The sequence below is a fragment of the Sphaerotilus sp. genome (genome assembly GCF_034519685.1).
Classification (GTDB): domain Bacteria; phylum Pseudomonadota; class Gammaproteobacteria; order Burkholderiales; family Burkholderiaceae_C; genus Sphaerotilus.
In genome coordinates, this window is the sequence record NZ_JAXHOF010000007.1 from 1 (window position 1) to 56314 (window position 56314).

The 56314-nt window shown below is 69.0% G+C and carries 51 protein-coding genes and 3 pseudogenes; 21 read left to right on the forward strand and 33 right to left on the reverse strand.

Translation table 11 applies throughout. From position 1 onward, the window contains the following. Positions 1-166: 166 nt before the first annotated feature. Positions 167-283 (forward strand): annotated as a pseudogene (locus U5O44_RS21840) (IS701 family transposase); the annotation flags it as partial. Between the two features lie 123 nt (positions 284-406). Here U5O44_RS21840 and tnpC read toward each other — a convergent pair. Then, the gene (gene tnpC / locus U5O44_RS21845) at positions 407-1822 is read right to left on the reverse strand and encodes an IS66 family transposase (RefSeq protein WP_322586439.1); all 1416 of its coding nucleotides are present in this window, start codon (positions 1820-1822) and stop codon (positions 407-409) included. 85 nt (positions 1823-1907) lie between these two features. Here tnpC and U5O44_RS21850 point away from each other — a divergent pair. Then, positions 1908-2816 (forward strand): annotated as a pseudogene (locus U5O44_RS21850) (IS701 family transposase); the annotation flags it as partial. 206 nt (positions 2817-3022) lie between these two features. Here U5O44_RS21850 and U5O44_RS21855 read toward each other — a convergent pair. The 7 genes from U5O44_RS21855 to def all read right to left on the reverse strand — a co-directional run bounded on the left by U5O44_RS21855 (position 3023) and on the right by def (position 8707). Next, positions 3023-4036: an IS701 family transposase gene (locus U5O44_RS21855; protein ID WP_322586630.1), complete on the reverse strand. Its 1014-nt coding sequence runs from the start codon at positions 4034-4036 to the stop codon at positions 3023-3025. A gap of 338 nt (positions 4037-4374) precedes the next feature. After that, on the reverse strand, positions 4375-5568 hold the full coding sequence (locus tag U5O44_RS21860; protein WP_322590557.1) for a phosphoglycerate kinase: 1194 nt from the start codon (positions 5566-5568) through the stop codon (positions 4375-4377). Between the two features lie 79 nt (positions 5569-5647). Continuing rightward, complete coding sequence (locus U5O44_RS21865) at positions 5648-5950, reverse strand: AzlD domain-containing protein (protein ID WP_322590762.1); 303 nt, start codon at positions 5948-5950, stop codon at positions 5648-5650. Between the two features lie 23 nt (positions 5951-5973). After that, positions 5974-6750, reverse strand: coding sequence for an AzlC family ABC transporter permease (locus U5O44_RS21870; protein WP_416222228.1), 777 nt, complete (start codon positions 6748-6750; stop codon positions 5974-5976). Positions 6751-6775: 25 nt separating this feature from the next. After that, the gene (locus U5O44_RS21875; protein ID WP_322590558.1) at positions 6776-7159 is read right to left on the reverse strand and encodes a hypothetical protein; all 384 of its coding nucleotides are present in this window, start codon (positions 7157-7159) and stop codon (positions 6776-6778) included. Positions 7160-7226: 67 nt separating this feature from the next. Then, positions 7227-8180 (reverse strand): methionyl-tRNA formyltransferase, encoded by a 954-nt coding sequence (gene fmt / locus U5O44_RS21880; protein ID WP_322590764.1) that lies wholly within the window; start codon positions 8178-8180, stop codon positions 7227-7229. Positions 8181-8191: 11 nt separating this feature from the next. Beyond that, on the reverse strand, positions 8192-8707 hold the full coding sequence (gene def, locus U5O44_RS21885; RefSeq protein ID WP_322590559.1) for a peptide deformylase: 516 nt from the start codon (positions 8705-8707) through the stop codon (positions 8192-8194). A 143-nt stretch (positions 8708-8850) separates the two neighbouring features. Here def and U5O44_RS21890 point away from each other — a divergent pair, with 143 nt between their 5' ends. From U5O44_RS21890 to U5O44_RS21900, 3 genes are all read left to right on the forward strand, one after another. After that, positions 8851-10026 carry a LysM peptidoglycan-binding domain-containing protein gene (locus U5O44_RS21890; protein ID WP_322590560.1) on the forward strand — a complete coding sequence of 392 codons (1176 nt, stop codon included), beginning with the start codon at positions 8851-8853 and terminating at the stop codon, positions 10024-10026. A gap of 17 nt (positions 10027-10043) precedes the next feature. Then, entirely contained in the window at positions 10044-11162 is a 1119-nt protein-coding gene (gene dprA, locus U5O44_RS21895; RefSeq protein ID WP_322590765.1) for a DNA-processing protein DprA, read from the forward strand. Positions 11163-11237: 75 nt separating this feature from the next. Beyond that, positions 11238-11687, forward strand: a complete 450-nt coding sequence (locus U5O44_RS21900) for a Smg family protein (RefSeq protein ID WP_310462568.1) — start codon at positions 11238-11240, stop codon at positions 11685-11687. Between the two features lie 14 nt (positions 11688-11701). Here U5O44_RS21900 and U5O44_RS21905 read toward each other — a convergent pair whose 3' ends face one another. The 4 genes from U5O44_RS21905 to yajC form a co-directional block, all read right to left on the reverse strand. After that, positions 11702-14296: a DUF1631 family protein gene (locus U5O44_RS21905; protein WP_322590561.1), complete on the reverse strand. Its 2595-nt coding sequence runs from the start codon at positions 14294-14296 to the stop codon at positions 11702-11704. Between the two features lie 80 nt (positions 14297-14376). Then, complete coding sequence (gene secF, locus U5O44_RS21910) at positions 14377-15423, reverse strand: protein translocase subunit SecF (RefSeq protein WP_322590562.1); 1047 nt, start codon at positions 15421-15423, stop codon at positions 14377-14379. A gap of 12 nt (positions 15424-15435) precedes the next feature. Further along, positions 15436-17337, reverse strand: a complete 1902-nt coding sequence (secD, locus tag U5O44_RS21915) for a protein translocase subunit SecD (RefSeq protein WP_322590563.1) — start codon at positions 17335-17337, stop codon at positions 15436-15438. A 36-nt stretch (positions 17338-17373) separates the two neighbouring features. After that, positions 17374-17697 carry a preprotein translocase subunit YajC gene (gene yajC / locus U5O44_RS21920; RefSeq protein WP_322590564.1) on the reverse strand — a complete coding sequence of 108 codons (324 nt, stop codon included), beginning with the start codon at positions 17695-17697 and terminating at the stop codon, positions 17374-17376. A gap of 135 nt (positions 17698-17832) precedes the next feature. Between yajC and U5O44_RS21925 the strand changes: the two genes are divergently transcribed. Next, on the forward strand, positions 17833-19692 hold the full coding sequence (locus U5O44_RS21925; protein WP_322590565.1) for a putative bifunctional diguanylate cyclase/phosphodiesterase: 1860 nt from the start codon (positions 17833-17835) through the stop codon (positions 19690-19692). 13 nt (positions 19693-19705) lie between these two features. Here the strand turns inward: U5O44_RS21925 and U5O44_RS21930 are convergent, their stop codons facing one another. From U5O44_RS21930 to U5O44_RS21940, 3 genes are read right to left on the reverse strand one after another with little or no spacing between them, the layout of a single operon-like run. Further along, positions 19706-21778 (reverse strand): ATP-dependent helicase, encoded by a 2073-nt coding sequence (locus U5O44_RS21930; protein WP_322590566.1) that lies wholly within the window; start codon positions 21776-21778, stop codon positions 19706-19708. A gap of 59 nt (positions 21779-21837) precedes the next feature. Further along, positions 21838-22131, reverse strand: a complete 294-nt coding sequence (locus U5O44_RS21935) for a type II toxin-antitoxin system RelE family toxin (protein ID WP_322590567.1) — start codon at positions 22129-22131, stop codon at positions 21838-21840. Continuing rightward, the gene (locus U5O44_RS21940; RefSeq protein ID WP_322590568.1) at positions 22121-22369 is read right to left on the reverse strand and encodes a type II toxin-antitoxin system Phd/YefM family antitoxin; all 249 of its coding nucleotides are present in this window, start codon (positions 22367-22369) and stop codon (positions 22121-22123) included. The genes U5O44_RS21935 and U5O44_RS21940 overlap by 11 nt, the downstream gene beginning before the upstream one ends. A gap of 79 nt (positions 22370-22448) precedes the next feature. Here U5O44_RS21940 and U5O44_RS21945 point away from each other — a divergent pair, with 79 nt between their 5' ends. Continuing rightward, positions 22449-22700 carry a VF530 family protein gene (locus tag U5O44_RS21945; RefSeq protein WP_322590569.1) on the forward strand — a complete coding sequence of 84 codons (252 nt, stop codon included), beginning with the start codon at positions 22449-22451 and terminating at the stop codon, positions 22698-22700. A gap of 49 nt (positions 22701-22749) precedes the next feature. On the opposite strand, the gene U5O44_RS21950 is transcribed toward U5O44_RS21945, so the two are convergent. After that, a complete protein-coding gene (locus tag U5O44_RS21950) occupies positions 22750-23916 on the reverse strand; it encodes a benzoate/H(+) symporter BenE family transporter (RefSeq protein ID WP_322590570.1) in 1167 nt (388 codons plus the stop codon). Between the two features lie 14 nt (positions 23917-23930). Beyond that, entirely contained in the window at positions 23931-25031 is a 1101-nt protein-coding gene (locus tag U5O44_RS21955) for an aminoglycoside phosphotransferase family protein (protein ID WP_322590571.1), read from the reverse strand. Positions 25032-25086: 55 nt separating this feature from the next. Here U5O44_RS21955 and U5O44_RS21960 point away from each other — a divergent pair, with 55 nt between their 5' ends. The 3 genes from U5O44_RS21960 to rsmA are packed head-to-tail and all read left to right on the forward strand — an operon-like array spanning position 25087 to position 29774. After that, a complete protein-coding gene (locus tag U5O44_RS21960; RefSeq protein ID WP_322590572.1) occupies positions 25087-27558 on the forward strand; it encodes an LPS-assembly protein LptD in 2472 nt (823 codons plus the stop codon). Continuing rightward, the gene (locus U5O44_RS21965; protein ID WP_322590573.1) at positions 27555-28922 is read left to right on the forward strand and encodes a peptidylprolyl isomerase; all 1368 of its coding nucleotides are present in this window, start codon (positions 27555-27557) and stop codon (positions 28920-28922) included. Before U5O44_RS21960 ends, U5O44_RS21965 begins: the two co-directional genes overlap by 4 nt. 36 nt (positions 28923-28958) lie before the next feature. Continuing rightward, entirely contained in the window at positions 28959-29774 is an 816-nt protein-coding gene (rsmA, locus tag U5O44_RS21970) for a 16S rRNA (adenine(1518)-N(6)/adenine(1519)-N(6))-dimethyltransferase RsmA (protein WP_322590574.1), read from the forward strand. Positions 29775-30001: 227 nt separating this feature from the next. On the opposite strand, the gene U5O44_RS21975 is transcribed toward rsmA, so the two are convergent. The 3 genes from U5O44_RS21975 to U5O44_RS21985 form a co-directional block, all read right to left on the reverse strand. Next, positions 30002-30397 carry a barstar family protein gene (locus tag U5O44_RS21975; RefSeq protein WP_322590575.1) on the reverse strand — a complete coding sequence of 132 codons (396 nt, stop codon included), beginning with the start codon at positions 30395-30397 and terminating at the stop codon, positions 30002-30004. A gap of 38 nt (positions 30398-30435) precedes the next feature. After that, complete coding sequence (locus tag U5O44_RS21980; RefSeq protein WP_322590766.1) at positions 30436-30855, reverse strand: guanyl-specific ribonuclease; 420 nt, start codon at positions 30853-30855, stop codon at positions 30436-30438. 199 nt (positions 30856-31054) lie between these two features. Further along, on the reverse strand, positions 31055-33349 hold the full coding sequence (locus tag U5O44_RS21985; RefSeq protein WP_322590576.1) for an NADP-dependent malic enzyme: 2295 nt from the start codon (positions 33347-33349) through the stop codon (positions 31055-31057). Between the two features lie 211 nt (positions 33350-33560). Between U5O44_RS21985 and U5O44_RS21990 the strand changes: the two genes are divergently transcribed. From U5O44_RS21990 to U5O44_RS22015, 6 genes are read left to right on the forward strand one after another with little or no spacing between them, the layout of a single operon-like run. Then, positions 33561-35660 (forward strand): two-component system sensor histidine kinase NtrB, encoded by a 2100-nt coding sequence (locus tag U5O44_RS21990; protein WP_322590577.1) that lies wholly within the window; start codon positions 33561-33563, stop codon positions 35658-35660. Continuing rightward, entirely contained in the window at positions 35657-36304 is a 648-nt protein-coding gene (locus U5O44_RS21995) for a response regulator transcription factor (RefSeq protein WP_322590578.1), read from the forward strand. Before U5O44_RS21990 ends, U5O44_RS21995 begins: the two co-directional genes overlap by 4 nt. Before the next feature lie 38 nt (positions 36305-36342). Next, positions 36343-37347: a thiamine-phosphate kinase gene (gene thiL, locus U5O44_RS22000; protein WP_322590579.1), complete on the forward strand. Its 1005-nt coding sequence runs from the start codon at positions 36343-36345 to the stop codon at positions 37345-37347. 14 nt (positions 37348-37361) lie between these two features. After that, complete coding sequence (locus U5O44_RS22005) at positions 37362-37931, forward strand: phosphatidylglycerophosphatase A family protein (RefSeq protein ID WP_322590580.1); 570 nt, start codon at positions 37362-37364, stop codon at positions 37929-37931. Beyond that, positions 37931-38443: a CinA family protein gene (locus tag U5O44_RS22010; protein WP_322590581.1), complete on the forward strand. Its 513-nt coding sequence runs from the start codon at positions 37931-37933 to the stop codon at positions 38441-38443. Before U5O44_RS22005 ends, U5O44_RS22010 begins: the two co-directional genes overlap by 1 nt. After that, entirely contained in the window at positions 38440-39354 is a 915-nt protein-coding gene (locus tag U5O44_RS22015) for a 2-hydroxyacid dehydrogenase (protein ID WP_322590582.1), read from the forward strand. Before U5O44_RS22010 ends, U5O44_RS22015 begins: the two co-directional genes overlap by 4 nt. A 36-nt stretch (positions 39355-39390) precedes the next feature. Here U5O44_RS22015 and U5O44_RS22020 read toward each other — a convergent pair whose 3' ends face one another. The 6 genes from U5O44_RS22020 to U5O44_RS22045 all read right to left on the reverse strand — a co-directional run bounded on the left by U5O44_RS22020 (position 39391) and on the right by U5O44_RS22045 (position 47488). Further along, positions 39391-41841, reverse strand: coding sequence for a putative bifunctional diguanylate cyclase/phosphodiesterase (locus U5O44_RS22020; RefSeq protein WP_322590583.1), 2451 nt, complete (start codon positions 41839-41841; stop codon positions 39391-39393). Next, positions 41838-42443 (reverse strand): methylamine utilization protein, encoded by a 606-nt coding sequence (locus U5O44_RS22025; protein ID WP_322590584.1) that lies wholly within the window; start codon positions 42441-42443, stop codon positions 41838-41840. Before U5O44_RS22025 ends, U5O44_RS22020 begins: the two co-directional genes overlap by 4 nt. Before the next feature lie 216 nt (positions 42444-42659). Next, the gene (gene holA / locus U5O44_RS22030; protein ID WP_322590585.1) at positions 42660-43751 is read right to left on the reverse strand and encodes a DNA polymerase III subunit delta; all 1092 of its coding nucleotides are present in this window, start codon (positions 43749-43751) and stop codon (positions 42660-42662) included. A 28-nt stretch (positions 43752-43779) separates the two neighbouring features. Next, positions 43780-44271: an LPS-assembly lipoprotein LptE gene (locus U5O44_RS22035; protein WP_322590586.1), complete on the reverse strand. Its 492-nt coding sequence runs from the start codon at positions 44269-44271 to the stop codon at positions 43780-43782. Positions 44272-44388: 117 nt separating this feature from the next. Then, positions 44389-47052 (reverse strand): leucine--tRNA ligase, encoded by a 2664-nt coding sequence (leuS, locus tag U5O44_RS22040; RefSeq protein WP_322590587.1) that lies wholly within the window; start codon positions 47050-47052, stop codon positions 44389-44391. Positions 47053-47104: 52 nt separating this feature from the next. Continuing rightward, positions 47105-47488, reverse strand: coding sequence for a TfoX/Sxy family protein (locus tag U5O44_RS22045; RefSeq protein WP_322590588.1), 384 nt, complete (start codon positions 47486-47488; stop codon positions 47105-47107). A 141-nt stretch (positions 47489-47629) separates the two neighbouring features. Here U5O44_RS22045 and U5O44_RS22050 point away from each other — a divergent pair, with 141 nt between their 5' ends. Next, the gene (locus U5O44_RS22050; RefSeq protein ID WP_322590589.1) at positions 47630-48565 is read left to right on the forward strand and encodes an IS5 family transposase; all 936 of its coding nucleotides are present in this window, start codon (positions 47630-47632) and stop codon (positions 48563-48565) included. Between the two features lie 193 nt (positions 48566-48758). Here U5O44_RS22050 and U5O44_RS22055 read toward each other — a convergent pair whose 3' ends face one another. Then, positions 48759-49838 carry an alkene reductase gene (locus U5O44_RS22055; RefSeq protein WP_322590590.1) on the reverse strand — a complete coding sequence of 360 codons (1080 nt, stop codon included), beginning with the start codon at positions 49836-49838 and terminating at the stop codon, positions 48759-48761. Between the two features lie 108 nt (positions 49839-49946). Continuing rightward, positions 49947-50435: a MarR family winged helix-turn-helix transcriptional regulator gene (locus U5O44_RS22060; RefSeq protein ID WP_322590591.1), complete on the reverse strand. Its 489-nt coding sequence runs from the start codon at positions 50433-50435 to the stop codon at positions 49947-49949. A gap of 43 nt (positions 50436-50478) precedes the next feature. Between U5O44_RS22060 and U5O44_RS22065 the strand changes: the two genes are divergently transcribed. Together U5O44_RS22065 and U5O44_RS22070 are read left to right on the forward strand one after the other, a co-directional pair. Next, positions 50479-51231, forward strand: coding sequence for a siderophore-interacting protein (locus tag U5O44_RS22065; RefSeq protein ID WP_322590592.1), 753 nt, complete (start codon positions 50479-50481; stop codon positions 51229-51231). 41 nt (positions 51232-51272) lie between these two features. Then, positions 51273-52577, forward strand: a complete 1305-nt coding sequence (locus U5O44_RS22070) for a PQQ-dependent sugar dehydrogenase (RefSeq protein WP_322590593.1) — start codon at positions 51273-51275, stop codon at positions 52575-52577. Between the two features lie 11 nt (positions 52578-52588). On the opposite strand, the gene U5O44_RS22075 is transcribed toward U5O44_RS22070, so the two are convergent. The 4 genes from U5O44_RS22075 to U5O44_RS22090 form a co-directional block, all read right to left on the reverse strand. Then, positions 52589-52909 carry a 2TM domain-containing protein gene (locus U5O44_RS22075; RefSeq protein WP_322590594.1) on the reverse strand — a complete coding sequence of 107 codons (321 nt, stop codon included), beginning with the start codon at positions 52907-52909 and terminating at the stop codon, positions 52589-52591. A gap of 116 nt (positions 52910-53025) precedes the next feature. Beyond that, positions 53026-53808, reverse strand: coding sequence for a tRNA-uridine aminocarboxypropyltransferase (locus U5O44_RS22080; RefSeq protein WP_322590595.1), 783 nt, complete (start codon positions 53806-53808; stop codon positions 53026-53028). A gap of 18 nt (positions 53809-53826) precedes the next feature. Continuing rightward, entirely contained in the window at positions 53827-54405 is a 579-nt protein-coding gene (locus tag U5O44_RS22085; protein ID WP_322590596.1) for a DedA family protein, read from the reverse strand. Next, positions 54402-54716: a hypothetical protein gene (locus tag U5O44_RS22090; protein ID WP_322590597.1), complete on the reverse strand. Its 315-nt coding sequence runs from the start codon at positions 54714-54716 to the stop codon at positions 54402-54404. The genes U5O44_RS22085 and U5O44_RS22090 overlap by 4 nt, the downstream gene beginning before the upstream one ends. Positions 54717-55059: 343 nt before the next feature. On the opposite strand from U5O44_RS22090, the pseudogene U5O44_RS22095 reads away from it, so the two are divergent. Beyond that, positions 55060-55182: pseudogene (locus U5O44_RS22095) on the forward strand (VOC family protein); the annotation flags it as partial. A gap of 63 nt (positions 55183-55245) precedes the next feature. On the opposite strand, the gene U5O44_RS22100 reads toward U5O44_RS22095, so the two are convergent. Next, complete coding sequence (locus tag U5O44_RS22100; RefSeq protein ID WP_322590598.1) at positions 55246-55449, reverse strand: hypothetical protein; 204 nt, start codon at positions 55447-55449, stop codon at positions 55246-55248. A gap of 116 nt (positions 55450-55565) precedes the next feature. On the opposite strand from U5O44_RS22100, the gene U5O44_RS22105 reads away from it, so the two are divergent. After that, on the forward strand, positions 55566-56309 hold the full coding sequence (locus tag U5O44_RS22105; protein ID WP_322590599.1) for a LysR family transcriptional regulator: 744 nt from the start codon (positions 55566-55568) through the stop codon (positions 56307-56309). Positions 56310-56314 lie beyond the last annotated feature (5 nt).

The following is a 56314-nucleotide window of genomic DNA, read 5'->3' on the forward strand; positions in this document are numbered from 1 at the left end:
ACTTACGCAAAAGAAACTTTCAAACTCAACTGAGTTTTGAGTGCCATATTCTGATCCATGGATTGATCCGGCACCCGATGTGCACTGAAATATCTTGTTTCAACTGGCTGTTCGGATTCATTAAATATGCCTACAATTGGCTTGCCTCAACTCAACAGGAGCCATGATGAAGCCGACAAGACGCGACTACTGTCAGTTTCTGATCTCCACCCAGACCAACTATACCCAAACCTACTTCGCCGACCATCACCCGCATTTCTCGCATGACGCCATCAACCGTTACCGTACGTATTCAGCCCCCCGGTATTGACACCCGCAAAGCCCTGGGCACGCCGCGTCGAGAAGGACGCAGCGCGAGTTCGAAGATGACCTGAAGGACCGCAGGACCGAGCCTGCGGCCACGCACTCAGCCCGAGGGCACCAGCGAGGGCGCCAGACCACCGGTGAAGTGCGCCTGCATCGCCTGACGCAGATACGCCAGCGCATCACGGCCCTGGCGCTTGCAGCTCTCCACCACCGTGTAGCCCCGGGCGATGAACTCCTCGCCCCGGCGTGATCTCGTCAGCCCCGAGATCTTGCGCTTGAGCACGATGGTGCGCAGCGCCTGCTCGGCGGCGTTGTTGGTCGGCGGCACGGCCGCGTCGCTCACGAACGTCCACAGCGCCGGCCAGAGCTTGAGCACGTTGGCGCAGGTCAGTGCGGTGCGCTGGCAGGCGCCGGCGATGCCGCGCTCCAGCGCCCGGCGCACGTGGTGCTGCACCTGCGCCATCTGCGCGGCGACCTGCTGGTCCTTGCGGTGCCAGCGCCGGAACAGCACATAGCCCAGCCCCAGCAGTCGGCGCCCGATCCGTCCGGCCTGCCCCGCACGTTGACTGATGCGCGTGAAGTCCCGCAGCAGGTGCGCCCAGCACACCTGCCGCTGCGCGGCGTCCACCCAGTCGTACACCGCATAGCGGTCCGTGACCAGCTTGGCCTTCGGGCTCTCGCCCAGCATCTCCTTGGCCACGTAGCGCGCCCGCGAAGACCAGAGCTGGTACACCACCAGCTTGGGCTGCGTCACCGTCCACACCCAGTGCCGCCCCGCGCCTTCTCGCGCGTAGCTGGTCTCGTCCACATGCACCACCGGCGCTGCGGCCAGCGTCTTCACCGCCGCCTGCACCGGCTCCTTCAACGCCTGCGCCACCAGCCCGTGCGCCTGCGAGATCGCCCCCACGCTGAACCGCACCCCCAGCACCTGCGCCAGCAGATCCCGGATCTTGGGCTGCGTCAGGTGGTACGCCGTGCCCAGCAGCCCCACCAGGGCCAGCGCCCTCGGCCCGATCTGTCCGCGCGGCACCCCCGCCGGCAACACCGATGCGTGTGTCTTGCGGCAGTGCCCGCACACCCCGTGGTACAGCCGGTACTCCTGCACCTCGGCCTTCACCTGTGCCGGCACGTCGAACACCTGGTGCCGTATCGGCCGCCCCGCCGCCACCGGACCGCCACACTCGCATGCCGCAGGCGGCGGGCAGTCGTGGATCACGTCCACCTCGGACTCCGCCAGCAGCGCCCGGTACGTGCCCTTGTGCCCAGGCTGCGCGCCCCGCACCCGGCCGCTGGTCCGGCGTTGTGCCCGGTTGCCGCTGTCCCCCGGCCCGTCCGACGATGGCGGCTTCGACGAGTTGCGTGAGTTCAGCTTCTTGTCCAGCAGCGCACTGACCTGCTCGCGCAGCTTCGCCAGCTCCTGCCCCATCTGCTCGATCACCGCGTGGCATTGCTCCAGCGTCTCGGGCTTGTTCGGCACTGCGGTGGCCTCACGGCCAGGGGCTTCGGGTTGGTCCATCCCAGCACTCTCCGCCTCGCTCGCTCCGCGCGCTACCCGGACTTCACCGGCTTGACGATGTTGTCAATGCCGGGGGGCTGAATACGTACACCGTTACCTGCAAGACGAAAACATAACGCCTGCCATCGTCTGGGAGCAGGTGGAGAAATCCATCGAACCTGATCCGAACGCTTTCTTGCTGTTCGACGACAGCGTCTCGGACAAGAACCACTCCCATGCGATCGAGCTGGTGCGGCGGCAGTACAGCGGCAATGCCCATGGCCTGATCAAGGGCATCGGTGTGGTCAACTGCTTGTACGTCAACCCCCGCAGCGGTCGCTACTGGATCATCGACTGGCGAGTGTTCGCCCCGCAGGTGGACCACAAGACCAAGCTCCAGCACGTCCAGGAGATGTTCGACGAGGCCATGACGGGCAAGAAGCTGCCATTCCGCGTGGTGCTGATGGACTCCTGGTACGCCACCAAGGAGCTGATGGTGCACATCCATCGTGCGGGCAAGATCTTCTACTGCCCGCTCAAGAGCAATCGCCTGGTCGATGACAGTCAGGCGCAGGCGCCCTATCAGGCCGTCAGTGAGTTGCAGTGGAGCGACCAAGGCGCCGCGCACGGCAAGCTCGTCAAGGTGAACAAGTTTCCAGGCAGCCTCAAGGTCAAGCTGTTTCGGGTGGCGACGGGAAACGGTCGCACGGAATGGGTGGTGACCAATGATCTGGAACAGACTTCGGTGGACGACACGCGAGAGATCTGCGCGATCAGGTGGAAGATCGAGCAGTATCACCGGGAGGTCAAGCAGGTGCTGGGCATGGAGAAATGCCAGTGTCGATCTGCCAGGGCGCAGAGGAATCACATTGCCTGTGTCATCTTGGCGTGGAACCATCTGTCCGCGCTGGCCAGAGACATGAGGACGAATATCTACAGCATCAAGAAGGCGATGATGTCGAATTACATGCGGCAGGAAATAGCTCGACCGTCAGTGCCGATGGCGTACATTTGAGATGGCTACAAAAGTCCAAGCTCTGTGCTAACTGAGTTCAACTTGCGTAAGTCCTATTTCAGTAGCGGCAGTTGATTCGTTCATTTTTATCCAAACGGGCCGATGCGAAGGTAACGTTAAGAGCCACAGAGTACCCTGTGGAATTATTGCTAGGACTTACGCAAGTTGAACTCAGTTAGCACAGAGCTTGGACTTTTGTAGCCATCTCAAATGTACGCCATCGGCACTGACGGTCGAGCTATTTCCTGCCGCATGTAATTCGACATCATCGCCTTCTTGATGCTGTAGATATTCGTCCTCATGTCTCTGGCCAGCGCGGACAGATGGTTCCACGCCAAGATGACACAGGCAATGTGATTCCTCTGCGCCCTGGCAGATCGACACTGGCATTTCTCCATGCCCAGCACCTGCTTGACCTCCCGGTGATACTGCTCGATCTTCCACCTGATCGCGCAGATCTCTCGCGTGTCGTCCACCGAAGTCTGTTCCAGATCATTGGTCACCACCCATTCCGTGCGACCGTTTCCCGTCGCCACCCGAAACAGCTTGACCTTGAGGCTGCCTGGAAACTTGTTCACCTTGACGAGCTTGCCGTGCGCGGCGCCTTGGTCGCTCCACTGCAACTCACTGACGGCCTGATAGGGCGCCTGCGCCTGACTGTCATCGACCAGGCGATTGCTCTTGAGCGGGCAGTAGAAGATCTTGCCCGCACGATGGATGTGCACCATCAGCTCCTTGGTGGCGTACCAGGAGTCCATCAGCACCACGCGGAATGGCAGCTTCTTGCCCGTCATGGCCTCGTCGAACATCTCCTGGACGTGCTGGAGCTTGGTCTTGTGGTCCACCTGCGGGGCGAACACTCGCCAGTCGATGATCCAGTAGCGACCGCTGCGGGGGTTGACGTACAAGCAGTTGACCACACCGATGCCCTTGATCAGGCCATGGGCATTGCCGCTGTACTGCCGCCGCACCAGCTCGATCGCATGGGAGTGGTTCTTGTCCGAGACGCTGTCGTCGAACAGCAAGAAAGCGTTCGGATCAGGTTCGATGGATTTCTCCACCTGCTCCCAGACGATGGCAGGCGTTATGTTTTCGTCTTGCAGGTAACGGTTGATGGCGTCATGCGAGAAATGCGGGTGATGGTCGGCGAAGTAGGTTTGGGTATAGTTGGTCTGGGTGGAGATCAGAAACTGACAGTAGTCGCGTCTTGTCGGCTTCATCATGGCTCCTGTTGAGTTGAGGCAAGCCAATTGTAGGCATATTTAATGAATCCGAACAGCCAGTTGAAACAAGATATTTCAGTGCACATCGGGTGCCGGATCAATCCATGGATCAGAATATGGCACTCAAAACTCAGTTGAGTTTGAAAGTTTCTTTTGCGTAAGTCCTAATTGCGCTGCCGATTCAGTAAATGACAAAAACTTTATACAACAAAGCTCAAAACCGGGCAGTTGTCTGTACTAGGACGCTAACCGTCTACGCGGAGGTAACCGAATCGGCCACATCACTGTGGCCGTACTTTATTACCTAAGATCCTAGTCAGATTCCAAGCAAAAGTTCACCCCGCAGCCCGCTTCGCCAAAATCTCAAACGCCGGCAACGTCTTCCCCTCCAGCACTTCGAGGAACGCCCCGCCGCCGGTCGAGATATAGCCCACGTCCTTCTCGATCCCGTACTTGGCAATCGCCGCCAGCGTGTCGCCACCACCCGCGATCGAGAACGCTGCGCTCTCGGCCACCGCGCGGGCGACCGTTTCCGTGCCGTGCGAGAAGGCTTCGAACTCGAACACGCCGACCGGGCCGTTCCACACGATGGTGCCGGCGGCCTTGAGCTGCGCGGCGAGGATGGCGGCGGTCTGCGGGCCGATGTCGAGGATCAGGTCGTCGTCGGCCACGTCGGTGGCGGCTTTGACGGTGGCTTCGGCCGTCGGCGAGAAGGTCTTGGCGCAGACGACATCCACCGGGATCGGCACCGCCGCGCCACGCGCCTTCATCGCCTCGATCACGGCCGCGGCCTCACCCACCAGGTCCGGCTCGGCCAGCGACTTGCCGATCTTCAGACCGGCCGCCAGCATGAAGGTGTTGGCGATGCCGCCGCCGACGATCAGGCCGTCCACGTTGGCCGACAGCGCCTTCAGGATGGTCAGCTTGGTGCTCACCTTCGAGCCAGCGACGATCGCCACCAGCGGGCGCTTCGGGTTGGCCAGCGCCTTGCTGATCGCGTCGATCTCGGCGGCCAGCAGCGGGCCGGCGCAGGCGACCTTGGCGAACTGGGCGATGCCGTAGGTCGAGGCTTCAGCGCGGTGCGCGGTGCCGAAGGCGTCGTGCACGAACACGTCGCACAGCGCGGCCATCTTCTGCGCCAGCTCTTCCTTGTTCTTCTTCTCGCCCTTGTTCAGGCGGCAGTTTTCCAGCATCACGAGCTGGCCCGGCGCCACGTCCACGCCGTCCACCCAGTTCGCGACGACCGGGATCTCGCGCCCCATCAGCTCGCCCATGCGCGCGGCGACCGGCGCCAGCGAGTCGGCGGGCTTGAACTCGCCCTCGGTCGGGCGGCCCAGGTGGCTGGTGACCATCACGGCGGCGCCAGCCTTCAGCGCCATCTCGATGCAGGGGATCGAGGCGCGGATGCGGGTGTCTTCGGTGATGTGGCCGGCGTCGTCCTGCGGCACGTTCAGGTCGGCGCGGATGAACACGCGCTGGCCAGCGATCTTGCCGGCGGCAATCAGGTCTTGGAGGCGGAGGACATTCATGTGGATAACTCCTTGATGTGAAAGGGGAAAACGGGAAGAACGGTAAATCGACAAGACGACAAGAGAAGAATTCTTCGCGCTACCAGCCCAGGCCGATGCGCAGCGGCAGGAACACGAGCATGCCGGTCACGATGGTGCCGAGGATGCCGCGCTTCCAGAAGTAATACGCCAGCCCGACCGCCGCGCCGATCAGCCGCGCGTCCGCCAGCGTCCCGATCAGCACGCCGCGGGTCAGCAGCACCTCGGGCACCACGATCGCCACCAGCGCGGCCAGCGGCGCGTACTTCAGCGCCCGCTTGGCCCAGGCGGGAATCGGCACCTCCTCGCGCGGCAGCATCAGCAGGCTGCGCGTCAGCACGGTGACCAGCGCCAGGCCGACGATGGTGAGCGCGGCTTCCTAGGTGTTCATGACGCCGACCTCCGCGCCGCCGCCAGCCGCCCACCGCCGCCGCCCGGCCGCTCCATCAGCAGCCCCGCCGCGACGGCCGCCGCCACCGCGACGACGATGTGCAGCTTGTACGGCAAGGCATACGCCGCCACCGCCGCCAGCGCCGCCACCGCCGCGCAGATCCACGTCGCACGGTCCACCAGCAGCGAGCAGGTCAGCCCGATCAGCGCCAGCGTGCCCGCGAAGCCGAGGCCCCACGCGGGCGGGATGACGTCGGCGAGCACGATGCCGACGATCGACGGGATCTGCCAGCCGACCCAGACCACCACGGCGCCGCTGACGAAATATTCGATCTGGCCGGGGCGCGGTTCAGGCTCGGGCCAGGCCTTGATGAACAGGGCGTAGTTGATGTCGGCGGCGAGGTAGCTCAGCGCCACGCGCTGGCCACGCGGCAGGTGGCCGAAGTACCAGCGCCACTGCGCGCTGTAGATGACGAAGCGCAGGTTGACGATGCAGGCGGTCAGCAGCACGACCCAGATCGGCGCGCCGGTGGCGATCAGCGGCAGCGCGGCGAGTTGCGACGAGCCCGCGAACACCGTCAGCGACATCAGCAGCGCCAGCCACGGGTCCAGCCCGCTCTTGACCATCGCCACGCCGGTGACCAGGCCCCAGGCGGCCATGCCGGGGACCATCGGCAGCATGTCGCGCACGCCGCGCTGCCCCTCCGGATGCCGGAAGAGTGCAAGCAGGCGCGGGATCAGCGCTGCAGAGGAATCGGCGCCGGGACTGGACATCCCGGCATTCTCCCATCGCCCGGGGTCAGTGCGCGGGCTTGGCGTGGCCCTTGGCCGGGGTCTCCTTCGGCTCGTCGATGACTTCTTCGTCAACCGGAGGGGGTTTCTTCTTGCCTGCGGGATCAGGCCGGGGGACCACGGGCGCCACACCTTCGAGCTTGTTCTCGCGCATGTACTCGTCCATCTCGCGCCAGCCCGCGTAGACCGCCGCCTTTTCCGCCTTGGGGTTGAGGGTGTAGCAGTCCTCGATGGCGCGCAGGGCGTGGCGGCAGGCGCTGCCGATGGCCTTGGCATCGGCCTCGGTGCGGGCCTGGGTGGCGCTGGCGGATTCGATGCCCAGCTGGTCGCAGCCTGCCAGCAAGCCGGAGGCGATCAGGGCGAAGGCGATGGCAGGGACAGGGTGGCGCATGGCGGAACTCGGGAGTGGTCCCCAGCGCTATCGTCGCCGCGCCGCGCGACTTGAGCGGCGCGCCCTCTCAGCCCAGCTGTTCGCCGAGGCCGACAGCGCAGCCCCGCAGGAATTCGCGCACCGGCTGGCGCCGTCCGCCGGGCCGCTGCAGGCTGGTCAACGCGAGGGCTCCCGCGCCGCAGGCGACGACGATGCCATCGCCCTCCCCGTCCACCGACAGCACAGCGCCCGGCACACCCTGCCCGTCCACGGCATGCGCTTGCCAGACCTTCACTACCTCGCCGCCGCGGCTGAAGCTCGCGCCGGGAAAGGAGTCGAAGGCCCGCACGCGCCGCGCCAGCGCCTCGGCGGGCAGCGTCCAGTCGAGCGCGGCCTCCTTCTTGTCGATCTTGTGGGCGTAGGTGACGCCCTCGGCGGGCTGCGGCGTGGCGGTCAGGCCGCCGCAGGCGGCCAGGGCCAGCGCCTCGACGATTAACCCGCCGCCGAGCGCGGCAAGCCGGTCATGCAGCACGGCGGTGGTGTCGTCCGAACGGATCGGCTCGCGGGCGACCAGCAGCATGTCGCCGGTGTCCAGCCCGGCGTCCATCTGCATGATGGTGATGCCGGTGTCGGCGTCGCCGGCCTCGATGGCGCGGTGGATCGGCGCCGCGCCGCGCCAGCGCGGCAGCAGCGAGCCGTGGATGTTCAGGCAGCCCAGGCGCGGAAGGTCGAGCACCCACTGCGGCAGGATCAGCCCGTAGGCCGCGACCACCAGCACGTCAAGCTGCCCGGCCTGCAACACCTCGCGGGCGGCCGCGGCTTCGTCCGGATAGCGGCCGTCGAGCTTCAGGCTGGTCGGCTGCGCCACCGGCAGGCCGTGCTGCAGCGCGCACTGCTTCACCGCCGAGGGCTGCAGCTTCATGCCACGGCCGGCCGGGCGGTCCGGCTGCGTCAGCACCAGCGGCACGGTGTACCCCGCCGCCAGAACCGCCTGCAGCGCCTCGGCAGCGAACTCGGGCGTCCCGGCAAAGCCGACGCGCAGCGCGGGCTCGCTCATGCCTCGTCCTCGTCTTCGCGGCTGCGCTTGATCATCTTGCTGCGGATGCGGTTGCGCTTCAGGGGCGACAGGTATTCGACGAAGACCTTGCCCATCAGGTGGTCCATCTCGTGCTGCACGCAGGTGGACAGCAGCCCTTCGGCCTCGAAGGTGTAGGGCGCACCGTGGCGGTCGAGGGCTTCCACGGTCACCTTCTCGAATCGTTCGACCTTGTCGTAGATGCTCGGCACCGACAGACAGCCCTCGTCGCTGACGACACGTTCCGCGCTGTGCGCGATGATGACGGGATTGATCAAAACGAGCTGATCGGTCTTGTCTTCCGATGCGTCGATGACAATCAGCCGCTCATGCACATCGACCTGCGTGGCGGCCAGTCCGATGCCGCGGGCCTTGTACATCGTCTCGAACATGTCGTCGACCAGCCGGCGCAGGCGGTCATCGAACGTCGTGACAGGCTTGGCGACCTTGTTCAGGCGGGGATCGGGATAGCGAAGTATGGTCAGCAGGCTCATGGCGCGGGTCGGCACAAGACAGTGCCGCAGCGTGAAAGTTGTGATTCGGGGACAACGTCACCGTCGTTTTAGGGGCAGAATTTATGAGATTGATCGATGAGTTTCGCGCGGGCCCGCCGGGTCAGCGCACGGAGACGCGCTCCATGACCCTGTCCCACGGCCAGCTTGCCCCCGTCCAGCGCGCAGGCGCCGCAGCGGCAAGCCTCCTGACCCTCGCACTGCTCGGTCTGCCCATCCCGGCGGCCCACGCATTCCCCGATTATCCAATCACCGGCGCCCAGCGGGGCACGGCGCAGAAAGTCGCCGAAGCCGGTGTGCCCTTGTCGGAGCTGGCGCCCAACGCGCCCGAAAGCTACACCGTCAAGCGCGGCGACACGCTGTGGGACATCTCGAAGCTGTTCCTGCGCAGCCCGTGGCGCTGGCCGGAGCTGTGGGGCATGAACCTGCAGGAGATCCGCAATCCGCACCTGATCTACCCCGGTCAGGTGCTGAATCTGGTCAAGAGCGGCGGCCGGGCGCGTCTGGTGGTCGGTGGCGGGGGGGGCACGGTGAAGCTCTCGCCGCGGGTGCGGGCCAGTGACGCCGATCTCGGCCCGATCGCCTCGATCCCGCTGCACCTGATCGAGCCGTTCCTGAACGATGCCATCGTGCTCGACAGCGACACGCTGGCCCGTGCGCCGCGCATCGTCGCCGGACGCGAAGGCCGGGTGCTGCTCAGCCGCGGCGACACCGCCTATGTGCGCGGTGAACTGCCAGCCACCCGGGACTGGCGCGTCTTCCGCGAGGCACGCCCGCTGCGCGATCCGGTCAGCGGCGACATCCTGGGCCATGAGGCCGCGTTTGTCGGCAACGCCGAATACGTGCGCCCCGGCACGACGCAGACCGACGCCAAGGGCGCCACGGAAATCGTGCCGGCCACCTTCGTGCTGAGTTCCCTGCGCCAGGAGGCCAGCATCGGCGACCGCATCGTGCAGGCCCCCATCCGCGACAACCGCAACTACGTGCCCCACGCGCCGAGCCAGCCGATCGAGGGGCATGTCGTGTCGATCTATGGCGACGGCCTGTCTGCAGGCCAGCACCAGATCGTGGCGCTCAACCGCGGCGCGCGTGACGGCGTGGAGCGCGGCCATGTGCTGGCGGTGCTGCGGGCCGGCGAGCGGGTGCCGGACAAGGCCGATCCGCTGAAGACCACGCTGAAGCTGCCCGACGAGGCACACGGCCAGCTCTTCGTCTTCCGCGTCTTCGACCGGGTGTCGTACGCGCTGATCCTCAGCGCCGAGACCGCCGTGCGACGCGGCGACCGGTTCACCCCTCCGTGATGGCGGACAGGACCGTGCTGCCCACCGACGAACTCGCCGCCTGGCTGCGCCTGCTGGAAACACCGGGCATCGGCCGCCAGCGTGCCCGGCGCCTGCTGCGGGCCTTTGGCGGACCGCGGGAGATCTTCGAGGCCTCGCCGGCCGCCTGGCGCGAGGTGCTCGATGGCCACAAGGTCTGCGAGGCCCTGGCCCAGGCACCGGAAGGCCACGACGCGCTGGTGGAGCGCACGGTCCAGTGGCTGCAGCAGCCCGACTGCCACCTGCTGGTGCTGGGAGATCCGGCGTATCCGCAGCCCTGGATGGAACTGGCCGATCCCCCGCTGGTGCTGCATGCACGGGGCCGGCTGGCGCTGCTGGGCGTCGATGCGCTGGCCATCGTCGGCAGCCGCCACCCGACGCCGCAAGGGGCGGACAACGCCTTCCAGTTCGCGGCCGCACTCAGCGAGGCCGGGATGGTCGTCGTCTCCGGGCTGGCGCAAGGGATCGACGGCGCCGCGCACGAAGGCGCGCTGAGCGGCCCGTCGGGCACGATCTCCATCGTCGGCACCGGGCTGGACCGGGTCTATCCCCGCCAGCACCACGCCCTCGCCGGGCGCATCGCCACCGAAGGGCTGATGCTGTCCGAGCACGTCCTCGGCACCCCGCCGCTGGCGCCGCACTTCCCGCAGCGCAACCGCCTGATCGCCGGCCTGGGCCGCGGCACGCTGGTGGTCGAGGCGGCGCTGCAGTCCGGCTCGCTCATCACGGCGCGGCTGGCGATGGAATGCGGGCGGGAGGTGTTCGCCATCCCCGGCTCCATCCACAGCCCGCAGGTCAAGGGCTGCCACAAGCTGATCAAGGAAGGCGCCAAGCTGGTCGAGACCACCCAGGACATCCTGGACGAACTGCGCTGGGGCACCACCACGGCCAGCGCGCCCCGCACAGGCACGGCCGCCGACCAGACCCCGCCCGACGACACCACGCCGGAAGACCCGCTGCTGACCGCACTGGGCTGGACCGCCACCACGCTCGACGCCCTGCAGGCCCGCACCGGCCAGCCGACTGCGGAACTCAGCATCCGGCTGCTGGAGCTGGAGCTGTCCAACCAGGTCGTGCGCCTGCCGGGCCAGCTGTTCCAGCGTCAATCGAGCGCGTGATTCCGTGCACACAGGGCGTGGACACAGATCCTGTGCACGCCGGTGCCGCCGGGAACGCTCAGGTATAGTGGTCCGATGTTCGACGTCCTTGTCTATCTCTACGAAAACTACTGGCGCCCAGACGCTTGTCCGGAGCACGCCCAGCTGTCCCGCAAGCTCACCTCGGTGGGCTTCGAGAGTGACGAGATCGAGGACGCACTGAGCTGGCTGGACGGCCTGGCCAACGTCGCCGAATCGCAGGCCAAGGCACAGAGCCCCCTGTCCCTGCGTGTCTATACCCCCGCGGAGCAGGACCACCTGGGCACCGCATCGATCGCCTTCCTGAGCTTTCTGGAGTCGGCGGGCGTGCTGCCGGCGCCCATGCGCGAGATCGCCGTCGACCGGGCGATGGCCACCACCGGGGCGCTGGCGCTCGAAGACCTGAAGATCATCGTGCTGATGGTGTTCTGGAGCATCGGCGAAGAGCCCGATGCACTGATCCTCGACGAGCTGTTCGTCGATGCCGAGGACCGGCTGATACATTGAACTGAGGCGGTCGCTCAGTGCAGCAGGCGCCCCGGATCGGCGTCGAGCTTGGCCAGCGCATCGCGCGTGGCGCGCACGGTCAGCGACTCCTCTTCCACCGGCACCAGCAAGCCGGCCTGCAGGAAAGCCGCCAGACGGTGTTTCTGGAACAGGATGCCGCGCCCCTGTGGCGACACGAACAGGCTGAACTGCTTGCGCGAGCCCTGCCAGGCGAGCTGCACATTGGCCATGGTGTCGCGGTAGTCCAGCCGGAACCAGCTGCCCACGCTCAGGTTGTTCGACCAGGCGACCATCGCCGGCGTGGGCATCGAGCCCCCTTCGGCCACCACTTCCAGATCCTTGGTCTCGTGCCCGGAGAGGTCGCGCACCATCGACTCGTCGATCTCGATGTGGCCGACGTCGGGCAGCATGTCCTCCAGCGTCTCCAGCTGCATCATCAGCTCGTTGAGGCGCTCGGTGGGGATGGTGGCGGTGCGGGCCGAGAACGCGGCCTGCAGGGCATTGCTGATCGACTGCTGGTACTCGTCCTGCCGCGGCAGGGGCACGCCCGCCGACGCCATGCCTTCGCGCAGCTTCTTCAGCAGCGGCGACAGGCGGCGCAAGGCATCCGACCGTTCCTCGCGCGAGACCTTGGCGCTGGCCAGCCAGATCAGCTCGGCGGCCACCTTGTGCATGGCCTTGGTCGGCTCGCTTGCCTGACCGGACTTGACCGCCGTCGTCGCCAGCACATCGGCCCAGACGTGGAACAGGAACTCGCGCACGCCGTCGTGCACCGGCACCTCGTTGAGCATCTTGCGCAGCTCGATCGTGTACTGGATCGCCAGCGTCTCGCGCTGCTCGATCTGCTGGGCAAGCGACACGCCCTTGCTCGCCGCCAGATGCGCCGACTTGAAGTAATCCTCCAGGAAGCGCTCGAACTCGGTCAGCACGGTCTGGAACACACGCCGGCCGGTGTCGGGATAGGCCTCGACCACCTGCACGACCCGCTTGATCTCGCGCTCCATCGGTTCGCTCACACCCGCGCTGCCCACCTCGAAGCCCATCACGCAGGCGCCCATGCGGTCGATCAGCTTGCGCGCAGGATGGTCGATGGTGGCGAAGAAATCCGGCTCGGCAATGGCCACCCGCAGCACCGGCATCTGCAGGCGCGCGAACCAGACCCGCACGGACGCCGGGATGCGCTCCTCGGTGAGCAGGCTCTGGAACATGAGTGCGACCACCTCGATCGTGGCGCGCTCGACCGGCGTGGTCGCCGCCTGCTTGAGGGTGGCCTTGCGGGCCTGCAGCTCCTGCAGCAGTCCCGGCGTGCTGACCACCGCCGACTGCGACAGCACCGGCACCTGGCCGGCAGCATCCGGACCCGGTGCGAAGCGGTGCTGCACGGCGGCCTGCACCTCGTTGATCGCCGCACGCAGGCCGGGTGATGCGGGCGGATGCGGCTGGGCGATGGTCGAGCTGTAGAAATCGGGCACCTGGCGCGACACCAGGCGGTTCAGGCGGCCCAGCACAGCCTCAGCCTGCTCGACACTGCGCAGCAAGCCCGGTGAGCGGGTCATCATGCGGGTCTCTTCCTGCACATCGCCGCGCCCGGTCAGGCCGGGCTCTGCGGCACCGCCACCAGCGCCACCACCACCCCCACCGCCGGAACGCCCCAGGCCCGCCAGGGCAGTCGGAGCGTACTGGTGGGCGTTTTCAGGCGTCATGCCCTGGTAACCCCCCGCCGCCGTCCCGGCACGCACGCCCGACTCCACGCGCGGCTGCACACTCTGCGGCGAAGGGAACCTCTCGCCCCTCGGCACGACCTGTGCGGCATGACTGCCACCCCCTGCGCCGCCCCCACCACCACCCGCCGAACCTCCGGGTGTGGCGCGTGTGCCGGCCGATGCACCACCACTGCCGCCACCACTGCCACCGCCGCCTGCAGCCGGCTGGGCGGGAGCCGGTCCGACATCGCGGCTGCGCCGGATGAACTGGCGCAGATTGACTTCAGGACACACCCCCTGGCCGATCAGCCAGCGGTTGGTCTCGTGGTAAGCCTCATGCACCAGCGCAGCGAATTCCTCGTGCAGCAGCGCCTGCACCAGCTTCCAGTGGTCGACCGACAGGCCCACCGTGCGCCAGCTGTCCACCGCAGCACGCGCCAGGGCATGCGGACGCAGGACGTCATGCGGATCCATTTCGTCGCGCCGGTCGAGCGAACCCATGCGGAAACGCAGATCCGAGAACTCCCAGCTCGCCTTGTCCATCATGGCCAGCGCCATCCGCGACACGAGGATCTCCAGATCGATCGTGGAGTCGTCGACCAGCGCCAGTTCGCCGGCACGGGTCGCGGTCGGACGTGCGCCGTGCGTCGGCGCAGGATGGCCGGCGAGCACGGCGGCCAGGAAGGCGGCGAAGGATTGCTGCCATGCCGCGGATTGCCGTGGCAGATCGACCAGCAGGTCGCGTCGCCGCAGTGTCACGTCCGGCGGACTGACCTGCGTGCACTGCTCGCGCAGGCGGTCGATGACGTTGCGCACCGTGCGGCCCAGGGCACGCGACACCTGGTCGCAGTAGAGGCGGCGGGCCTGCGCAGCAAGAACCGAGGACGGGGCAGCAGCGGAGGCCATGGGTGTGGAGCCGGAGTCCGTGCGAACGGATCAGAAGATGAAAGAACCGTCTACTCTACACCAGCCCTGCATGGCATCCGTCAGACCACGGCACCGGAATTCGGGTCGTTCGGATCCTGGTCCTTGCGCACATTGGGGTTGATCAGATCCTCCCGCTTGACCCCCAGCCACATCGCGATGGCCGCGGCCACGAACACCGACGAATAGATGCCGAACAGGATGCCGATCGTCAGCGCCAGCGCGAAGTAGTGCAGGGTCGGGCCACCGAACAGCAGCATCGACAGCACCATCATCTGCGTCGAGCCGTGCGTGATGATCGTGCGGCTCATCGTGCTGGTGATGGCGTGGTCGATCACCTCGGGCGTGGTCATCTTGCGGAACTTGCGGAAGGCCTCGCGGATCCGGTCGAAGATCACCACCGACTCGTTGACCGAGTAGCCCAGCACCGCCAGCACCGCCGCCAGCACCGCCAGCGAGAACTCCCACTGGAAGAAGGCGAAGAAGCCCAGGATGATGATGACGTCGTGCAGGTTGGCGATGATCGCGGCGACGGCGAACTTCCACTCGAAGCGGATCGCCAAGTAGATCATGATGCCGACGACCACGAAGCCGAGTGCCATCAAGCCGTCCTCGGCCAGTTCCTTGCCGACCTGCGGGCCGACGAACTCGCTGCGGGTCAGCTTGAGCGGCTCGGTCGCGGTGGCGCCGGAGCCGACTTCGCAGGCCTGGCGGCTGACGGTCTCGCCCTTGGACGTCGTCGTCTGCACCGGCTTGAGCAGGCCACCTTCGGCGGCACAGAGCTGTGCATAGACCCGGCCGACCACATCGGACTGCTTGACATCGCCGCGCAGCGGCAGGCGGATCAGCACATCGCGCGACGTGCCGAACTTCTGCACCTGCACTTCGCCGAAGTTCATCGCCTCGACGGTGGTGCGCACCTTGGCGATGTCGGCGCTCTGGGCGTACTCGGTCTCGATGACCGTGCCACCCGTGAACTCGATCGACAGGTGCAGCCCGCGCGTGAACAGGAAGAACACCGCCAGCGCGAAGGTGGCAAAGGAGATGACGTTGAACACCAGCGCATGCCGCATGAACGGGATGTCGCGCCGGAAGCGGAAGAATTCCATGGCGGGCTCCTGTCAGGCCTTGGGGGTGGTGACGGTGACGGCCGAGGTGGTGCCCGGCTTGGGTGCCGGTTTCCAGACCTGCCCGATCGAGACGCCCTGCAACTTCTTCTTGCGCCCGTACCAGAGGTTGACCAGCCCGCGCGAGAAGAACACGGCCGAGAACATCGAGGTCAGGATGCCCAGGCAATGCACCACCGCGAAGCCGCGCACCGGCCCCGACCCGAAGGCCAGCAGCGCCACGCCGGCGATCAGGGTCGTGATGTTGGAGTCGAGAATCGTCGCGAAGGCCCGCTCGTAGCCCAGGTGGATGGCCATCTGCGGTGAAGTGCCCGCACGCAGTTCCTCGCGCACACGCTCGTTGATCAGCACGTTGGCGTCGATCGCCATGCCCAGCACCAGCGCGATGGCGGCGATGCCCGGCAAGGTCAGCGTGGCCTGCAGCATCGACAGCATCGCCACCAGCAGCAGCAGGTTCACCGCCAGCGCCAGCGTCGAGAACACGCCGAACAGCATGTAGTAGGCGCACATGAAGATGGCGATGGCGACGAATCCGTACAGCACGCTGTCGAAGCCCTTGGCGATGTTCTCGGCGCCCAGGCTCGGGCCGATCAGACGCTCCTCGATGATCTCCATCGGCGCCGCCAGCGAACCCGCACGCAGCAGCAGCGCGGTGTCGGCCGACTCCGTCGGCGTCATCGAGCCCGAGATCTGCACCCGCCCGCCGCCGATTTCCGAGCGGATCACCGGCGCGGTCACGACCTCGCCCTTGCCCTTCTCGAACAGCAGGATGGCCATGCGCTTGCCGATGCTCTCGCGCGTCACGTCGCGGAAGATGCGCGAGCCACGGGCGTCGAGCGAAAGGTGCACCGCCGGCTGCTGCGTCTCGTCGAAGCCGGCCTGGGCGTCGGTCAGGTTCTCGCCGGTCAGCACGACCTGGCGCTTGACGATGATGGGCACGCCGCCGCGCTCCATGAAACGCTCGGTGCCAAACGGGACCGGGCCACCGCCCGTCAATGCCGCCTGCGCTTCGGCGCTGTCGTCGACCATGCGGACTTCGAGCGTCGCGGTGCGGCCGATGATGTCCTTGGCCTTGGCCACGTCCTGCACGCCCGGCAGCTGCACGACCACGCGGTCCGCGCCCTGCTGCTGGATCACCGGCTCGGACACGCCCAGCTCGTTGATGCGGTTGTGCAGGGTGTTGATGTTCTGCGTCAGCGCCTGCTGCTGCACATTGCGCACGGCTTCGGGCTTGATGCGGCCCGTGAGCTTCGGCTCGGCCGGGTCGGTGCCTTCAGTCCAGAGCATGTCCGGCTGGGCTTCCGACAGGGCGATGCGGGCCTTGTCCAGCGTGTCGCGGTCGCGCAGGCGCACCTCGACCGTGTCGCCGCTGCGCTGGATGCCGCTGTGGCGGATCGACTTGTCGCGCAGCAGCGTGCGCACATCGGTGGACAGGGACTCGGTCTTCTTGGTCAGCGCGGCCGCCATGTCGACCTGCATCAGGAAATGCACGCCGCCACGCAGGTCCAGACCCAGGTACATCGGCAGCGCATGCAGGCTCGTCAGCCACTGCGGCGAGCGCGAGACCAGGTTCAGCGCGACGATGTACGACGCATCGGCCGGATCGGGGTTGAGCGCCTTGACGATGGCGTCCCGCGCCTTGAGCTGGGCGTCCGTGTCCGCCAGACGGGCCCGCACCGAGGTGCCTTCGAGCTGCACGAAATCCGGGGTCAGACCGGCGGAACGCACCGCCTGCTCCACCCGAGGCACCAGGCTGGCATCGACCTTGAGGGTGGCCCGGCCGCTGGAGACCTGCACGGCCGGCGCCTCGCCGAAGAAGTTGGGCAAGGTGTACAGCAGGCCCACCACCACGGAGATGGCGAGGATCAGGTACTTCCACCAGGGATAGCGATTCATCGTGCTGACCGGCCTGGAACAGGCGCGTTCTCTGGGTTATTTGATCGTGCCCTTGGGCAGAACCTGGACCACCGCGCTGCGCTGGAGCTGCACGACGACATTGCCGGCGACCTCGGCCGACACGTACTGCTCGTCCACCTTGGTGATGCGGGCCAGCAGCCCACCGGCGGTGATGACCTCGTCACCCTTGCCGAGCGCGTCGATCATGGCCTTGTGCTCCTTCTGCTTCTTCATCTGGGGGCGGATCATGATGAAGTACAGCACCACGAACATCAGCACCAGCGGCAGCATCTGCGTCAGGGACGACATGCCGCTCGGCGCGGCCGCCGCGGTCTGTGCGTAGGCATTGGAAATGAACACGTTCTAGCTCCTTGACGGGGAAGGAAAAGTTGTCAGACGAGACAAAGCGTCGGATTGTAGGGCCGCGGCACGGCGACCACCAAAGGCCAGGCCGCACGGGGATCAAGCCCACACCGGCCACTCCGATATCGCGTCATGGTTTCCTCTCCCCTGCCCCCCGCCACCGGATCGACAGCGTACCGCGTAGCCCCGCCGACCCTGGAAGCGCCCCGCGGCCATGCCGGCACCGCAGAGGGGGCCGCTCCACTGCGGGTGCTGCTGCAGGTCAGCAGCCCCTGGCGGGCCACGCTGGCCAGCGCTCTGCTGGACCACGGCCTGCAGCCCGTGCTGCCAGCCGAGGAGGGCCATGCGCCTGCGGACGTGGTGGTGCGCGAGTTCAGCAGCCGTCCGGGACCACGCCACACCCTGCGCATGCCGCCCACCACGTCCCGCCCGCTGATCGCCTGGCTGGACCTGCGCCCCGGTGACGACACGGCGGCCCTGCGGCACCGCGCGCTGGACGCAGGGGCGGTGTCGCTGGTGCAGGCCAGCCCCCAGCCGGACGAACTGGTCCGCGTCGCCGCCCACCTGGGCCGGCTGCGCCCGGGTCTCGCCGGCGACACCGACCCCACACTGCCGGCGCTGCATGCCCCGCTGGCCCGCGTGCTGAAGCAAGCCAGTGCGCAGGGCCAGCTCGGCGCCGTGCTGCTGCTCGGTCTGCAGCGCTTCGACGAGGTGGTGCTGACGCTCGGATCCCGGTTGCGCGATCCGCTGCAGCAGGCGATCGAACACCGCCTGCAGGTGGCACTGGTCGCGGTCGAGGCGCGCCACGCCGGTCGCCTGCGCGCGCAGCTGACCCGCCATGCGGACGGACTGGCCGTCATCGTCTCGCCGCTGCTGCGCTCGGCGGATGCGCAGGCGCTGGCCTGCGAGCTGCTGCAGCGGCTGGACGACCCCGTCGACCTCGGTGACCACCGGCTCGTGGTCGGCGGCCACGCCGGCGTGGCGGTGTTCCCGCACGACGGCCACCAGCCCGAGGTGCTCGTCCGACACGCCACGCTCGCGCTGCACGCCGCCCGTCGACAGGGCCGCAGCGGCTGCATCGTCTACGGCCCGACGCTGGGCCGCGGCGCCATGCGCCGGCTGCAGCTCGAAGGCGCGCTGCGCCGGGCACTGGCGCAGTCGGCGTTCACGCTGCAGTTCCAGCCCCAGGCCGACCTGCACACCGGCGCTCTCACCGGCGCCGAGGCGCTGCTGCGCTGGCACGACCGTGACCTCGGCCGGGTCGAGCCTTCCGAGTTCATCGCCGCCGCCGAGGACACCGGCCTCATCACGCGGATCGGCACCTGGGTGCTGCAGCACACCTGCCAGCAGATCCGTCTGTGGCGCGAACAAGGACTGGACGTGCCGCGCATCGCGGTGAACGTCTCGCGGCTGGAGCTGGTGCAACCGGGTTTTGTGGCCACCGTGCTGCAGACGCTGGTCGACCACGGCCTGCCCGGCGGCACGCTGACGCTGGAGCTGACCGAGCCAGCCCTGATGCACGACACCGAGCGCCTGGGCGAGCGGCTGCAGGCGCTGCGGGCCGCGGGCGTGCGCATTGCCGTGGACGACTTCGGCAGCGGCTATTCCTCGCTGGCGGGACTGAGCCGGCTGCCACTGGACGAGCTGAAGATCGACCGCGTCTTCCTCGCCACGCTGGAGGGCAACGGCGCCAAGGTGGCTGCCGCCGTCATCGGGCTGGGGCATTCGCTGGGGCTGCGGGTGCTGGCCGAGGGGGTGGAGCGCGAGGACCAGCTCGATTTCCTGCGCCGCCACGGCTGCGACGAGTTCCAGGGCCACCTGCTGTCGCACCCGCTGGATGCGGTCACGATGGGGCAGGTGCTGCGCCAGGCGCGCATCCAGCACCGCATGGTGATGGACCTGTCCCTGCCCACCGCGCACCACGAGCCGCCACGCCACGCCGGCATGACACCCTTTCCCAGCCTGCCCACGCTGCCGCTGGTCGACGCCTGAGCTTCGCCCCCGCTCAAGCCGGCGATGGCCCGGCGGCCTGCGCCGCCCGGGCAGCGAACGCCGCCCGCTGCGCTGCGATCCGGTCGCGCGGGTTCTGCTTGACGACCTGCTCGTCGAGCTTCATCTCCGCGATGAAGCGGCTCGGGAAGGCCCGCTTGATCTCCCGCCCGCGCTTTTGCCGCAGCAGCGTGCTGACCAGCAGCGTGCGCCGGGCGCGGGTGATGCCGACATACATCAGCCGGCGCTCCTCCTCCAGCCGCTCGGCCGTCATGTCTTCCTCGTCGCGCTTGAAGGGCAGCGTGCCCTCGTTGACCCCGACCAGGATGACGTGCGGCCACTCCAGCCCCTTGCTGGCGTGCAGCGTGGACAGGGTGACGAGGTTCTGGTCCTGCTCGCCGCGCTCGGCCAGGCTCAGGATCACGCTGATCGACTGCGCCACCTCCAGCACGCTCTTCTTCGTCGTCTCGACCTGCATCCCGCCGTCGTTGTCGATCTCGCCGCCGCAGCGCTTGGCCACCCAGTCGATGAAGTCGATCACGTTCGACCAGCGCGCCGCGGCGACCTTGGGGTTCTCCTCATTGTCGAGCAGGTGCTGCTCATAGCCGATGTCGGTCAGCCACTCCATCAGCATCGGCCGGGCCTCTTCCGCGCCGACGGTGTGGCGGGCGCGGTATTCGAGGTCGTTCACGTAGCGGCCGAACTCGTGCAGCGAGCCGATCGCCTTGGCGCTCAGCGCCGTGCCGAGCGACTCCTGGAACAGCGCCTCGAACAGGCTCACGCGCCATTTGCCGGCGAAGTCGCTCAGCGCGGCCAGCGTCGTGTGGCCGATGCCGCGCTTGGGCGTGGTCACGGCGCGCAGGAAGGCCGGGTCGTCGTCCTGGTTCACCAGCAGCCGCAGCCAGCCGCACAGGTCCTTGATCTCGGCGCGGTCGAAGAAGCTCTGGCCGCCCGAGACCTTGTAGGGAATCTGCGCCTTGCGCAAGGCCTCTTCGAGCTTGCGGCTCTGGTGGTTGGCGCGGTAGAGGATGGCGAAGTCCTTCCACTCGGTCGAGCCAGTGTGCTCGCCCGCCGTGTTGGCGCGGATGGCCATGATCCGGGTCACGGCACGCTCGGCCTCGTGCTCCTCTTGATCGGATTCGACCACCTTGACCGGCTCGCCCTCGCCCAGGTCGCTCCAGAGCTTCTTCTGGAAGATCTTGGGGTTGAGCGCGATGACGTTGTTCGCCGCCGTGAGGATGGCGCTGGTGGAGCGGTAGTTCTGCTCCAGCGGGATGACCTTGAGGTTGGGGTAGTCGAGCGGCAGGCGCTTGAGGTTCTCGATCGTCGCGCCGCGCCAGCCGTAGATGCTCTGGTCGTCGTCGCCCACTGCCGTGAAGATCCCGTCCTGGCCGACCAGCGCCTTGAGCAGGTCGTACTGGGTGGCGTTGGTGTCCTGGTATTCGTCGACGAGGACATGGCGCAGCTTGCGCTGCCACTTCAGGCGGGTTTCCTCGTCGGTCTGCAGCAGCTTCAGCGGCAGGCCGATCAGGTCGTCGAAGTCCACAGCCGAGTAGGCCGCGAGCCGCTCGTCGTAGAGCTTCATCACGCGGGCGGCGATGCGCTCATCGTCGTCCTGTGCGGCGGCCTCAGCCTGTTCGGCGGTCAGGCCGTTGTTCTTCCACAGGCTGATGGTCCACTGCCAGCTCCGGGCGAGCTTGGCGTCCGTCGTGCCGCCCGCATCGCGCAGCACGCCGAGCACGTCGTCCGCGTCGAGGATCGAGAACTTCGGCTTCAGGCCGAGCCGCTCGCCGTCCTCGCGCAGCAGCCGCACGCCGAGGCTGTGGAAGGTCGCGATCAGCAAGTCCTTCGACGCCCGCGCGCCCACCAGCGAGCGCGCCCGCTCGCGCATTTCCTGCGCGGCCTTGTTGGTGAAGGTGATGGCGCCGATCTGCGAGGGCGCGATGCCCTCCTGCAGCAGCCGGGCGATCTTGTGCGTGATGACCCGCGTCTTGCCCGAACCGGCGCCCGCGAGCACGAGGCAGGGGCTGTGCAGGTGGTAGACGGCCTGGAGCTGGGCGGGGTTGAGGGTGGAGGGGGCTTCGGCCATGGGGGACACGCCGGGCGGGCGCGGAATGGAGCAAGCGGGGGCGGATGATAGCGAGACCGTCACGCCCCCCGAAGACGCGCCCGCGCCACGTCGTACACCGCGTTCTTCTCCCGCTTGCCAACGGCCACCACCGTGACGGTGACCACCGCGTCCTCGACCGTGTACACCAGCCGATACCCCGACTGGCGCAGCTTGATCTTGTAGGCATCCGGCAGACCCGACAGGGCCGACGACGGGACGTGGGGCTGCTCCAGCCGCTCCTGCAGCTTCTTCTTGAACTGCGCCTGCAGCGTCCCATCCAGCTTGCGCCACTCCTTCAGCGCAGACGTGCGAAAGCGCAGCTCATAGGTCATCGAGCGACACCGGCACCGCGTCCTCCTGCATCCGCGCCTGGACGAGGCGGACCAGATCGACATCGTCGAGCGCCTCCATCAGCGCCTCGTAGGCGGCGGCCGGCACGCAGTAGAACGCCGGCTCGTTGCGGTTGAGGATGGCGATGGCGCGGCCTTCCCCGCTGGCCACCACCTTCATGGGGTTGACCTTCAGCTCGGAAATGCTGGCGGCCATGTCGGTCAGGATGGGATAGGGCATCGTGGCTCCAGAGTCGAGACCGGATTGTGATGCTGTCAACCAGTCTCGTAAAGGCAGCACAGACAGGCAGAATCCAGCGATGCACGATCCCGCCCCACCCGCCCAGCCCCGCAACCCGCTCCACGGACTGACCCTGGAACACATCGTCACCACGCTGGCCGACCACTACGGCTGGGACGGCTTGAACGCGCGCATCCCGGCGCGCTGCTTCGCCAGCAACCCGAGCGTCAAGTCGAGCCTGAAGTTCCTGCGGCAGACGCCGTGGGCGCGGGAGAAGGTGGAGGGGCTGTACCTCTACCTGCAGCGTGAGCTGCGGCGGACGGGACGGTGAGGCGGTGGGTGGGTTCCCGCTTTCGCGGGAATGACGGGGAAGGGCAGGATCAGCGGCGTGGGGTGGTGATCGCCACGCACACCGCCCCCGCCACCACGCCCCAGAACGCTGAGCCGATCCCCGCCATCGACAGCCCGCTGAGCGTGACGAGGAAGGTCACCAGCGCCGGTTCGCGCCAGCGCAGGTCGGCCATCGCCACCCCGAGCCCGCCGCCGATCGTGCCCAGCAGCGCAAAGCCGGCCACCGCCAGCACCAGCGCCTTCGGGAACGCGCCGATCAGCCCGGCCACCGCGCCCGCCGCCAGCCCGACGCCGAGGTAGAACACCCCCGCCATCACCGCCGAAGGCCAGCGCCGCGCCGGGTCTTCATGCGCCTCGCGGCTCATGCAGATCGACGCGGTGATCGCCGCCAGATTGAGCGCATAGCCGCCGAACGGCGCCAGCAGCAGCGTGGCCAGGCCCGTCGTGGCGATGACCGGGGAGACCGGCGTGTCGTAGCCGGCGGCGCGCTGGGCAGCGACACCGGGCAGGTTCTGCGACGCCATCGTCACCACGAACAGCGGCAGCGCCACGCCGAACAGCCCGCGCAGCGTGAACACGGGCGCCGTCCACACCGGCGTGCCGAGTCGCCAGTCCACCGTGTCCAGGTGCAGCCGCCCCAGCGCCCACGCCACGCCCAGCCCCACCGCCAGCACCCCCGGCACCGCGTAACGCGGCCAGAACCGGCGCCCGAACAGGTAGGCCAGGAACATCGCCCCGACCAGCCCCGGGTCACCCGGCATCGCCCCGAACGCATCCAGCGCGAAGCGCGCCAGCACGCCGCCGAGCAGCCCGGCGGCCAGCGGCTGCGGAATGCGGTCCATCACGCGGGCGAACAGGCCAGTCAGGCCCGACAGCGTGATGAGCACCGCGCTGACGATGAAGCCGCCGATCGCCTCGGGCATCGTCACGCCGGCCGCCGCGCTCACCAGCATCGCCGCCCCCGGCGTCGCCCAGGCGGTGAGCACCGGGCGGCGGTACCAGACGCTCAGGCCGATGCTGGTCAGCCCGGTGCCGACGCAGATCGACCAGATCCACGACGTGACCTGCGCCGGGGTGGCGCCCAGCGCCTGCGCAGCCTGGAAGACGACCACGATCGAGCTGGTCACGCCGACCAGCATCGCCACGAAGCCGGCCACGACGGCGGACAGCGACAGGTCGCGCCGGAAGCTCCGCACGGGGACGTCCCGGCTCAGAACGTGTAGCCCGTCTTGACCTCGACGTTCTCCAGCGCCTCCAGCAGCCGCGACAGCGGACGCAGCACCGAGTAGCGCGAGGCGACGTGGTGGGCGTTGCGCCAGACCAGAGGGATGTCCTTGAGGTAGCCGTCCTTGCCGTCGCGGTGGTAGAGCCGCGAGAAGATGCCCAGCACCTTCAGGTGGCGCTGCAGGCCCATCCATTCGTAGTCGCGCCAGAAGGTACCAAAGTCGTCCGACACCGGCAGACCGGCCTTGCGTGCCCGCTCCCAGTAGCGCACGGCCCAGTCGATCTGGATGGATTCGTCCCACTCGATGTAGGCGTCGCGCAGCAGCGAGACCACGTCATACGTCACCGGCCCCCACACCGCGTCCTGGAAATCGAGCACGCCCGGCACGGCCGGATCGGCGCCGACCATCAGGTTGCGGCTGTGGAAATCGCGGTGGACCAGCACGCAGGGCTGCGCCTCGCAGACGCGCTGAATGGTCTGCAGCGCCTCGTCGAGCACCTGCTGCTGCGTGCTGTCGAGCGTGAACTGGCGGTGGCGGCCGATGTACCACTCGGGGAAGAGGTCCAGCTCGCGGCGCAGCAGCGCGGCGTCGTAGGCGGGCACCTGGCCCTGGGCGGGGATCTGCTGCAGCCGCACCAGCGTGTCGAGCGCGCCGCGGTAGTGCGCGTCCGCGACCTTCAGACCGGCAGCAGTGCCGAAGTCCTGCGCCTGCAGCTCGGCCAGCAGCGTGCGCTCGCCGAGGTCGGTCAGCAGCAGGAAACCCTGCGCCTCGTCCCAGGCCAGCACCTCGGGGGCGTTCAGCCCGCCCTGGCGCAGCAGGCCGGCGATCTGCACGAAGGGCCGGCAGTCCTCGCGATCGGGCGGCGCGTCCATGACGATGCGCGCTGCCTCGCCACGGGCGCTGTCCACGCGGAAATAGCGGCGAAAGCTCGCGTCGGCGCTGGCCGGGCGCAGGCTCTCGGGGCGCAGCCCGTGGGCGTCGGCCTGCGTGGCCAGCCAGGTGTCGAACGCGGCGCGGCGCTGGTCGTCGGGCCAGGGGATGGAGGTCGAGGCGTCAGCAGGGGTCACGGGGGCATCTCGGGGCATGAAATAATCGATCGATTCTAGCGAGCCGCCCCCTGCGGGCGCCCCACAGCCTTCCGTGCCGAACCGCCCTTCCCCTGCCGACCTCCGCCGCTCCCGGTCACGCCGCACCGGCCCGCTGGCGCTGCTGCAGGCGCTGGTGTGGGCAGTGACGCTGGTGCCAGCCGCCGCCACGGCGCAGTCCTGCCCGAGCCCGGTGCCGGACTGGGCCCTGCAGGGGCTGCGGCTGCCCGTGGTCACCCGCGACCATGCGGGGGCCGAGCCCCTTCCCCCCGACGATGACCGCATCTACCTGGAAGCGGACCGGCTCAGCGGCCAGACCAGCGAGTCCCTGATCGCCGACGGCCGTGCCCAACTGCGCCGCGGCCTGCTGAGCCTGCAGGCCGAGCACCTCGAATACCGCCAGCAGGACGACCGCGTGAAGGCCACCGGGCAGGTGCTGCTGGTGCGCGGCGACGACCTCTACCAGGGCAGCGAGCTGACCCTGAACACGGAGCACCAGGAGGGTTACTTCCTGGAACCCCGTTTCTACCTCGGCCGCAACCAGGCCGGCGGGCGGGCCGAGCGGGTGGATTTCATCGGCAAGAACCGGATGGTGGTGCGCGGCGCGGCCTACAGCAGCTGCGAGCTGGTCGACGGCCAGACCCCGCCGTGGGTGCTGACCACCCGGCGCGTGCGGCTGGACTTCGATGCCAATGAGGGCGTGGCCGAAGGGGCGGTGCTGCGCTTCTACGGCGTGCCGATCCTGGCGGCACCGGTGCTGAGCTTTCCGGTGACGGATGCGCGCAAGTCGGGCTGGCTGCCGCCGCTGATCACCACGTCGAGCAACAGCGGCGTAGGCCTGTCGGTGCCCTATTACTGGAACATCGCGCCCGAGCTGGACGCCACGCTCACGCCCACCCTGCTGAGCAAGCGCGGCGCCGGGCTGGACACGGAGCTGCGCTATCTGCAGCCGCGCTGGCGGGGCGAGGTCAACGGCTTCTGGCTGCCCAACGACCTGACGACCGGCGGCAGCCGCTGGGCAGCGCGCTGGACCCAGCGTGGCGACCTGCCCCGCGACCTGCGCTACGACTGGCATCTGCTGCGCGTCTCCGACGACAACTACTGGAAAGACGGCTTCCAGGGTGCCGAATCGCTGACGCCGCGCCTGCTGTCCAGCACGGCCCAGGCCCGCCAGCGCCGCCTGCTGCAGGTGCGCGGACTGGGCGCAGTCGAGCAGCAGCTCTATGCGCGCCTGCAGCAGTGGCAGGTGCTGCAGGACAGCGACCCCGCCGCGCGCATCGACGCCCCCTACCAGCGCACGCCCCAGCTCGGCGCACTCTGGACCGGCCGGGGCGGGCCGCTGCAGTGGTCGTTGCAGACCGAGTTCAACCACTTCACCCACACCGACCCGGCCCGCACCGGCGGCAGCCGTGCCCATGCGCTGGGCCAGGTGGCGCTGCCGCTGGGGGACGAAGGCTGGCGGGTCACCCCCAGGGCCAGCGTCAATGCCGCCGGCTACCAGGTCGACCAGCCCCTCAGCGACGGCCGGACCCGCGCCAGCCGGGTGATCCCCGGGCTGAGCCTGGACAGCGCCTGGTCGCTGGACCGCGAGACCCGCGGCTTCGGCCGCGACCTGACACAGACGCTGGAGCCCCGGCTGCTCTACGCCTACACGCCCTGGCGCGACCAGTCGGCATTGCCGAACTTCGACAGCGCTGCCCTCGATTTCAACGCTACCACGGTGTTTTCGGAAAACGTCTTCTCGGGCGTCGACCGGGTCTCGGACGCCCACCAGATCACCGGCGGCCTGACCACGCGCTACCTCGACCGCCGCAGCGGCGCCGAGCTGGCACGGCTGGGCGTGGCACAGCGCTACCGGCTCGCCGACCAGCGCATCACCGCCGACGGCGACACGGCCACCAGCCGCTTCTCGGACGTGCTGGTGCAAGGCTCCATCACCGCCATCCCGAACTGGACGCTCGACAGCTCGCTGCAGTTCAACCCCGACTCCGACCGCGTGGTGCGCACCATCACCAGCGTGCGCTACGCCCCCGGGCCCCTGCGCACGCTCTACGCCAGCCACCGGCTCAAGCGCGGCGCCAGCGAGCAGCTCGCACTCGGCTGGCAGTGGCCGATCGACGGACTGCTGACCCCGCTGGCCCGGCTGGTCGACGGGCAGGCCGTGCGCAGCAGCCGTGCCGATGCCACCGCGTGCGAAGGGCGCCTGTATGGCGTCGGCGCACTCGACTACAGCCTGAAGGACCGGCGCATCAGCGGTGCCATCGTCGGCTTCGAATACGATGCCGGCTGCTGGATCGGTCGCGTGGTGGCCCGGCGGCAGTCCACCAGCCTGCAGGCGGCGTCGACACAGCTGATGGTGCAGCTGGAGCTGGTGGGCCTGTCTCGCCTCAATGCAGGCACCAATCCGCTGACGGTCTTGAAGGACAATATCCCCGGCTACCAGTTGCTGCGCGACCCGCGGGCCGCCGGCACATCCGCCACTGCCGACCACCCATCCGCCACCGGCGGTGACACCCACACCCCATGACCGAGCTGCTGACACTGTCCCCCGACGCGCGTGCCGCGCACTCCGCCTCGACGACATGGCGCCACCGTCAGGCACTGGCCGTGGTGTTGCTGGCGGCCAGCCTGTTGCTCCCGTCTCTGGAGGCGCTGGCCCAGTCCGCCCGCCGCAGTGGCGACTACATCGTCGCCGTGGTCAACCAGGAGCTGGTCACCAACAGCGAAGTGCAGCAGCGCCTGCAGCGCGCCGAGCAGGATGCCGCCAGCAGCAACACACGCCTGCCCGACCGCGACACGCTGATGCGCGAACTGCTCGACCAGCTGATCGACGAACGGGCCCAGCTCGGCGCTGCCCGGGACGGCGGCGTGCGGGTGGACGAGGCGGAAATCGACCGCGCCGTCTCCAATGTCGCGGCGCAGAACCAGATCACCGTGGCGCAGCTGCGCGAGCGCCTGCGCAGCGAGGGCCTCGACTACGTCCGTTTCCGCAACACCCTGCGCGACCAGATCCTGCTGGAGCGCATCCGCGAGCGCGAGGTGCAGAGCCGCATCCGCATCACCGACGCCGACATCGAGGGCTGGCTGACCCAGCAGCGCGAGAAGAACGGCGCCGCCACCGAATACAACATCGCCCAGATCCTGCTGTCCGTGCCGGAAAACGCCGCCCCGGCCATCGCCACCCAGCGCCGCCAGCAGGGCGTGGCGCTGCTGCAGCGCCTGCGCTCTGGAGAGGACTTCGCGGCCCTGGTCCGTGAAGCCTCCGATGGCAGCAAGGAGCGCGGCGGCGAGCTGGGCCTGCGCCGCGCCGACAAGCTGCCGGACCTGTTCGTCGAAGCGGTCGGGCCGCTGCGCGTGGGCGAAGTGGCGCCGCAGGTGCTGCGCTCTGGAGCGGGTTTCCATCTGCTCAAGCTGATCGATCGCCGTGAGGCAGCCCTGACGGTGCAGCAGCAGCGCGCGCGCCACATCCTGCTGCGCCCGGGCCCGAAGCTGACGCAGGAGACCATCGTGCGCCGCCTGAGCGGCTACAAGCGCCAGATCGAGGCGGGTACCGCCAAGTTCGAGGACCTGGCCCGTCAGCACTCGGAAGACGGCAGCGCGGCCAATGGCGGCGATCTGGGCTGGGCCTCGCCGGGCCAGTTCGTGCCGGAGTTCGAGCAGGCGCTGTCGATGCTGCGCCCCGGTGCGATCGCCGCTCCGGTGGTGTCGCGCTTCGGCGTGCACCTGATCCAGTTGCTGGAGCGCCGCGAGCAGCGCCTGGATGCGCGCGAACAGCGCGAGATGGCCCGCGCCGCCCTGCGCGAACAGAAGGCCGATGATGCCTACACGGACTGGGCGCGCGAGGTACGCGCCCGTGCCTATGTCGAACTGCGCGACCCGCCCGGTCAGTGATGGCCGGTCAGTGATCCCCACACGAGTCCCACCCCTTTGAAACACATTCCCCGCAAGCGCTTCGGCCAGCATTTCCTCACCGACGGCGCCGTGCTGCTGGCCATCGTGCGGGCCATCGATCCACGGCCCGGCGAGGCGCTGGTCGAGATCGGCCCGGGCATGGGGGCGATGACCGACCCGATCGTCGAACGCTGCGAGCACCTGACGGTGGTCGAACTCGACCGCGATCTGGCCGCCCGGCTGCGCAAGCGCCCCGAGCTGACGGTGATCGAGTCCGACGTGCTGAAAGTCGACTTCCGCGAGGTGGCACGCCTGGCGCGCGCCACCTACGGCGAGGCGCACAAGCTGCGCGTGGTCGGCAACCTGCCCTACAACATCTCCAGCCCGATCCTGTTCCACCTGCTCGACTTCGTCGACGTGGTGGAGGACCAGCACTTCATGCTGCAGAAGGAAGTCGTCGAACGGATGGCGGCCTCGCCGGGCAAGAAGGACTTCGGCCGGCTGTCGGTGATGCTGCAGTGGCGCTACGACATCGAGTCCCTGATCGACGTGCCGCCGGAGTGCTTCGATCCGCCGCCGCGGGTGGATTCGGCCGTCGTGCGCATGACGCCGCTGCGCGATGCGCCTGCGGTGGACGTGGCGCTGCTGGGCGAGCTGGTGGCGGTGGCGTTCTCGCAGCGCCGCAAGATGCTGCGCAACACGCTGGGCCACTGGCTGCACGAGCGCTGTGGCGACGATGTGCCGGCGTTCGATCTGCAGCGCCGCGCCGAAGAGGTGCCGGTGGCCGACTACGTGGCGCTGGTGAGCGCCGTGGGTCAGCGCGACGCCGCACGACAGGCGAAGGCTCCATGAAACAAGCCCGCACAGGGCGGGCTTGTCGGGGGCGTCAGGGACGCCGTGGCATGCAGTCCGAGTTGGTCATGCGGCCGCGAGGGCCGATGTGTCGAACGCGCTGCTCATCACCGGCATGTGCGGCGCAAAAGCAGGCGCAGCGTTCTTGCTCGGTTTCGGTGGCGGCTTCACAGGTTCCGCCGGGGCTCCATCCGCCCGCTCCCATTGCCCTTGGTCCTGGGAGCGGGCTACTGAAAAGAATAGAAACATCGGAAGGGTATCTTCCGTTCTCCCCAGTAGTCAGCGGCATCGCGGAACACGTCGAGCAGCTGCTCGCGGGCCTCGCGGTCGAACTTGGCGTTGTCCGGCAACTGTTCCAGCACCACGACGAAGCCTGCCTGCGCGCCGGACTTGTTGACCAGATCGGTCATACAGTCGTAGAGCGCGTCAAGGTTCTTGCCGAAGTGGGCCGGGAACAGGAACGCCTTGGCAATCGACTCCAGCACTTCCGGTTTGGAAGACGCCTCGGCCAGATTGGCGTAGAGAAAGTGGTGGCCCAGGTCTTGGGCCGCCGACATGAGGTCGTCCACACGGAAGGCGCGGATGGCCTGCACGATGTTCGGACGCACGGTCTGCATAAGCATGGTGGATGGTCCCTTGGGGCTCTCGATCCTCGTCGAAGTCACGGTGCGATGCGGCGAAAGCTCGCGTAGTGGTCCTGCGTGTAATAACAAACATCCGGGGTCGTCGGCTCGCGCCCACCGCAGACAATGCGCCGCGCTCCCCGGGTGCGCGAACCTGCGGTCGGGACGGTGTACTCTCTGTAGTATCCTCGGGTCTCTCGCGGCAGATGCCGTTCGCGATTGCCGAACACCGAGCCGTCCTTGCTCGGATATCGGAACGGTCCTCCGGACAGAATCCGTCGGTGAATGTCAGCAGCCTCCGATGGCAGTTCGGAGAGCCTGACGGACCCGCTCTGCAGACCCACTGCTTCGGGTTCGCTCCGAGCCTGCACCAGTTCCGGCGTTCCGAGCCAAGTGCCCAGCACGACAGCACCCAGCACAACGGCCTTGGTGGCGGCCAAGACGAGCCGCCTGCCCATCCCCCTGACCAGATCTACCACGGGTTTTCCTGAATTCTGAAGGGGGCGATGGTACCGAATCAGGGCGCCAAGCTCAAGGGTTTGCCTCAATTTTCAGCAGAAGATCAGGGCCATCCACACAGCGCACACGCAAGTAAGCGGGTACAAACTCCTGGTGGAGGCCTTGTTGTGCCGACTCGGGTCGGCACGCACGGTGTCTTCAGCGCACCGCGTTGGCGTCCGCCACCGTCAGCGCCGTCATGTTGACGATGCGCCGCACGGTCGCCGACGGCGTCAGCACATGCACAGGCTTGGCGGCCCCCAGCAGCACCGGGCCGATCGCGATGCCCCCGCCCGCGGCGGTCTTCAGCAGGTTGTAGCTGATGTTGGCTGCGTCGATGTTGGGCAGCACCAGCAGATTGGCTTCGCCCTGCAGCGTGCAACGCGGCATCAGTTCGGCGCGGTAGTCGGGATCGAGCGCCGTGTCGCCGTGCATTTCACCGTCCACTTCCAGCCACGGCGCCTGCACACGCAGCAGCGCCAGCGTGTTGCGCATCTTCACCGCCGAGGGCTGGTTGCTGGATCCGAAGTTCGAGTGCGACAGCAGCGCCGCCTTCGGCTTCAGACCGAAGCGGCGCATCTCCTCGGCCGCGAGGATGGTGATCTCGCAGAGCTGCTCGGCGGTCGGATCGTAGTTGACATGGGTGTCGACGAGGAAGACCTGACGGCCAGGCAGCACCAGCCCGTTCATGCAGGCGTAGGTGTTGACCCCCTGGCGGCGGCCGATGACCTGGTCGATGTACTGCAGGTGGTACGACGTGGAACTCCAGGTGCCGCAGATCATGCCGTCCGCCTCGCCGGTGTGCAGCAGCATCGAGGCGATCAGCGTCATGCGCCGGCGCATCTCGATCTTGGCCAGCTGCTCGGTCACGCCCTGGCGGTCGGTCATCGCGTGGTACAGCTCCCAGAAGCGGCGGTAGCGCGCATCGTCGTCGATGTTGACGATCTCGTAGTCGCGGCCTTCCTCCAGGCGCAGACCGAGCTTGTCGATGCGGGTGCGGATGACGCTGCCGCGGCCGACCAGCACCGGGAACGCCAGACCTTCATCCACCACCACCTGCACCGCACGCAGCACGCGGCGGTCTTCGCCCTCGGCATAGGCCACGCGGCGGGCCTTGGCGCGCTTGGCCACGGCGTAGATCGGCTTCATCACCGTGCCGGCGGCGTAGACGAAGGCCCGCAGCTTCTCGACATAGGCGTCCATGTCGGCGATCGGGCGCGAGGCCACGCCGCACTCGACCGCGGCCCGGGCCACCGCCGGCGCGATCTGCATCATCAGGCGCGGGTCGAACGGCTTCGGGATCAGGTACTCGGGGCCGAACGACAGCGTCGCGCCACCGTAGGCCGCCGCGACCACGTCGTTCTGCTCCGCCTGCGCCAGCTCGGCGATGGCGCGCACCGCGGCGATCTCCATTTCATCGGTGATCGTCGTCGCGCCGCAGTCCAGCGCGCCACGGAAGATGTAGGGGAAGCACAGGACGTTGTTGACCTGGTTCGGGTAGTCGGTGCGGCCGGTGGCCATGATGGCGTCGTCGCGCACCGCCTTGACCTCCTCCGGCATGATCTCCGGCGTCGGGTTGGCCAGCGCGAAGATCAGCGGATTCGCCGCCATCGTCGCCACCATGTCAGCCTTGAGCACGCCGCCCGCCGACAGGCCCAGGAAGATGTCCGCGCCGACGATGGCCTCGCGCAGCGTGCGCTGCTCGGTCACCTGCGCGAACTCGGCCTTGTCCGGGTCCATCAGCTCGGTGCGCCCCTGGTAGACCACGCCCACGAGGTCCGTCACCCAGATGTTCTCGCGCGGCAGGCCCATCTTGACCAGCAGGTTCAGGCACGCCAGCGCCGCCGCCCCCGCGCCCGAGGACACCAGCTTGACCTGCTTGATGTCCTTGCCATTGACCTTCAGCCCGTTGAGCAGGGCGGCGCCGACGACGATCGCCGTGCCGTGCTGGTCGTCGTGGAACACGGGGATCTTCATGCGCTCGCGCAGCTTGCGCTCAACGTAGAAGCAGTCCGGCGCCTTGATGTCTTCGAGGTTGATGCCCCCGAAGGTCGGCTCCAGCGCGGCGATGATGTCCACCAGCTTGTCGAGGTTGTTCTCGGCGATCTCCAGGTCGAACACGTCGATGCCGGCGAACTTCTTGAACAGCACCGCCTTGCCTTCCATCACCGGCTTGGACGCCAGCGGCCCGATGTTGCCCAGGCCCAGCACCGCAGTCCCGTTGGTCACCACGGCGACCAGGTTGCCGCGCGAGGTGTAGCGGAACGCATTCGCCGGGTCATCGACGATCTCCTCGCAGGCGGCAGCCACGCCCGGCGAATACGCCAGCGCCAGATCGCGCTGGTTGACGAGCTGCTTGGTCGGCGCGATGGCGATCTTGCCCGGTGTCGGGAACTCGTGGTATTCGAGTGCCGCGCGGCGCAGTTCGGCTTGTTTCTGTTCGGAGGTGGTCATGGGCTGGGAGTGCGAGATCGGCAAACGATCGGCTGGAGGCCGGGCTGGCGATTGTAGGAAGGCGGCAGACCCTTTGTGCGCTCGTGGCTACCCTGTCGCGACATGGGGCCATGCACGTCTGACATGGCTGGACATGGTCGGCCGGAACGCAGGCTCTGTCATGCGCGAAACTGCGTAGCACCCGCCGCCGCCTGCGCTCGATACTGGCGCCATGCCGTCGTCCGCCGTCCCGCCTCCGCCGCCCTCCTCGCCGACTGCCCTGTCGGCGCTGCTGGCCAATGTCTCGCGGCGCTGGCAGGGCACGCCCCTGTGGATCGCGCTGGTCGCGCTGGTGATCACGGTCCAGGCTGCGCTGCTCTGGCTCACCTGGCAGCAGGAACAGAGCCAGCGCCAGGAAGAGGTGGATGCTGCGGCCGTGGCAGTCTCAGCGGACGTGCGCCAGCGCCTGCTGGACAACGCCCAGGCCATGCAGCGTCTGCTGTGGGAGCAGGGGCGCCCGGACTCCTGGCTGACCCAGGCCGCCCAGCTCCTGCGGGAGCGGCCCGAATTGCTGCGCGTCGAGCGTCGGGCGGCCGACTTTTCCGTGGTGGATGTCGTCGTCTCGGCCATCCACCCGGCGCAGTTCCAGGCCATTCCACGCAGCGGCATGTCGGTCGATGCGGAGATCGCCTGTGCCTATGCGCGCCGCTTTGCCTCGCCGTCCTACTCGCGCACCTATTTCCTGCCGAATCCGAACGGCCTGGGGCTGGAGGTGGTCGACCTGTGCATTCCACTGACCCAGGAGAGCAACGCCGCCGACGCGGTGGTGGTCACGCTGGGGCTGTCGGACCTGCTGCGGGTGGCGATTCCGGCGGAACTGGTGCGCCGCCACGAAGTGCTGCTGGTGGAAGCCGACGGCACCCGGCTGGCCCGGACCGGCTCGCGACGGGGCGCCGGCGTGTTCATTGCCGACCGGCTGGTCGACGTCTCGGGCTTCACGGCGGTGGTGCGGCTGAACAGCCTGCAGGGCGTCCCGCGGCTGATTCCGAACCTGAGTGCAGCGCTGGCGGTGCTGCTGTCGGTGGCCCTCGGTGTCGTGATCCTGCTGCTGGTGCACGACATGCGCCGGCGCTCGGCCGCCGAGCAGGCACTGGCCGAGGCCCTGACCTTCCGCAAGGCCATGGAGGACTCGCTGGTCACCGGCCTGCGCGCCCGCACCCCCGACGGCCGCATCACCTATGTCAACCCCGCCTTCTGCCAGATGGTCGGCTACGAGGCCGACGAGCTGCTGCAGGCCGTGACCCCGCCCTACTGGCCCCCCGAGATGGCCGCGCTCTACACCGAGCGCCAGCGCGAGCGCAACGCCGGCAACGCCCCGCCACGCGAGGGCCACGAGACCGTGTTCATGCGCCGCGATGGCGAGCGCTTCCCGGTGCTGATCTTCGAAGCGCCGCTGGTCGACGCCCGCGGCCGCCCGAACGGCTGGATGAGCACCGTGCTCGACGTCAGCGCCCAACGCCGCATGGAGGAACTCTCGCGCCAGCAGCAGGACAAGCTCCAGGCGGCGGCCCGGCTGGCGACGATGGGCGAGATGGCCACCCTGCTCAGCCACGAGCTGAACCAGCCGCTGGCCGCCATCGCCAGCTACGCCACCGGCAGCCTCAACCTGATGCCCGAGACGCCGGACGACCCGCCCGCCGACCTCGACACCCAGTTGATGATCCGCCAGGCCGTGGCCCGCATCGCCGAGCAGGCCGAACGCGCCGGCCGCGTGATCCGCAGCGTGCACCAGTTCGTGCGCCGGCGCGAGCGGCTGCGCGAAAACGTGCGGGCGGGCGAGCTGATCGAGGCCGTGCTGCCGCTGGTGCGTCTGACCGCGCGGCGCAGCAACACCCGCATCGAGGTCGATGTGCCCGAGCCGCCGCCGCGGGTGTCCTGCGACCGGACGATGGTGGAGCAGGTGCTGCTCAATCTGGCGCGCAACGGCATCCAGGCCATGGAAGAGGACGACACCCTGCCGCTGAACGAGCGCATGCTGCGGCTGGAGGTGCGCCAGACCAGCGAGCGCTGGATCAGCTTCGGCCTGACCGACCACGGCCCCGGCATTCCCGACGCGGTGGCACGCCAGCTCTTCACGCCATTCTTCAGCACCAAGCCCGAAGGCATGGGCATCGGGCTGGCGATGTGCCGCACCGTGATCGAGCAGCACGGCGGCGCGCTCGACTTCAGCCCCGGCCCGGATGGCCGCGGCACCACGTTCCGGTTTACGCTCCCGTCTTCGTCGCCGGTTCCGCCGCCCCCCACCGCCCCCATCCCGAGCCCCCCGCCATGACTGCACGCGTCCAGACCCAGAGTGGCACGGTCTTCGTCGTCGACGACGAGGAAGTGTTGCGCGATGCCCTGTCCTGGCTGCTGCGCTCGCGCCGGCTGCTGCCGCGGGCCTATGCCTCGGCCGACGAGTTCTGGACCGCGATCGAGAAACACGACGTGCGCCCCGACTCGCCCGCCTGCCTGCTGCTGGACATGCGCATGCCCGGCATGAACGGCATGGCCTTGTTCGAGCGGCTGATCGAGCGCGGCTGGCTCGACGTGCTGCCGGTGATCTTCCTGACCGGCCACGCCGACGTGGCAACCGCCGTGCTGGCGGTCAAGCGCGGCGCCTTCGACTTCGTCGAGAAACCGTTCTCGGACAATGCGCTGGTCGACCGCGTGGTGGAAGCCCTCGGCCGCAGCGAACAAGCCCTGGCCCGGCTGCGCGAACGCGAAGTCCTGCGCCGCCATCTGGCCGACCTCACCGAGCGCGAGCTGGAGGTGATGCGCCTGGTGACCGCCGGGCGCGCCAACAAGCAGATCGCCGACACCCTCGACATCAGCGTGCGCACCGTGGAAGTCCACCGCGCGCGGGTGTTCGACAAGATGGACGTGAAATCGGCGGTCGAGCTGGCCAATGTGCTGCGCGGCGCCGGACTCGACTGACACACCAGAACTGCACGGAAGAAAGCCACCACATCCCCATGGCCCTCGGAGAATTCGACCTCATCGCCCGCCACTTCACGCGCCCCGCCCGGCGCAATCCACTCGGCGTCGGCGACGACTGCGCGCTGATCGCCCCCGCACCCGGCATGCAGCTCGCGGTGTCGAGCGACATGCTGGTGGAGGGCCGGCATTTCCTGTCCACCGTGGCACCCGAGCGGCTCGGCCACAAGGCGCTGGCGGTGAACCTGTCGGACCTGGCCGCGTGTGGCGCCCGGCCGCTGGCCTACACGCTGGCGCTGGCGCTGCCCCGGGCCGACGACACCTTCCTCGCCGGCCTGGCCCGCGGCCTGCACGCCCTGGCCGACCGCCACGACCTCGACCTCGTCGGTGGCGACACGACCGCCGGGCCGCTGAACCTGTGCCTCACCATCTTCGGCGAAGTGCCGGCCAGCGCCGCGCTGCTGCGCAGTGGTGCGCGACCGGGGGATGAACTCTGGGTCAGCCATCCGCTCGGCGAAGACGAACCCGGATGGCTCGGCGACGCCCGGCTGGCGCTGGAGGTCTTCCGCGGCACGCCGGGCCTGCAGGTGCCGGGCGCGGCCTTCGACCACCTGCGGCTGGCGATGGAATGCCCCGAGCCGCGGGTCGCGCTCGGACTGGCGCTGCGCGGCGTGGCGACGAGCGCGATCGACGTGTCAGATGGCCTGCTCGGCGATCTGCAGCACGTGCTACGCCGCTCGGGCGCAGACGGCCGCGCGCTCGGCGTGGTCCTCGACGCCGACGCCCTGCCCCGCAGCCCGCTGATGCGCCTGCAGACCACCGCGCTGCAGCACGAATGCCTGCTCGCCGGCGGCGACGACTACGAGCTGCTGTTCACCGCCGCGCCTGCCGACCACGGCGCCGTCCTGACCGCCGGGGAACGCAGCGCCACCGGCGTGCGCTGCATCGGCCGCATCACCACTGAGAGCGGCACCACAGTCCACGACCGCCACGGCCACCGCGTCGCCACGCCCTGGGCGTCGTTCGACCATTTCCGCAGCTGATGCCGAGAGCCTCCATGAACGTCCCCGTCGATGACGTGACCGATGTCGAAACCCCGCCCGCCCCGAAGCGGCGTGTCGGCCCGCGGTTCCTGCTGAGCCACCCGGCGCACTTTCTGGCGCTGGGCGGCGGCAGTGGCCTGAGCCCGGTCGCGCCGGGCACGGCGGGCACGCTGTGGGCCTGGGTGGCGTTTGCGGTGCTGAATGTCTGGCTCGACAGCGCGGGCTGGGGCTGGACATTGCTCGGCGGCTTCTTCGTCGGCTGGTGGGCCTGCACGGTCGCCGCCACCAACGCCGGCATCGCCGACCCGGGCTTCATCGTGTGGGACGAGGTGCTGGCCTTCTGGCTGATCCTGTGGGTGCTGACGCCAGCGAGCTTCGGGCTGCAGCTCATCGCCTTTGCGCTGTTCCGCTACTTCGATGCTGCCAAGCCCGGCCCCGTGCGCTGGGCCGACCAGCGCTTCAAGGGCGGAGGCTGGCGTGGCGGCTTCGGCATCCTGTTCGACGATCTGGTCGCCGCCGGCTGCACGCTGTTCACCCTCGCCGTCGGCACGGCACTCGCCCGCCTTGTACCGGGAGCCCTCTGATGTCCGATCTCCACACCGACCGCACCGACCACACCGACCATGTGGTCCACCGCCTCGCCGACCTGCTGCGCCCGTCCGGCTGGCACCTGGCCACCGCCGAGAGCTGCACCGGCGGCATGATCGCCGCCGCCTGCACCGATCTGGCCGGGTCGAGTGACTGGTTCGACCGCGGCTTCGTCACCTACAGCAATGCCGCCAAGTCGGAGATGCTCGGCGTGGACCCGGCGCTGATCGCCCGCGACGGTGCCGTCAGCGAATCCGTCGCCCACGCGATGGCCGCGGGCGCCCAGCGCGAGGCGGGGGTCGAAGTGGCCGTGGCGGTCACCGGCATCGCCGGACCGGGCGGCGGCAGCGAGGCCAAGCCGGTCGGCACCGTCTGGTTCGCCTGGGCGCTGCCGGGCTGGATCTGGACGGAATGCCGCCACTTCGAGGGCGACCGCGCCGCCGTGCGTGCCCAGACCCGCGACCATGCGCTGGCGGTGCTGGTGTCGGCGCTGCAGGCCATGCCGTGAGCGCCACGCCGGGACCGATCGCGCTGGCCTGCCGCTTCGACGCGCAGGAATGGGCCGAATGGCGGCCTGCGCTCGCCGCCGCATTGCCTGGCGACACGCTGGTGCGCGCCGGCGATCCGGACCACGACCCGGCCACGGTCGAGATCGCCATCGTCGCCAACCCGCCCGCCGGCGCGCTGCAGCGCTACCCGCGGCTGCGGCTGGTGCAGTCGCTGTGGGCCGGGGTCGACAAGCTGCTGGCCGATCCGACGCTGCCTGCCGACCTGCCAATCGTGCGCATGGTCGATCCGGCCATGAACGCCGCGATGGCGGAGACAGCGCTGTGGGCGGTGCTGATGCTGCACCGCGGTTTCCATGTCTACGCCCGCCAGCAGCGCGAGGGTGTCTGGCAGCCGCAGGCCCAGCGCCGCGCCGACGCGGTGCAGGTCGGCGTACTCGGGCAGGGCCAGATGGGCGGCGAGGTCAGCCGGCGGCTGCGGATGCTGGGTTACCGGGTCAGCGGCTGGCGGCGCGGCGAGCCGCTCGGCCCGGTGCTGGCCAGCAGCGAGATCCTGGTCAACCTGCTGCCACTGACGCCGCACACCCGCGGCCTGATCGATGCGGCCGTGCTGCGGCAACTGCCGCGCGGCGCGGCGCTGGTGAACCTGGCCCGTGGCGCGCATGTGGTGGACGCCGACCTGCTGGCCGCGCTCGACGATGGCCAACTCGGCCATGCCGTGCTCGACGTGTTCCACCAGGAGCCGCTGCCGGCCGGTCACCGCTTCTGGACCCATCCCGCCGTCACCGTGCTGCCGCATGTCGCGGCGCAGACCGATGCGCACTCGGCCGCCCGGATCGTGGCGCAGAACCTGGCGGCCTGGCGCCGCGGCGAAGCGCTGGTGCATCAGGTCGACCGACGCGCGGGCTACTGATCCACAGCCGCCATCGCCGCGGCCCGCGTCCGAGGTTCAGAGCATCTCGGCGAAGTCGGTGTCGACGTGCAGCGCGTCGTCCGACGGCGAGCGCCAGCGCCCGACCCAGCCGAGGAACTCGTCCGCCGGCATCGGCCGCCCGATGCCGTAGCCCTGGCCCTCGTCACAGCCCAGCCGCGCCAGCAATGCCCAGGCCTTGTCGGTCTCCACGCCCTCGGCCACCACGGTCAGCCCGAGGTTGTGCGCCAGTCCGATGGTGGATTGCACGATGCGCGCGTCGTCCAGATCGCGCTCCATGTTGGTGACGAAGCTGCGGTCGATCTTCAGCTCGTCCACCGGCAGCCGCTTCAGGTAGGCCAGCGAGGAATAGCCGGTGCCGAAATCGTCGATCGACAGGCGCACGCCCAGTTCGTGCAGCTTCTGCAGCGTCTGCAGCGCGCGGGCAGGGTCGTCCATGATCGCGCTCTCGGTGATCTCCAGGCACAGCCGTGCCGCCGAGACGCGGTGCCGGTCCAGCAGCTGGCGCACACGGTCCGCCAACTCCGGGTCGAGCAGGTCGCGGGTCGAGAGGTTGATGCTGAGCTTCATCACCAGGCCGGCGTCCTGCCAGTCCTGCAGCGTCTGCACGCCGGCCGCCAGCATCCAGGTGGTGATCTGGCGGATGAAGCCGGTCTGCTCCGCAAAGGGGATGAACTGCATCGGCGGCACCAGCCCGCGCTGCGGATGGTGCCAGCGCACCAGCGCCTCGCCGCCGAGCACCCGGCCGGATTTCAGGTCCACCTTGGGCTGCACGAACAGGCGCAGCTCCCGCTGGTCGATGGCCTGGCGCAGTTCGCTCAGCAGCGACAGCGAGGCGCTGCTGCGGGTGTCCATCGAGGCGTCGTAGGCCAGCACGCCCAGCTGGCGGCGCTTGGCGGCGTACATCGCCACCTCGACCAGGCCGAGCAGGATCTTCGGGTCGGTTGCATGTTCGGGCGCGAAGGCGATGCCCAGACTGGCACTGAGGTCGATGGTGTGCTCGTCCAGCCGCATCGGCAGGTCCAGCACGGCCAGCAGCGCACGCGCCACCTCGCAGGCCTGCTCCAGCCCGTCGCTGGGCAGCAGCAGACCGAACTCGTCCCCACTCAGACGGGCGAGCACCACCTCCGGACGGCGACAGCAGCCGGTCAGGCGCTGCGCCACCTCGCACAGCAGCCGGTCCCCGAGCTGGTGGCCGAGCACGTCGTTGACATGCTTGAAGCGGTCGAGGTCGAGCATCATCACCGCCACCGGCGCCACCACGCCGGCGGCGTCCGGCTGCAGGCGCTCGCGCAGCACCTCGACGAACCGGGCGCGGTTGGGCAAGCCGGTCAGCGTATCCTGGTAGGCCAGCCGGGTGATGGTCTGCGTGCGCTGCTGCACGGCCAGACGGGTCGACTCGAACGCTTGTGCCAGCTGCACCAGCTCGTCGCCCACCACCCGCTCGTCGGGCACGCGCACGGGGGTGTCGTAGTCGGCGCTGCGCAGGCGCTCGGCCGCGCGCCGCAGCCCGCGGATCGGCCGGCTCAGGCGCCGCGCCGTCATGGCCCCGCCGACGGTGAACACCAACACCCCCAGCACGGTGAGCAGCAGCAAGGTGAGCTGCAGCCGCTCGAACGGCGCCACCGCCGCGTCCACCGAATGCGCCAGCACCAGCCGCAGGGGCGGCGCCGTGCCGGCAGTGACCACCCCCGTGTCGAGGATGAACTCGCAGCTCCGCCAGCGCGCATCGGCTTCGCGCAACTCGCGGCCGCAGGGGGGCGCTGTCGCCGGGTGCGCCGCCAGGGCCTCGCCCGCATCCACGAATGTCGTCAGCAGGGTGCGGTTCGGTGAGCCATGGTGCAGCACGGCCCCCCGCAGCCCGGTGATGGCGGCCAGCTGCTGCAGCACCGACTGGTCAAGCACGAAGCCCATCACCACCCAGCCCACTGTGCGCGGCGCCCGCACCGGCACCGCCACCAGCTGGTAGGCGCGGCCCTCGATCAGCGTCAGCCGGGCATGCTGCACGGGCGTGTTGCCCGGAGATCCGGCCATCGCCGCCAGCCGTGCCCCGGGCAGCAGCGTGGACACGCGGTCCACATGGAGTCCGGTCGCGGCCACTGGCCGCCAGACCGGGTCGGTGTAGACCACCAGCGAGGCGCCGATGCGCCGACCGTGGTTCTCCAATGCATCGCCCAGCGTGGCCACATCGCGGCTGTTCACCGCCGAGCGGAAACCGAAATCGGCCGCCAGCAGCGCCGCCGCCTCGGACAGGCGCTCGGCGCGCTGCTCCAGCAAGCGGGTGAACACGCGCTGGCCGGTCTGCAGATCATTGTCGATCGCGCGCGTGGCGCTCTGCCCGATTGCACCGTTCACCAGCATCAGGCTGATGCCCTGCACCAGCAGCAGCAGCAGCAGGAAGGGGCCGACGATGCGCCGCTCCAGCCCGCTCAGGCGCCAGCCCGACAGCCTGGCCACCAGTCCGTTCATGGCGTCCCCACCGGCAGCGACACGACCACGGCCGGCGCACCGGCCGCGCCCACCGTCAGCGTGCGGGACTGCAGATCGGTGCCTTCGCGCATCTGGGGATGCCAGGTGCGCAGGCGGTGTGTGCCAGCGGGCAGGTCCAGCACCAGCTGCCCGCCCGCATCCGTGCGGCCGAACAGCGGCGTGTCGACCACCACGACCGTGCCGATCATCTGGTCATGGATGTTGCACCCGAGCGTGACCACACCCGCACGGTCGAACAGCACGGGGCTCGACGGCCGACCGTTGTAGAGCTTCAGCTCGAAGGTCTTGGCCGGCGAGAAGGAATAGACGTGGTGGCGCACGGTGTCGAGATTGGGAAAATCGACCGCGGTGCCGGTCTGCACCACCAGCAGGCCGGGCTCGAAGGTGCGCTGGCGCTGGCTGATCTCGGCGCGCACGCCGGGCGCGGCCGTCCGGGCCACGCCGCCCACCTCGACCGCGACCACCGCCCCGGCCAATGCCTTGCCGGCCGGATCCCGGACCTGCACCGCGACACTCGCCGCCTGCGCCCCACCCGACAGACACAGCCCCCACACCAGGGCCAGCATCGGCGCCTGTCTCATGGCGGGCACCTGGGCTGCAACGGAAACCGGGATGTGCACATGCTGGTGGGGTCTGGGGGTACGGGCCGACCGGCCGTCGAAGGAAATTCCCGACCATCATGGCGCACAGACGCTCGGCGGCAAGCCGCAAAAACTGGGCAAAAACGGGCGGTTCCCGGGCGTTCCACCCGATTGGCAGAGGGACTGCATGGACCGGGGCGGGGAAGCCCGCCCGTCTCAGGCCGACAGCGCCAGCCGCGGCCCCTTGCGCTGCACCGCCTGCACCGTCAGCAGCACCAGCCGCCGCAGCGCCGCCCACGGCTCGGCCGGCCACAGCGGATCGGGCACGCCCTTGACGATGCCGTCCACCGTGTGCGCGGCGGCCACCAGCGCGGTGAGCGTGGCGGCGTCGAGCTGCGGCACGACGCGCTCGAACAGCTTTTCCTTCACGCCCCAGACCCGCGCGTCGCGCAGGGCCAGCGGCAGCGGCTTGCCCTGCAGCGTGGCGGCGTGGACCCGCTGCAGCCCGCGCAGGTCATCGGCCAGCGTCCAGTGGACCAGCACCGCCGCCTCGCCCTCCGCCTCCAGCCCGTCGAGCATGCGCAATGCGCGGGCCACCTGCCCCGCCAGCACCGCCTCGCCGAGCTTGAACACGTCGTAGCGTGCCACGTTGAGCACGGCCGACTCGATCTGCTCACGGCGCAGCACAGCCGGCGGGCCGCGCAAGTCGGCCGGGGCGTGCAGCAGCGCCAGCTTGCTGATCTCCTGGTGCGCGGCGAGCAGGTTGCCCTCGATGCGGTCGGCGAAGAAGGCCAGCGCGTGCTGCCCCGCCTCGCCATCCTCGATGCGCAGGCCCTGCGCGGCCAGCCGCTGCGCGATCCACTGCGGCAGCGCGCGGCGCTCCACCGGGTCGATGCGAATGCTCAAGCCGGCGCCGTCCAGCGCGGTGAACCACGCGCTGGTCTGCTGCGTGCGGTCGAGCTTGGGCAGCAGGATGAGCGTCAGGTTGTCCTCGGACAGCGTCTCGACATAGCGCTGCAATGCCTCGGAGCCATCCTTGCCCGGCTTGCCCGACGGAATGCGGATCTCGATCAGGCGCCGGTCGGCGAACAGGCTCAGCGCGCTGGCCTCGCCGAGCAGGCCGGACCAGTCGAAATGCGCCCCGGCAACGGTGTGGACGCTGCGCTCGCTGTAGCCGGCGGCGCGGGCGGCGGCGCGGATCGCATCCGCCGCTTCCTGCACCAGCAGCGGCTCGTCGCCATGGACGACATAGAGCGGGCGCAGGCCCTTGGCGAGGGCGGCGGGGAGTTGGTCGGCGCGGAGTTGCATGGAAGGAGGCTCGGAAGGCTCGACCGCGTCAACCCGGCGTCAATGCTGCCAGCCGCCGCAGCACCTGCGCCGCCAGGTCCGTGTGCATCGAGCGGAACAGCAGCGCGATCTCCTGCTCCTTGGCCAGCGCGGTGGTTTCGCTGTAGCTCACGTCGCGGGTCAGCATCAGCTCGGTCGGGGCGATCCGCTCGGCGCCGGCCGGCGTGCGGGCCTTGAAGCGCAGCCGCGCCCGCAGCGTCAGCTCGCGCACCTGCCCGGTCGCGGTGGAGGCGGCCACCACCTGCTCCCGCGCGTCCTCCAGCACCTCCAGCACCACATCCGCCTCGGCGGCGGTCTCGGTCAGCACCACGCCGGGGCTGGCGCGCAGTTGCCGGCGCAGCTCGTCGCCCATCGGCGAATAGGCGTCGAAGCCGGCGAGGAAGACGCGCTTCAACTGCAGCTCCGGCGGGCGGCGCAGCTGGAAGCCGCAGCCCGCCAGCGCCGAGACCGTCACCGCCAGCACGACCAGCCGCCGCCGCATCACGCCCCCCTCCCGTCATGCCCGCGCACGCGGGCACCCACGCACGCCACCACCGGCATTGCGGCGGGTGGGTTCCCGCTTTCGCGGGAATGACGGGGCGCGGGGGTGTCGGCCATGTCAGACCACCACGTTCACGAGACGACCAGGCACGACGATGATCTTCTTCGGCGGCTTGCCCTCGGCGAACTTCGCCACCTCGGCGCTGGCCGCTGCCACGGCTTCGATCGCCGCCTTGTCGGCGCCGGCCGGCACCTTGATCGAGCCGCGCGTCTTGCCGTTGACCTGCAGCACGAGTTCGATCTCGTCCTGCACCAGCGCTGCCTCGTCCACCGGCGGCCACGGCGCGTCGAGCAGGTCGCCCAGCCGTGCCGAGAAGCCCAGCGTGCGCCAGAGGCTGAAGGTCAGGTGCGGACAGGCCGGGTAGAGCATGCGCAGCAGCAGCGACACCCCTTCGCACAGCACGGCGTGGTCGCCTGCGCTGCCATCGGTCTTGAACGCTTCGAGCGCGTTGAGCACCTTCATGCAGCCGGACACCACGGTGTTGTACTGCATGCGCTCATAGTCATGGCTGACCTGGCGCAGCGCCAGATGCAGCTCCCGGCGCAGCGTCTTCGCCTCGCCGCGCAGCGCCGCGCCGCTGAGGTCGCCGCCCGTCGCGGCGCAGAGTGCCGCCTCGTGCTTCGCCGCAAAGCCCCACACGCGCTTCAGGAAGCGGTGCGCGCCCTCGACGCCCGAGTCGTTCCACTCCAGCGTCTGCTCCGGCGGGCTGGCGAACATCACGAACAGCCGGGCCGTGTCGGCGCCGTATTGGTTGATGAGATCCTGCGGATCGACGCCGTTGTTCTTCGACTTGGACATCGTGCCCACGCCGCCGTAGTCCACCGCCGAGCCGTCGGACTTCAGCTTGGCGCCGATGACGGTCTTGCCGCCCGCGTCGAAGACATTCTCGACCTCGTGCGGCCAGAAATACTCGATGCCGCCCTTGTCGGTGCGGCGCGAGTAGATGTGGTTGAGCACCATGCCCTGCGTCAGCAGCTTGGTGAACGGCTCGTTGACCTTCACCAGCTTCAGGTCGCGCATCACCTTGGTCCAGAAGCGGGCGTAGAGCAGGTGCAGGATCGCGTGCTCGATGCCGCCGATGTACTGGTCCATCGGCATCCAGTAGTCGGTGCCTGCGGCGACCATCTGGTCCGGGTTGCGCGCGTCGCAGTAGCGCATGAAGTACCACGACGAGTCCACGAAGGTGTCCATCGTGTCCGTCTCGCGCTGCGCCGGCTTGCCGCAGCACGGGCAGGCGACGTTCAGGAAGTCGGTGCGTTTCTTCAGCGGGTTGCCCGAGCCATCCGGCACGCAGTCGATCGGCAGCACGACCGGCAGATCCTTCTCGGGCACCGGCACCGCGCCGCAGTCGTCGCAGTGGATGATCGGGATCGGCGTGCCCCAGTAGCGCTGGCGGCTGATGCCCCAGTCGCGCAGGCGCCAGGTGGTCTTCTTCTCGCCGAGGCCCTTGGCGCCGACGAGTTCGGCCACCTTGGAGACCGCCTCCTTGCACGGCAGCCCGTCCAGCACGCCCGAGTTGACGCACACGGCGCGCTGCTTGTCGCCGTACCAGTCGGCCCAGGCGTCGAGCGAGAACACCTCGTCGCCGGCCTTCACGACCTGCTTGATCTCGATGCCGTACTTCTTGGCAAACGCAAAATCGCGCTCGTCATGCGCCGGCACGCCCATCACGGCGCCGTCGCCGTAGCTCATCAGCACGTAGTTGCCGATCCAGACCTCGACCTGCGCGCCGGTCAGCGGGTGCGTGACGAACAGGCCCGTGGGCATGCCCTTCTTTTCCTGCGTGGCGAGTTCGGCTTCGGTCGTGCCGCCCTGGGCGCATTCGGCGATGAAGGCGGCCAGCGCCGGGTTCGTCGCAGCGGCGTGTGCGGCCAGCGGGTGCTCCGGCGCCACGGCGCAGAAGGTCACGCCCATGATCGTGTCGGCGCGCGTCGTGAAGACATACAGCCGGCCGCCCTGGATCAGCGCCCCATCGGCGCCCGCGATCTCGTGCGGGAAGGCGAAGCGCACGCCCTCGCTCTTGCCGATCCAGTTTTCCTGCATCAGCCGCACGCGCTCGGGCCAGCCGCTGAGGTAGTTCGGGTCTTCCGGGTTGGCGACCGCGCCGAGCAGCTCGTCGGCGTACTGGACGATGTTCAGGTAGTAGCCGGGGATCTCGCGCTTCTCGACCACCGCGCCCGAGCGCCAGCCCTTGCCGTCGATCACCTGCTCGTTGGCCAGCACGGTCATGTCCACCGGATCCCAGTTGACAACCTGCGTGCGGCGCTCGGCGATGCCGGCCTCCAGCATCTTCAGGAACAGCCACTGGTTCCACTTGTAGTACTCGGGGTCGCAGGTGGCGACCTCGCGCGACCAGTCGATCGCCAGCCCCATCGCCTGCATCTGGGTCTTCATGTAGGCGATGTTCTCGCGTGTCCACTTCTCGGGCGGCACGGCGTTCTTCAGCGCGGCGTTCTCCGCCGGCAGCCCGAAGGCGTCCCAGCCCATCGGCATCAGGACGTTGTAGCCCTTCATGCGCAGCTGACGGGTCAGCATGTCGTTGATGGTGTAGTTGCGCACATGGCCCATGTGCAGCTTGCCCGACGGGTACGGCAGCATCGAGCAGGCGTAGAACTTCGGCTTCGTCTGGTCTTCGGTGACGCGGTAGGCCTCGGCGGCGCGCCAGGCGGTCTGGGCGGCGGATTCGATGGCGGTGGGGTCGTAGCGGTCGGGGAGGCTCATGGCGGCGCGGAACTCGTGGACTGGCGGCGGGCGAGGACGCCCAATCCACGGATTATCGCGTGCCAGGCTTGGCGCTCCGGGACACCTTCGCTGGCCGCGGTGTCCGGGGCTTCGGCACGGGCAAGGCCTCGCAGGTCACCAGCAGCAGCCGCGCCAGCGCCTCGCGCTCGTCGATCAGGTCCGACGCCAGGAAGTATGGCTTCGCGCTCGGAAACGGCAGCCCCATCGCGGCCTGCGGCCCGAGCAGCGCGCGGCCTGCGTCGGTCGGCTTGACGAAGAGCTGGTTGTCGCAGACCAGCGCGACGACCTTGGCGTCCAGGTAGAGCGCGTACTCGCCGAACATCTTGCGGTGCGAGAAGGCGCCGAAGCCGTGGAGCTGGTCGGCGAGGTGGTCGATGAAGGTGCGGTCGGTGGACATGGTCTTGAGAGGCGTCACGGTGCAGCGAGATGTCGAAGGAAGAACTTCGCCACTGCTTCGTTCAACGCGGGGACTTGTCTGGCTCGATCAAATCCAGAGGGCTTTGTTGCACAACCCACCCCGCCGGCCGATGGTCGAGCGGTGAGGTAGGCTGACAGGATGAGCAAGCCGACCAAGCAGAAGTACGTTACGAAGAACTGGGCGCCGTACACGAAGGCGCTGAGGGCGCGGGGCTCGCTGACGATGTGGCTGGACCGGGACATGGCGTGGCAGGCCGCACCGGTCAGCGGCAAGCCGGGGCGACCGGCGATGTACAGCGACGCGGCGGTGCAGTGCTGCCTGACGATGAAGGTGCTGTTCGGACTGGCGCTGCGCCAGACGCAGGGGTTCGTGCAGAGCGTGCTGGGGCTGTCGGGGCTGGAGTGGCAGGCGCCGGACTACAGCACGATGAGCCGCCGGGAGAAGCGGCTGACGGTGGAGATCAAGGCCAGGCCGAGCCGGGGCGGGCTGCACCTGCTGGTGGACTCGACGGGCATCAAGATGCTGGGCGAAGGCGAGTGGAAGACCAAGAAGCACGGGGCGGAGTACCGCAGGCAGTGGCGCAAGGTTCACCTGGGGATCGACGCCCAGACGCTGGAGATCCGGGCGATCGAGGTGACGGACAACGGCGTGGGTGACGCACCGATGCTGCCGGAACTGCTCGGGCAGATTCCGGCAGAGGAGGTGGTGCTGTCGGTGAGCGGGGACGGGGCGTATGACACGCAGGGCTGCCACGACGCGATCGCCGAACGAGGGGCCGAAGCGGTGATACCGACGCGCAAGAACGCCCAGCCGTGGAAGGCCAAGCGCCCGGGGGCGGCAGCACGCAACGAGATACTGCGGGCGACGAACCGGCTGGGCCGGGGGATCTGGAAGAAGTGGAGCGGCTATCACCGGCGCTCGCTGGTGGAGACGAAGATGCGCTGCTTCAAGCTGCTGGGCGAGCGGGTGATGGCACGCACCTTCGAGCGCCAGGTGGTGGAGTTGCAGGTGCGAGCTGCAGTGCTCAACCGATTCACCCACCTGGGCACCCCGGTGACGCAGGCTGTGGCGTAACTCCGTCTGGGGTCAGGGGAAACTCGGCTTCGGCGGAGTTGTGCAACAAAGCCCACTGCGGGCAATGGCTTCGTCCAGGTCGGGCCGCGCGGGAAGTCGCAAGACTCCCCGGCCCTTCTCCGGAGCGCCACAGGGGTTCTCTTCCACGGACTGGCCGCCCCCTTGTGCGCGCCCCAGCGCAGTCAGCGCAACCTCACGCAGCGCCGTGCGTCGCGTAGTCCGTGTAGCCCTTGGCGCCCGGCGTGTAGAAGGTGCCGAAGTCCGGCGCGGTCAACGGCGCACCGGCCTGCATCCGGGCAACCAAGTCCGGGTTCGAGATGAAGGGGCGACCGAAGGCGATGAGGTCCGCCTGTCCGTCGGCCAGTGCCTGCTCGGCGCTGGTGGCATCAAAACCACCAGCCAGGATGAACGGCCCGTCGAACGCCGCCCGCAAAGCCGCCTTCAGCGCAGCCGGCACCGCAGGCGCCCCCATCGCCGAATGGTCCAGCACATGCAGGTACATCAGCCCGAGCGCGGAGAGTTCCTGCACCAGCGCGAGGAACTGCGCGTCCACCTCGGCGTAGGAGCCGGTGCCATTGAACACGCCGTGCGGCGACAGGCGGATGCCGACACGCTCGGCGCCGATCGCGTCCGCCGTGGCACGGGCGACTTCCAGTGCAAAACGGTTGCGGCCGGCGATGCTGCCGCCGTAGCCGTCGGTGCGGGTGTTGACGTTGGCGTTGAGGAACTGCTCGATCAGGTAGCCGTTGGCCGCGTGCAGCTCGATGCCGTCGAAGCCGGCCTCGATCGCCAGCCGCGCCGACTCAGCATATTCCGCCACCGTGTGGGCGATGTCGGCTTCGGTCATGGCACGGGCGGGGCTGTGCGGCTGCATACCAAGCGCGTCCACATACATCTCGCCGGGGCAGACACCGTCGACCGGGCCGAGCACTTCGCCGCCCGCCGGCAGGTTGGCGACATGGGTGACGCGGCCGGTGTGCATGAGCTGGATCACGATCTTGCCGCCCTGGGCGTGCACGGCGTCGGTGACCAGCTTCCAGCCGGCGACCTGCGCGGCGTTGAACAGACCGGGGATGCGGGCATAGCCGACGCCGTTCGGCGACGGCGAGGTGCCCTCGGTGATGAGCAGGCCGGCGGTGGCGCGCTGGGCGTAGTAGGTGGCCATCAGGGCGTTCGGCGTGGCAGCCTCGACGGCGCGGCTGCGGGTCATCGGCGCCATGGCGGTGCGGTTGCGCAGGGTCAGGGCGCGGACTTGAACGGGATCGAACAGCATGGAGATTCCTGGCTCTGGTGGAAAGGTCCGGCGCAGATGGGGGCAGGCGCGCAAAAATCCATGCCCACGGTAGGCGCCAACGCCGGCACCAGCGCCAGCCCCGCAGGATCAGGCGTCCGGCCGAGGCGCTGCACTGGCGTCGGTCTTCGGCGCAGCCAGGTTCTCCCGCACCCGCTGCAGCAGCCGCTGCAACTGCCGCTGCTCGTCCTCGCTCAAGCCCGCCACCGCCTGCACCGCCAGGTGCGCGGAGGCCTGCTCCAGCGCCTCCAGCACCGCATGTCCCTGCGCCGTCAGCGCCAGCCGCACGCTGCGCCGGTCCGTCTCGTCGGCCTGCCCACCGAGCAGGCCTTGTTCGCGCAGGCCCTTGATGAGCCGGGCGAGCTGCGCCTTGTCGCGCCCGCTGTGCAGGGCCAGATCGGTCTGGGTTGCCCCCGGGTGGCGGGCGAAGAAGCCGAGCACCTTGGTCTCCATGTGCGTGATGGCGTGCAGGCCGTCGCGCAGCACCTGGTATTGCTGCGAGCGCACCTGGTGCATGACCGTGTGGATCAGCTCCAGCACCGGCTCCGAATGGTTGACATTGTCCAATGATTTGCGCATCATGGATGACATTATCCACCATTCACCTGCTCGCCCCAACACCATGACCCTGGCCCTCGACCGCTCCCCCGCCCACCGCATCCAGCGCGTGCGCCACGAACTCCGTCGCCGCGACCTGACCGTGCTGTGCGTCGACACGCCCAGCCCCGGCTTCCGCCGCATCACCTTCACCGGCAGCGACCTGGCGGGGTTCACCAGCGCCTCGTTCGACGACCACATCAAGCTCGTCCTCGACGCCGCCGACGGCGGCGAGCCGGTGCGCCGCGACTACACGCCACGGCACTACGACGCCGCCGCCGGCACGCTGGCGATCGAGTTCGCGCTGCACGGCGACGGCCCCGCAGCAGCCTGGGCCGCGCAGGCCACGCCCGGCCAGCGCGCCACCATCGGCGGGCCGCGTGGCTCCTTCATCATCCCCACCGACGCCGACTGGCACCTGCTGGTCGGCGACGACACCGCCCTGCCCGCAGTCGCCCGCCGGCTGGAGGAACTGCCGGCCAGCGCCCGCGCCTTCGCCGTGCTGCATGTGGCCGATGCGGCCGACCGGCGCGCGCTGCCAAGTGCGGCCAGCGTGCAGGTGCAGTGGGTCGACAGCGGTGCGGCGCTGGCCGACGCCGTGCGCGCGCTGGACCTGCCCGGCGGCGAGGGCTTTGCCTGGGGCGCGGGCGAAGCGGGGGCGATGGCGGCCGTGCGGCGCGTGCTGGTCGACGAGCGGGGACTGGACCGCCAGGCGGTGCGGGTCTCGGCCTACTGGAAGCAAGGTGCCGCGGCGCACCACGAGCACATCGAAACTTGACGCGGATTAACATGCGCCCTCCCCAGAAGAGGAGTGGTGCCATGAGTTCGTCGAACGTGCTTGCGCAGATCGTTGCCCTGGCGGGCAGTGCCGCCATCCGCTGGCGCCGTCGGCAAGGTCCGGTGCCCGCGCAGGCGGTCGGCACTGCGCCGACCATCCCGGAAGCCCGCCCGCAAGGCCGCATGCCCACGCTCAAGATGCCGACGGCCCGAGGCTGGGCACCGGGCCAGGCGCCGACGGCAGCGCCGGGTCTGCGCGTCAACGCCTTCGCCACCGGCCTCGACCACCCGCGCTGGATGCTGGTGCTGCCCAACGGCGATGTCACCGTCGCCGAGGCCTGCTTCCTGCCCGGCGAGGTCAACTCGCTGTTCGACCACGCGATGGTCAGCACGATGAAACGCGCCGCCGCCACCGGCGTCAGCCCGAACCGCATCACCCTGCTGCGCGACACCGACCGCGACGGCGTGGCCGAGACCCGCGAGACCTTCCTGTCCGGCCTGAGCCAGCCTTTCGGCATGGCGCTGCTGGGCGAGACCTTCTATGTGGGCAACACCGACGGCGTGGTGGCCTTTCCCTACACGCCGGGCGCGCTGCGGATCCACGCCACCGGCCGGCCCGTGGCCGCGTTCAAGCCGGGCGGCCACTGGACCCGCAGCCTGCTGCCCAGCCCGGACGGCCGCACGCTCTACGCCGGCGTCGGCTCGCTGAGCAACATCGCCGAGAACGGCTTCGAGGTGGAGGAAGGCCGCGCCTGCATCTACGCCATCGACGTCGCCACGGGCGAGCGCCGCCTGTTTGCCGGTGGGCTGCGCAACCCGGTCGGGCTGGCGTGGGAGCCGGTGACGGGGGCGCTGTGGACGGTGGTGAACGAGCGCGACGGGCTGGGCGATGAAACCCCGCCGGACTACCTCACCTCGGTCCGCGAGGGCGGCTTCTACGGCTGGCCCTACAGCTACTGGGGCGGCACGGTGGACGACCGCGTGCCGCAGGACGCGGCGGCGGTCGCCCGCGCCACCGCGCCCGACTACGCGCTCGGCGGCCACACCGCCTCGCTCGGCCTGTGCTGGATGCCCGCCGGCACCCTGCCCGGCTTCCCCGACGGCATGGTCATCGGCCAGCACGGTTCCTGGAACCGCAGCACGCTCAGCGGCTACCGGGTGATCTTCATCCCCTTCGTCAACGGCAAGCCCGCCGGCCCGCCGCGGGACATCCTGAGCGGATTCCTCGCACCGGACGAATCGGCGTCCTACGGGCGGCCGGTCGGCGTGACGATCGGGGCGGATGGCCGCAGCCTGCTGGTGGCCGACGATGTGGGCAACGCGATCTGGCGGGTGACGGCGGCCTGAACCGCCGGGGCTCAGTCCCGCGTGCGCAGCCGCTCGACTTCGCGGGCGACCATCCGCTCGCGCAGCCCCTGCGTGCGGAACTGCAGTCTGGCGAACACCACCGTGCCGTGGATCGCCAGACCAAACGCCCAGCCCCACAGCGGCACATGCAGGCCGCGCTCGCCGCCCGTGACCGCGTGCAGCGTGAGCAGGCCCAGGTTCACCAGCGTGAACACCAGCGCGTGGAGGAAGAAGCCCATCTTCAGCTTGACGCGGCGACGCGCCTGCCGCTGCAGGGCGGCGTCCGTGGTGTCCAGGGAAACGTCGGCGGCGGCGGTGTTGGCGGTGTGCATGGCGAACCTTTCTGGTCGGCGGGACCGTGTGGGAAGGAATGCCTGCAGTGTGGGCCGCCCCCGCGCGATCGACCAGCCATTTGCGATGAAGCGCCGCGCGCAGGGCGCCAGACGCCTCAGCGCGGCGCGAACGGCGTCGCCGCGGGCGGATGCAGCGCCCGCAGCCGCTGGTGCGCGTCGTCCTCGGCATCCGGCGGCACGCTCTGCCGGGCGCGCAGGTAGCGGCTGCTGAACACGTCCAGCCACGCCCCCAGCACCTGCGCCGCGTGCGCCTCGCCCGCCATCGCCAGGCACAGCGCGGCGACCTCGGCGGTGCAGAAATGGTGCGTGTGCGTGGAGCGGCGCAGCCGGTAGCGCGAGCACTGGTCCGGGTGCAGGCTCAGCACCGGGAAGCGGTTCAGCCACGGACTCTTGCGGAAGATCTTGCAGGCCTCGGACCAGGTGCCGTCCAGCAGGATGAACAGCGGGCGCGGTGTGGACACCGCCTCCTCCACCGACGCTGGCACCGGCCCCGACGTCGGCGCCAGTGTGGTCACCACCCGCTCCGGCGCGGCGAACTCGGCCGGGAACACCACCACCGGCTGCCACTGCGGATCGTCCAGCAGGGCCAGCAGCGCCGGATCCACCGCCACCCGCGACCAGCCAAACGCTGCCGTGTCCGGCACGACATCGGCCACCAGCCAGCCCGTGTTGCTCGGCTTGAGCGACTCGAACGCGGCCATCAGCAGGCAGAACCCGGCGCGGGTCGGCACCACCGGCTGCAGCGCGCACAGGCAGTGGCTCGGGATCAGACGGCAGCGGGGACAGCGGTCCTTGCGCGGCGGGCCACGGTCGAGGTGCGGGCGGGTGAGGCTGGTCGCGAGGCAGGTGGCGCGCAGGCGGGCAACGGCGTGGGGCATGGCGGGGAACATAGCGGCTCAACCGCGACGCAACAGCGCGTAGGCACCCACACCCAGCAGCAGCAGGCCCACCAGCACGCCCGAGACATCACTCGCCATCTGGCTCAGCGCCTCCCAGTTGTCGGCGAACAGCAGCCCCAGTCCACCGAACAGCAACACCCAGATCACCTCTCCCACCACCACGGCCATCAGGAAACGAGGCCAGGGAAACCGGGTAGAGCCTGCGATCAAGTTCACAGGCAGGGCGATCGGCGTGAACAAGAACCGGCTCAGAAACACGGTCCAGATGCCCCAACGCTCGAACTGTTGCTCGGCTGATCGCCAAGCCTTCGAGTCTTTCCAGCGCGACGTGATCCGCTCTCCCACCAGGCGGCCCAGCAGGTAGCTGCAGCCATCCCCCGCCACGGCTGCCACCACGGCAACGCCTGCAGCCGCCTGCCAGCCCATCACACCGTGCTGGCTGAAGGCTCCGGTGGCCACCAGCAGCATCGTGGCCGGCAAAGGCACCCCCAGGGCTGCGAAAAACAGCGTCCCGCCCAACACCAGCGCACCGTGGTTCAGCAAGCTGGTGAGCAGGAATTCGGTGAGGTCCGTCACTTGGCCGCTCCTGTGGGCGGCGTGCGTTCAAGAATCATCTCTTCGATGAGGCGTCGGGCGGCGACGGGGTCAAGGTTGGCTTCCTCGCTCCAGTCGTGAACACTTCGGTCATCAAAGCCCGTGGCGGGCAAGCCCAAGGCCTGACGCAGCTGGACTTGCGGCACGCCATACACCTGCTCGATGTAGGGCAGCGTCATCCAGCCCCGCAGGGTTTCCACCTTGATGTCGCCACTGGCAACACGCTGGTTGAACTGAACCTGTTTCCAGGCCCGCCAGCCAAACCCCACCACCAGCGCCAGACCGAGCAGCATCACCACCACCGCCAGCCAGCGGCGGATCTGCCTCGGTACAGCGGGTTGGGGTGGCGATGGCTTCATGGGCATTCAACATGATGTCATGTGTGCAAGGCGGGGCATCCTGTCAGCGCGGTGGAGGATGCCGCCATGCACCGCTGGTTCGAGACTCGGGTCATCGCCGATCGCTGGCCGCCGGCGGCGCCGCAAGGGCTGTTGCCTTTGGACGATGAGTGACCATCGCTGCGGTTCGGGCTGGCGGCAGATGGACACCCCCCGTGCTGTGCCAGACGTTTTCAGAAGGACGGAAGATCGTCTGGTACGACGGCGCGGCAGGCGCGATGCACCGCGCACCGGGCAGGAAACCGACCACTACTGGAACGTGATCGTCGGCCACGGCGAGCAGACGAGCCAGTGCGGGTGGTGCAAGGACCGGTGGAGCGTGTCGTCGCAGATCACGCTGCGGGCCTTGATCGCAGCGATCGAGGCGGCACGGCGGGGTTGACGCCTGCCAAGGGCCTCACCAGCAAGATCAGAATCGGTCGGCTCAGCGTGCGGCAGCGAACGGCACGGCCCGCGTGCAGCCCCAGAGCACGAAGGCGGCCAGCGCCAGCAGCACCAGGTTCATCGGCAGCACCACGGCTTCGCCGCGCATCAGGTGAAAGCCCATCGCCAGCACCCCCTGCGCGAGCCACAGGAAGGTGCCGAGCAGCTTGCGGGGCTGAACAGGAACAAGGGTGTCGGTGGTCATGTCCTTTGCGAGTAGGGCGGCTGGTGATCAGCCGCACAGGCGCAACGTTACGGCCCTTGACCCATGGACGGAAGCGATCATCTTTTGATGCTTTCCATCCATGAAAGAGATGAAAAGTGATCGGTAGCCTGACCCTGGACCAACTTCGCGTGCTCGTGGCCATCGAGGATACCGGCAGCTTCTCCGCCGCCGGACGTCGCTTGAGGCGTGTGCAATCGGCCATCAGCCACACCGTCCAGACGCTCGAAGAAGCGCAGGGCCTGTTGCTGTTCGACCGCAGTTCCCGGACGCCGCGGTTCACTGAGGCCGGTCGCGCGCTCGCCGCACAGGCGCGTCAGGTGCTGCGGCAGGCCGAGGTGTTCGAGCGCACAGCCCAGGCCATCGCGGCCGGGCTGGAGCCCGAGTTGCCGATCGCGATCGACAGCTTCGTGCCGACACCGCCGGTCATTCGCAGCTTCGCGGGCCTGCAGGCGCAACACCCGGACCTGGCGGTCACGCTCTACACCGAGGGCATGGGCTCGGCGGAGCGGCCAGGCCCGAGCTACAGCGTGGTCAGCACCCGGCTCTGGCGCTTCGTCGACATTGCGCGGCGTCTGGAATTCCTGCTGGCGGGCTTCGGATGGGGCACGATGCCGCGGCATCTGGTCCAAGCACATCTCGACGCGGGATCGCTGGTGGCACTGAACATCGACGATCCAGGGGTGACACCGCCCTCGATCGGCCTCTTCGCCGTTCACGATCGCAAGCGCCCGCTGGGCATCGGCGCGCGTTGGCTGCTGGCGGAATTGCAGCGTCAGACCTGGCTCGGGGGAGGTGAGCCCGGACCGCAGACCTCAGGTACCGTCGGCGCATGCACCTGACACCA

Coding starts and splice junctions, on each gene's coding strand:
- U5O44_RS22075 (WP_322590594.1), bottom strand. CDS start 52,909: ATGCACACCGCCAACACCGCCGCCGCCGACGTTTCCCTGGACACCACG.
- U5O44_RS21955 (WP_322590571.1), bottom strand. CDS start 25,031: ATGCCCCGAGATGCCCCCGTGACCCCTGCTGACGCCTCGACCTCCATC.
- U5O44_RS21875 (WP_322590558.1), bottom strand. CDS start 7,159: ATGCGCCACCCTGTCCCTGCCATCGCCTTCGCCCTGATCGCCTCCGGC.
- U5O44_RS21890 (WP_322590560.1), top strand. CDS start 8,851: ATGACCCTGTCCCACGGCCAGCTTGCCCCCGTCCAGCGCGCAGGCGCC.
- tnpC (WP_322586439.1), bottom strand. CDS start 1,822: ATGGACCAACCCGAAGCCCCTGGCCGTGAGGCCACCGCAGTGCCGAAC.
- U5O44_RS22080 (WP_322590595.1), bottom strand. CDS start 53,808: ATGCCCCACGCCGTTGCCCGCCTGCGCGCCACCTGCCTCGCGACCAGC.
- U5O44_RS21925 (WP_322590565.1), top strand. CDS start 17,833: ATGGTTTCCTCTCCCCTGCCCCCCGCCACCGGATCGACAGCGTACCGC.
- leuS (WP_322590587.1), bottom strand. CDS start 47,052: ATGAGCCTCCCCGACCGCTACGACCCCACCGCCATCGAATCCGCCGCC.
- holA (WP_322590585.1), bottom strand. CDS start 43,751: ATGCAACTCCGCGCCGACCAACTCCCCGCCGCCCTCGCCAAGGGCCTG.
- U5O44_RS22065 (WP_322590592.1), top strand. CDS start 50,479: ATGACCCTGGCCCTCGACCGCTCCCCCGCCCACCGCATCCAGCGCGTG.
- U5O44_RS22050 (WP_322590589.1), top strand. CDS start 47,630: ATGAGCAAGCCGACCAAGCAGAAGTACGTTACGAAGAACTGGGCGCCG.
- U5O44_RS22100 (WP_322590598.1), bottom strand. CDS start 55,449: ATGACCACCGACACCCTTGTTCCTGTTCAGCCCCGCAAGCTGCTCGGC.
- U5O44_RS22005 (WP_322590580.1), top strand. CDS start 37,362: ATGAACGTCCCCGTCGATGACGTGACCGATGTCGAAACCCCGCCCGCC.
- U5O44_RS21870 (WP_416222228.1), bottom strand. CDS start 6,750: ATGTCCAGTCCCGGCGCCGATTCCTCTGCAGCGCTGATCCCGCGCCTG.
- U5O44_RS21855 (WP_322586630.1), bottom strand. CDS start 4,036: ATGAAGCCGACAAGACGCGACTACTGTCAGTTTCTGATCTCCACCCAG.
- U5O44_RS22025 (WP_322590584.1), bottom strand. CDS start 42,443: ATGAGACAGGCGCCGATGCTGGCCCTGGTGTGGGGGCTGTGTCTGTCG.
- U5O44_RS21930 (WP_322590566.1), bottom strand. CDS start 21,778: ATGGCCGAAGCCCCCTCCACCCTCAACCCCGCCCAGCTCCAGGCCGTC.
- U5O44_RS21975 (WP_322590575.1), bottom strand. CDS start 30,397: ATGCTTATGCAGACCGTGCGTCCGAACATCGTGCAGGCCATCCGCGCC.
- U5O44_RS22060 (WP_322590591.1), bottom strand. CDS start 50,435: ATGCGCAAATCATTGGACAATGTCAACCATTCGGAGCCGGTGCTGGAG.
- U5O44_RS22010 (WP_322590581.1), top strand. CDS start 37,931: ATGTCCGATCTCCACACCGACCGCACCGACCACACCGACCATGTGGTC.
- thiL (WP_322590579.1), top strand. CDS start 36,343: ATGGCCCTCGGAGAATTCGACCTCATCGCCCGCCACTTCACGCGCCCC.
- U5O44_RS21980 (WP_322590766.1), bottom strand. CDS start 30,855: ATGGGCAGGCGGCTCGTCTTGGCCGCCACCAAGGCCGTTGTGCTGGGT.
- secF (WP_322590562.1), bottom strand. CDS start 15,423: ATGGAATTCTTCCGCTTCCGGCGCGACATCCCGTTCATGCGGCATGCG.
- U5O44_RS22035 (WP_322590586.1), bottom strand. CDS start 44,271: ATGCGGCGGCGGCTGGTCGTGCTGGCGGTGACGGTCTCGGCGCTGGCG.
- U5O44_RS21945 (WP_322590569.1), top strand. CDS start 22,449: ATGCACGATCCCGCCCCACCCGCCCAGCCCCGCAACCCGCTCCACGGA.
- U5O44_RS21905 (WP_322590561.1), bottom strand. CDS start 14,296: ATGGCCTCCGCTGCTGCCCCGTCCTCGGTTCTTGCTGCGCAGGCCCGC.
- U5O44_RS21900 (WP_310462568.1), top strand. CDS start 11,238: ATGTTCGACGTCCTTGTCTATCTCTACGAAAACTACTGGCGCCCAGAC.
- U5O44_RS21985 (WP_322590576.1), bottom strand. CDS start 33,349: ATGACCACCTCCGAACAGAAACAAGCCGAACTGCGCCGCGCGGCACTC.
- U5O44_RS21995 (WP_322590578.1), top strand. CDS start 35,657: ATGACTGCACGCGTCCAGACCCAGAGTGGCACGGTCTTCGTCGTCGAC.
- def (WP_322590559.1), bottom strand. CDS start 8,707: ATGAGCCTGCTGACCATACTTCGCTATCCCGATCCCCGCCTGAACAAG.
- U5O44_RS22090 (WP_322590597.1), bottom strand. CDS start 54,716: ATGCTGCTCGGTCTGGCGCTGGTGGTGGGGTTTGGCTGGCGGGCCTGG.
- U5O44_RS21965 (WP_322590573.1), top strand. CDS start 27,555: ATGACCGAGCTGCTGACACTGTCCCCCGACGCGCGTGCCGCGCACTCC.
- U5O44_RS21940 (WP_322590568.1), bottom strand. CDS start 22,369: ATGCCCTATCCCATCCTGACCGACATGGCCGCCAGCATTTCCGAGCTG.
- U5O44_RS21935 (WP_322590567.1), bottom strand. CDS start 22,131: ATGACCTATGAGCTGCGCTTTCGCACGTCTGCGCTGAAGGAGTGGCGC.
- U5O44_RS21990 (WP_322590577.1), top strand. CDS start 33,561: ATGCCGTCGTCCGCCGTCCCGCCTCCGCCGCCCTCCTCGCCGACTGCC.
- U5O44_RS22070 (WP_322590593.1), top strand. CDS start 51,273: ATGAGTTCGTCGAACGTGCTTGCGCAGATCGTTGCCCTGGCGGGCAGT.
- U5O44_RS21860 (WP_322590557.1), bottom strand. CDS start 5,568: ATGAATGTCCTCCGCCTCCAAGACCTGATTGCCGCCGGCAAGATCGCT.
- secD (WP_322590563.1), bottom strand. CDS start 17,337: ATGAATCGCTATCCCTGGTGGAAGTACCTGATCCTCGCCATCTCCGTG.
- U5O44_RS22020 (WP_322590583.1), bottom strand. CDS start 41,841: ATGAACGGACTGGTGGCCAGGCTGTCGGGCTGGCGCCTGAGCGGGCTG.
- U5O44_RS22055 (WP_322590590.1), bottom strand. CDS start 49,838: ATGCTGTTCGATCCCGTTCAAGTCCGCGCCCTGACCCTGCGCAACCGC.